Source organism: Streptomyces sp. CA-278952 (assembly GCF_028747205.1).
Taxonomy (GTDB): Bacteria; Actinomycetota; Actinomycetes; order Streptomycetales; family Streptomycetaceae; genus Streptomyces.
The window spans coordinates 7234514-7292184 of the sequence record NZ_CP112880.1 but is presented as its reverse complement, the minus strand read 5'-3'; the positions used below and the strand labels follow the sequence as shown (position 1 = coordinate 7292184).

The 57671-nt window shown below is 71.0% G+C and carries 42 protein-coding genes (2 of these 42 running past the window's edge); 13 read left to right on the top strand and 29 right to left on the bottom strand.

Features of this window, described 5'->3' with window-relative positions:
- Positions 1 to 387: the 3' portion of an Lrp/AsnC family transcriptional regulator gene (locus tag N7925_RS32005; protein WP_265602953.1), read on the top strand. Its footprint begins 60 nt before the window's first position; the window shows 387 of its 447 coding nt (coding positions 61-447); the start codon falls outside the window, past its left edge; the stop codon is at positions 385 to 387.
- A gap of 30 nt (positions 388 to 417) precedes the next feature.
- Here the strand turns inward: N7925_RS32005 and N7925_RS32000 are convergent, their stop codons facing one another.
- From N7925_RS32000 to N7925_RS31985, 4 genes are all read right to left on the bottom strand, one after another.
- Positions 418 to 3483 carry an AAA family ATPase gene (locus tag N7925_RS32000; RefSeq protein ID WP_274345916.1) on the bottom strand — a complete coding sequence of 1022 codons (3066 nt, stop codon included), beginning with the start codon at positions 3481 to 3483 and terminating at the stop codon, positions 418 to 420.
- The gene (locus N7925_RS31995) at positions 3480 to 4649 is read right to left on the bottom strand and encodes an exonuclease SbcCD subunit D (RefSeq protein ID WP_274345915.1); all 1170 of its coding nucleotides are present in this window, start codon (positions 4647 to 4649) and stop codon (positions 3480 to 3482) included. The genes N7925_RS32000 and N7925_RS31995 overlap by 4 nt, the downstream gene beginning before the upstream one ends.
- A complete protein-coding gene (locus N7925_RS31990) occupies positions 4646 to 4840 on the bottom strand; it encodes a hypothetical protein (protein ID WP_274345914.1) in 195 nt (64 codons plus the stop codon). The genes N7925_RS31995 and N7925_RS31990 overlap by 4 nt, the downstream gene beginning before the upstream one ends.
- A 165-nt stretch (positions 4841 to 5005) precedes the next feature.
- Positions 5006 to 5632, bottom strand: a complete 627-nt coding sequence (locus N7925_RS31985) for a YigZ family protein (RefSeq protein ID WP_274345913.1) — start codon at positions 5630 to 5632, stop codon at positions 5006 to 5008.
- A 74-nt stretch (positions 5633 to 5706) separates the two neighbouring features.
- Between N7925_RS31985 and N7925_RS31980 the strand changes: the two genes are divergently transcribed.
- Together N7925_RS31980 and N7925_RS31975 are read left to right on the top strand one after the other, a co-directional pair.
- Entirely contained in the window at positions 5707 to 6138 is a 432-nt protein-coding gene (locus N7925_RS31980) for a CoA-binding protein (RefSeq protein WP_274345912.1), read from the top strand.
- 46 nt (positions 6139 to 6184) lie between these two features.
- Positions 6185 to 7012: an aminoglycoside N(3)-acetyltransferase gene (locus N7925_RS31975; protein WP_274345911.1), complete on the top strand. Its 828-nt coding sequence runs from the start codon at positions 6185 to 6187 to the stop codon at positions 7010 to 7012.
- Positions 7013 to 7132: 120 nt separating this feature from the next.
- Here the strand turns inward: N7925_RS31975 and N7925_RS31970 are convergent, their stop codons facing one another.
- From N7925_RS31970 to N7925_RS31960, 3 genes are all read right to left on the bottom strand, one after another.
- On the bottom strand, positions 7133 to 7687 hold the full coding sequence (locus tag N7925_RS31970; protein WP_265602947.1) for a YbaK/EbsC family protein: 555 nt from the start codon (positions 7685 to 7687) through the stop codon (positions 7133 to 7135).
- Between the two features lie 44 nt (positions 7688 to 7731).
- Positions 7732 to 8304, bottom strand: a complete 573-nt coding sequence (locus tag N7925_RS31965) for a helix-turn-helix domain-containing protein (RefSeq protein WP_265602946.1) — start codon at positions 8302 to 8304, stop codon at positions 7732 to 7734.
- A gap of 156 nt (positions 8305 to 8460) precedes the next feature.
- Entirely contained in the window at positions 8461 to 9210 is a 750-nt protein-coding gene (locus tag N7925_RS31960; RefSeq protein ID WP_274345910.1) for an acyltransferase, read from the bottom strand.
- 177 nt (positions 9211 to 9387) lie between these two features.
- Here N7925_RS31960 and N7925_RS31955 point away from each other — a divergent pair, with 177 nt between their 5' ends.
- Positions 9388 to 9918 (top strand): gamma carbonic anhydrase family protein, encoded by a 531-nt coding sequence (locus N7925_RS31955; protein WP_007453770.1) that lies wholly within the window; start codon positions 9388 to 9390, stop codon positions 9916 to 9918.
- A 136-nt stretch (positions 9919 to 10054) separates the two neighbouring features.
- Here N7925_RS31955 and N7925_RS31950 read toward each other — a convergent pair whose 3' ends face one another.
- Positions 10055 to 10492 (bottom strand): DUF4442 domain-containing protein, encoded by a 438-nt coding sequence (locus N7925_RS31950; RefSeq protein ID WP_032792876.1) that lies wholly within the window; start codon positions 10490 to 10492, stop codon positions 10055 to 10057.
- A gap of 121 nt (positions 10493 to 10613) precedes the next feature.
- On the opposite strand from N7925_RS31950, the gene N7925_RS31945 reads away from it, so the two are divergent.
- A complete protein-coding gene (locus tag N7925_RS31945; protein ID WP_274345909.1) occupies positions 10614 to 11705 on the top strand; it encodes a hypothetical protein in 1092 nt (363 codons plus the stop codon).
- 48 nt (positions 11706 to 11753) lie between these two features.
- On the opposite strand, the gene N7925_RS31940 is transcribed toward N7925_RS31945, so the two are convergent.
- The 4 genes from N7925_RS31940 to N7925_RS31925 form a co-directional block, all read right to left on the bottom strand.
- Positions 11754 to 12599 carry a spermidine synthase gene (locus N7925_RS31940; RefSeq protein ID WP_265602942.1) on the bottom strand — a complete coding sequence of 282 codons (846 nt, stop codon included), beginning with the start codon at positions 12597 to 12599 and terminating at the stop codon, positions 11754 to 11756.
- A gap of 72 nt (positions 12600 to 12671) precedes the next feature.
- A complete protein-coding gene (gene tuf, locus N7925_RS31935; protein ID WP_274345908.1) occupies positions 12672 to 13841 on the bottom strand; it encodes an elongation factor Tu in 1170 nt (389 codons plus the stop codon).
- A gap of 97 nt (positions 13842 to 13938) precedes the next feature.
- A complete protein-coding gene (locus N7925_RS31930; RefSeq protein ID WP_265602940.1) occupies positions 13939 to 14094 on the bottom strand; it encodes a hypothetical protein in 156 nt (51 codons plus the stop codon).
- A 52-nt stretch (positions 14095 to 14146) separates the two neighbouring features.
- A complete protein-coding gene (locus N7925_RS31925) occupies positions 14147 to 14860 on the bottom strand; it encodes a DNA alkylation repair protein (RefSeq protein ID WP_274345907.1) in 714 nt (237 codons plus the stop codon).
- A 49-nt stretch (positions 14861 to 14909) separates the two neighbouring features.
- On the opposite strand from N7925_RS31925, the gene N7925_RS31920 reads away from it, so the two are divergent.
- Both N7925_RS31920 and N7925_RS31915 read left to right on the top strand, forming a co-directional pair.
- Positions 14910 to 15632: a TVP38/TMEM64 family protein gene (locus tag N7925_RS31920; RefSeq protein WP_265602938.1), complete on the top strand. Its 723-nt coding sequence runs from the start codon at positions 14910 to 14912 to the stop codon at positions 15630 to 15632.
- A 178-nt stretch (positions 15633 to 15810) separates the two neighbouring features.
- Positions 15811 to 16683, top strand: a complete 873-nt coding sequence (locus tag N7925_RS31915) for an undecaprenyl-diphosphate phosphatase (protein ID WP_265602937.1) — start codon at positions 15811 to 15813, stop codon at positions 16681 to 16683.
- 105 nt (positions 16684 to 16788) lie between these two features.
- Here the strand turns inward: N7925_RS31915 and N7925_RS36260 are convergent, their stop codons facing one another.
- From N7925_RS36260 to N7925_RS36255, 16 genes are all read right to left on the bottom strand, one after another.
- On the bottom strand, positions 16789 to 17016 hold the full coding sequence (locus N7925_RS36260) for an IS3 family transposase (protein ID WP_443032291.1): 228 nt from the start codon (positions 17014 to 17016) through the stop codon (positions 16789 to 16791).
- A gap of 10 nt (positions 17017 to 17026) precedes the next feature.
- On the bottom strand, positions 17027 to 18076 hold the full coding sequence (locus tag N7925_RS31910) for a branched-chain amino acid aminotransferase (RefSeq protein WP_443032290.1): 1050 nt from the start codon (positions 18074 to 18076) through the stop codon (positions 17027 to 17029).
- 27 nt (positions 18077 to 18103) lie between these two features.
- Positions 18104 to 18457, bottom strand: a complete 354-nt coding sequence (locus tag N7925_RS31905; protein ID WP_274345906.1) for a nuclear transport factor 2 family protein — start codon at positions 18455 to 18457, stop codon at positions 18104 to 18106.
- A 96-nt stretch (positions 18458 to 18553) separates the two neighbouring features.
- Entirely contained in the window at positions 18554 to 19264 is a 711-nt protein-coding gene (locus N7925_RS31900) for a response regulator (RefSeq protein WP_265602935.1), read from the bottom strand.
- A gap of 137 nt (positions 19265 to 19401) precedes the next feature.
- Complete coding sequence (gene mslH, locus N7925_RS31895) at positions 19402 to 20724, bottom strand: lasso peptide C-terminal Trp epimerase (RefSeq protein ID WP_274345905.1); 1323 nt, start codon at positions 20722 to 20724, stop codon at positions 19402 to 19404.
- The gene (locus tag N7925_RS31890; RefSeq protein WP_265602933.1) at positions 20721 to 21446 is read right to left on the bottom strand and encodes a DsbA family protein; all 726 of its coding nucleotides are present in this window, start codon (positions 21444 to 21446) and stop codon (positions 20721 to 20723) included. The genes mslH and N7925_RS31890 overlap by 4 nt, the downstream gene beginning before the upstream one ends.
- Before the next feature lie 3 nt (positions 21447 to 21449).
- On the bottom strand, positions 21450 to 21959 hold the full coding sequence (locus tag N7925_RS31885) for a MauE/DoxX family redox-associated membrane protein (protein WP_274345904.1): 510 nt from the start codon (positions 21957 to 21959) through the stop codon (positions 21450 to 21452).
- Positions 21956 to 22834: an ABC transporter permease gene (locus N7925_RS31880; RefSeq protein WP_274345903.1), complete on the bottom strand. Its 879-nt coding sequence runs from the start codon at positions 22832 to 22834 to the stop codon at positions 21956 to 21958. The genes N7925_RS31885 and N7925_RS31880 overlap by 4 nt, the downstream gene beginning before the upstream one ends.
- Complete coding sequence (locus N7925_RS31875) at positions 22831 to 23796, bottom strand: ATP-binding cassette domain-containing protein (protein WP_274345902.1); 966 nt, start codon at positions 23794 to 23796, stop codon at positions 22831 to 22833. Before N7925_RS31875 ends, N7925_RS31880 begins: the two co-directional genes overlap by 4 nt.
- Complete coding sequence (locus N7925_RS31870; RefSeq protein ID WP_331618212.1) at positions 23793 to 24206, bottom strand: lasso peptide biosynthesis B2 protein; 414 nt, start codon at positions 24204 to 24206, stop codon at positions 23793 to 23795. Before N7925_RS31870 ends, N7925_RS31875 begins: the two co-directional genes overlap by 4 nt.
- A gap of 11 nt (positions 24207 to 24217) precedes the next feature.
- On the bottom strand, positions 24218 to 24481 hold the full coding sequence (locus tag N7925_RS31865; protein WP_274345901.1) for a lasso peptide biosynthesis PqqD family chaperone: 264 nt from the start codon (positions 24479 to 24481) through the stop codon (positions 24218 to 24220).
- Complete coding sequence (locus N7925_RS31860) at positions 24478 to 26298, bottom strand: lasso peptide isopeptide bond-forming cyclase (protein ID WP_274345900.1); 1821 nt, start codon at positions 26296 to 26298, stop codon at positions 24478 to 24480. The genes N7925_RS31865 and N7925_RS31860 overlap by 4 nt, the downstream gene beginning before the upstream one ends.
- 58 nt (positions 26299 to 26356) lie before the next feature.
- Positions 26357 to 26485: an aborycin family tricyclic lasso peptide gene (locus N7925_RS31855; protein ID WP_265602926.1), complete on the bottom strand. Its 129-nt coding sequence runs from the start codon at positions 26483 to 26485 to the stop codon at positions 26357 to 26359.
- A gap of 112 nt (positions 26486 to 26597) precedes the next feature.
- On the bottom strand, positions 26598 to 27350 hold the full coding sequence (locus tag N7925_RS31850) for an ABC transporter permease (protein WP_265602925.1): 753 nt from the start codon (positions 27348 to 27350) through the stop codon (positions 26598 to 26600).
- A complete protein-coding gene (locus tag N7925_RS31845; RefSeq protein ID WP_265602924.1) occupies positions 27343 to 28272 on the bottom strand; it encodes an ABC transporter ATP-binding protein in 930 nt (309 codons plus the stop codon). Before N7925_RS31845 ends, N7925_RS31850 begins: the two co-directional genes overlap by 8 nt.
- A gap of 116 nt (positions 28273 to 28388) precedes the next feature.
- The gene (locus N7925_RS36255) at positions 28389 to 29552 is read right to left on the bottom strand and encodes a sensor histidine kinase (protein ID WP_443032289.1); all 1164 of its coding nucleotides are present in this window, start codon (positions 29550 to 29552) and stop codon (positions 28389 to 28391) included.
- Positions 29553 to 30195: 643 nt separating this feature from the next.
- On the opposite strand from N7925_RS36255, the gene N7925_RS36250 reads away from it, so the two are divergent.
- The 4 genes from N7925_RS36250 (at position 30196) to N7925_RS31825 (ending at position 36361) form a co-directional block, all read left to right on the top strand.
- The gene (locus N7925_RS36250; protein WP_443032362.1) at positions 30196 to 30888 is read left to right on the top strand and encodes a LuxR C-terminal-related transcriptional regulator; all 693 of its coding nucleotides are present in this window, start codon (positions 30196 to 30198) and stop codon (positions 30886 to 30888) included.
- A gap of 820 nt (positions 30889 to 31708) precedes the next feature.
- Entirely contained in the window at positions 31709 to 32446 is a 738-nt protein-coding gene (locus N7925_RS31835) for a thioesterase II family protein (RefSeq protein ID WP_265602922.1), read from the top strand.
- A gap of 7 nt (positions 32447 to 32453) precedes the next feature.
- Entirely contained in the window at positions 32454 to 33278 is an 825-nt protein-coding gene (locus N7925_RS31830; RefSeq protein WP_265602921.1) for a mycofactocin-coupled SDR family oxidoreductase, read from the top strand.
- Positions 33279 to 33454: 176 nt separating this feature from the next.
- Positions 33455 to 36361, top strand: coding sequence for a non-ribosomal peptide synthetase (locus tag N7925_RS31825; RefSeq protein ID WP_274345899.1), 2907 nt, complete (start codon positions 33455 to 33457; stop codon positions 36359 to 36361).
- A gap of 174 nt (positions 36362 to 36535) precedes the next feature.
- On the opposite strand, the gene lspA is transcribed toward N7925_RS31825, so the two are convergent.
- Positions 36536 to 37057, bottom strand: coding sequence for a signal peptidase II (gene lspA, locus N7925_RS31820; protein WP_265602919.1), 522 nt, complete (start codon positions 37055 to 37057; stop codon positions 36536 to 36538).
- 633 nt (positions 37058 to 37690) lie between these two features.
- Between lspA and N7925_RS31815 the strand changes: the two genes are divergently transcribed.
- Complete coding sequence (locus N7925_RS31815; RefSeq protein ID WP_274345898.1) at positions 37691 to 47515, top strand: type I polyketide synthase; 9825 nt, start codon at positions 37691 to 37693, stop codon at positions 47513 to 47515.
- 15 nt (positions 47516 to 47530) lie between these two features.
- Positions 47531 to 57671 carry the start of a non-ribosomal peptide synthetase/type I polyketide synthase gene (locus tag N7925_RS31810; RefSeq protein WP_274345897.1) on the top strand. Its footprint extends 13604 nt past the window's final position, so only the first 10141 of its 23745 coding nucleotides appear in the window; it begins with the start codon at positions 47531 to 47533; its stop codon lies off the right edge, out of view.

The following is a 57671-nucleotide window of genomic DNA, read 5'->3' as shown; positions in this document are numbered from 1 at the left end:
GGCCGCGCCACTTTCGCCGAGCTCGCACGCGCCGTCGCCATGTCCCCGAGCGCCGTGACGGAGCGGGTGCGCCGGCTGGAGGAGGTGGGGGTGATCAGTGGGTACGCGGCGGTGGTCGACGCCGAACGGCTCGGGCTGCCCCTTCTCGCCCTGGTGCGCCTGCGCTACCCGAACGGGAACTACAAGCCCTTCCACGATCTCCTGGGCACCACGCCGGAGATCATCGAGGCCCACCACGTCACGGGCGACGACTGCTTCGTCCTCAAGGTCACAGCCCGTTCGATGAGGCATCTGGAGGAGACCACCGGGCGGATCGGCGCGCTGGGCTCCGTCACCACCAGCGTCGTGTACTCCTCGCCGCTCCCCCGCCGGGCGATCGGCCGCTGACCCGGCGGGGCATACGGGTGGCCGGGCCGGTCACAGGCGGTGGCGCACGGAGGAGCCCTGACGCTCCTTCACCACCTCCAGCCGGACCGGGATCCGGCGGCGCAGGTCGGCCACATGGCTGACGATGCCGACGCTGCGGTCCCGCTCCCGCAGGGAGTCCAGCACGTCGAGCACCTCGTCCAGGGTCTGGTCGTCGAGGCTGCCGAACCCCTCGTCGATGAAGAGGGTGTCCAGGCGTACGCCGCCGGCCTCCTCGGTCACGACGTCGGCGAGGCCCAGCGCGAGCGCCAGCGAGGCGAAGAACGTCTCCCCGCCGGAGAGCGTCGCGGTGTCCCGTTCGCTGCCGGTCCAGGCGTCGACCACATGCAGCCCGAGCCCTGCTCTGCGTCCACCGGTGCGGGCGTCGGAGTGGACCAGGGTGTAGCGGCCCGAGGACATCCGCCGCAGTCGTGCGGTGGCGGCGGCCGCCACCTGTTCGAGACGGGCGGCCAGGACGTACGCCTCCAGGCGCATCTTGCGCTCGTTGTCGGCGGAGGTGCCCGCCGCCAGGCCCGCCAGCCGGGCGATCCGCTCGTACTCCTGGCGCACCGGGCCCAGCCGCCGCACCTCGTCGGCGGCCTCACCGGAGAGCCGGGCCAGCTCCCCGCAGCGCTGGTCGGCGGCGGCGAGTGCGGAGGACGCCTCGCGCAACAGCCACTCCGCCGTCTCGAACGCGCCCTGCGCTGCCGATGGTCGGGCGGGCGGCTGCTCGGCGGCCTCGCGGGCGTCGCGTTCGCCGCGGCGGTCGGCGACCGCGGCGGCCTCGGCCTGCCAGGCGTCGATGCGGTGCTGGAGGTCGCGTTGGGCGGCGGCGTCGAGGAGGGTCGCGGCGGCGGCCTCCGGGGTGTCGAAGCCGGCCCGGAACGCCGCGTCGGAGAGCCGGTCGTCGGCCTCCTTGCGCTGTCGGGCGGCGTCCTGTTCGGTGCGTACGGCCTCGGCGGCCTCGGCGAGCAGCGCCACCCGGCGGGTGAGGCGTTCCGCGTACGCGGCGACGGACCCGGACTCGCCCCGGACCATGGTGAGTTCGCCTCGCAGCACGGCCTGCTCGCGGTCGAGCGCCTCCCGCCGGGACGTACGGGCGGCGGCCCGGCGCTCGGCCTCCTGCCGGAGTTCGAGGCGCCCGAGGTGCTCACGCTCCGCGGCGTCAAGGGCCTCGCGGGCTGCGTGCGTTCCGGCGGCGAGGCGGTGTGCCTCGGCATGCTCGGCGGCCAACCGGTCGACGGTGCCACGGAGTTCGTCGACGGACGGGCCGGGGTCCGTCGTCGCCTCGCCCTCCGCCTCGACGGCCGCCGCCGGGTCGGGGGCCGCCGACGATCCATCGGCGTCGCGGGCCTCCGCGTGGGCGGCGGCGTGGCGTTCGCGGACGAGCCCGAGGGCCTGCTCGGCGCGGGCACGGGTCTCCTCGGCGTGCCGGTGGGCGGTGAGGGCGGCCTCCTCGGTGGCCCGGTCGACGTGGCCGTCGCCCTCGGTGGCGGGGGCCGGGTGCTCGGCGGAGCCGCAGACGGTGCAGGGCGCCCCGTCGACGAGTCCGGCGGCCAGCTCCGCCGCGATGTCCCGCAGTCGGCGCTCCCGCAGCCCCAGCCAGGTCTCATGGGCGTCGAGGGCGCCTTCGCGGGCCTCGGCGAGCGTCTGCCGGGCGGCCAGGACCTCGGCGGCCAGCGCGTCGCGGCGGCGGGCGGCCTCCAGCCTGCGACGGGCCGGAGCGAGGAGTCCGGCGAGCTGTTCGGCGCGGGTCGCGGCCTCCTGCGCCGTCGCGATGCGTTCCCTGAGTGCGGCGTGGACGGCGTCCCAGCCCGCCAGCCAGGCGTCCGCGTCCCGGACGGTGGCGTCGTCGGCCCGGGACTCGCGCTCCAGCCGGTCCCGTTCCTCGTCGATCGCCGCGCTGCGTGCCTCGGCCCGGCGGGCCGACTCCAGGCCGCCCAGCTCCTGCCGGAACCGGCGCTCCAGCTCGGTGAGCCGGTCGGGGCCCGCGTCGGCGAGGTCGGTCGGCAGCTGTGCCCTGGCCCGGTCGAGGGCGTCGCCCGCCCGGCGGTGGGCACGCTCCGCCTCCTCGCGCAGGTCCAGTGCGGGGGCGACCCGGTCCGCCTTGCGGGCGCGCTCCAGCTGTTCCTGGCAGCGGTCGTGTTCGGGCCGGCGCTCCTCCAGGGCGGCGGCGCGGCGCACGGTCTCCTCGTACCGCTGCTGGAGGCGGGCGCGTTCGCGCTCGGTGTCCAGGGCGTGGCGTGCCGCGCGCTGGCGGCCCTCGGCCCCGGTCAGGACGCAGTGGGCGATGTCGAGCCGTTCGCGGGCCGTGGACCGGGCGATGGCGGCCCACTCCAGAACGGCTTCGGCGAGACCGGGTTCGCCGGGCCGGGCGGCGATCGGCGTGGCCTCGGCCCCGACGGGTCCGGCCGCCTGGGCGATGCGCTGGGCGAGGGCGAGGATCCGCTCGTCGGCGGCGGTGACCCTGGCCTCGGCGCCCCGGCGCAGTTCGGCGAGGCGTTCCTCGACGGCGGCGAAGCGGCGGGTGTCGAAGAGCCGGCCGAGGAGCTTGCCGCGGGCCTCGGCGTCCGCGCGCAGGAAGCGGGCGAAGTCGCCCTGCGGCAGAAGCACCACCTGGCAGAACTGGTCCCGGCTCATGCCGATGAGCTGGGTCAGCTCCTCGCCGATCTCCTGGTGCGACTTGCTGAGCGCCTGCCAGCCGCGCTCGGGGTCGTAACCGCGCAGCCGGCTCTGGGCCTTCTCCTGGGTGAAGCCGTCGCCGCGCTTCTTCGGGCGGGGCTGGGCGGGGCTGCGGGTGACTTCGAGGCGTCGGCCGCCGACGGTCAGTTCCAGCTGGACCTCGGTGGGCAGGGCCGCCGGGGCGTGGTCGCTGCGCAGGGAGGCCCCGGGGCTCTGCCGGGCGCCGGGGACGGCCCCGTACAGGGCGAAGCAGACGGCGTCCAGGACGGAGGTCTTCCCGGCTCCGGTGGGCCCGTGGAGCAGGAAGAGCCCGGCGGAGGAGAGGGCGTCGAAGTCGACTTCCTGGGTGGCGCCGAACGGGCCGAAGGCGGTGATGCTCAGGCGGTGCAGTCTCACCGGGACACCTCGCGCACGGTCTCGTCCACCCGTACGTCGTCGAACGCGGCCCGCAGCACGGTGCGTTCGAGGGCGCTGGGGCCACTGCCGCCGCGGACGTGGGCGACGAAGTCCTCGGCGATCTGGTGGTCATCGCGGCCCTGGAGGCGCTGGGCGTAGGACGCCCCCGGGTCGTCCGGCGGCCGCTCGGGGTCGAAGACGAGGCTGAGGGTGTGGGGGAAGCGCCGGGCGAGGCGGGCCATGGGTTCGGCCGGGCGCACCGGGTCGGTGAGGGTGGCCTCGACCCAGGCGTGCTCGTGGCGGTCCAGGGCGGGGTCCTCCAGGAGGGTGTCGAGCCGGCCGCGGAGCCGGGCGAGGGGCCGCTCCACGGGGCAGTCGATCCGTTCCTCGGCCGCGATGTCCCCGTCGCCGTCGAGGTCGATGAGCCACATCGTCTTGCGGTGGTCGGCCTCGGAGAAGGAGTAGGCGAGCGGCGAGCCGGAGTAGCGGACGCGGCTCGTGACCCGCTGGGAGCCGTGGAGATGGCCGAGGGCCACGTAGTCGACGTCGTCGAAGACTCCGGCCGGAACCGCCGCGACCCCGCCGACGGTGATGTCGCGTTCGCTGTCGCTGGGCTCCCCGCCCGCCACGAAGGCGTGCGCGAGGACGACGGAGCGGGTGTCCTTCGGGCGGGTGGCGAGGTCGGCGCGGACCTTGTCCATCGCGGCCGTGAGGACTGCCTCGTGGCCGGCCCTGGCGGCCCTGAGGGTGTCCTTGACCAGGGCCGGTTCCAGGTAGGGCAGCCCGTAGAACGCCACGTCGCCGTGGTCGTCGGCGAGCACGACGGGGGTGGCGCAGTTCTCCGGGTCGGTCCGCAGGTGGATCCCGGACCGCTCGAAGAGCCCGGCGCCGACGCCGAGCCGGCGGGCCGAGTCGTGGTTGCCGGAGATCATGACGGTGGGGACGCCGGCGGCGGCGAGCCGGTGCAGCGCGCGGTCGAACAGCTCGACGGCGGTGAGCGGCGGGACGGCCCGGTCGTAGATGTCGCCCGCGACGAGGACGACGTCCGCCTCGCGTTCCCGGACGGTCGCCACGAGATGGTCGAGGTAGGCGGCCTGGGCGTCGAGGAGGGAGACACGGTGGAAGGACCGGCCCAGGTGCCAGTCCGAGGTGTGCAGGATCCTCACGCCATCACTCCAGCGGATCCGGTCGGCGCCATCGTTCCAGCGGATGCGGTCGGCTCCATCGCTCCAGCGGATCCGGTCGCCGTCATCGCTCCGCCGGTCGCGGCCTGTATCGCCGTTCCGCCGGTCGCGGCCTGCCCCGCCACCCCGCCCGTCGCGGGCCGCATCGTCATTCCGCCGGTTCCGGCCTGCATCGTCGTCGTCCTCCACCCCGTGGGCCGCGCACCGGCGGCCCGTGATCCCGCTCGGCACCGACCACGCTAACGCCGTCGGGCCGCCGAACCCGCATCGATCATGATTCCGGCGTCCGTGGGATTGCCCTCACGCCCCTCACGCCCCCTCACGCCACCGTCGCCCGGTCACACGTCGCCGTACGCCTCGCCGCCCAGCTCCAGCACGGCGGTCCCCGCCGTCGCGTCGGCCAGCCAGGCGGTGAACGCCTCCACGTCGCCGTCCGGCAGCCCGATGTCGATGGTGACGGCCTCGGCGTACCGCACCTCGCGGACGTCCCGCCCGGTGGCCCGCAGGTCGTTCTCCAGCTTTCCGGCCCGCTGGTGGTCGACCTCGATCGTGGCGAGCCGGAAGCGCTGCCGGGTGAGGGTGCCGAGCGCGTCGAGGGCTTCGCCGACCACTCCCCCATACGCCCGGATCAGCCCGCCCGCGCCGAGTTTGACCCCGCCGTAGTAGCGGGTGACGACCGCCACGGCGTACCGCACCTCCCGCCGCATGAGCATCTGGAGCATCGGAGTGCCCGCGGTCCCGCCGGGTTCGCCGTCGTCGCTCGCCTTCTGTACGGAGGCGTCGGCGCCGATCACGTACGCGAAGCAGTTGTGGGAGGCGGTCGGGTGCTCCTTGCGGACGCGGGCGACGAAGTCCTGCGCCTCCTGCTCGGTGGCGGCGGGGGCGAGGGAGCAGAGGAAACGGGATCGGTTGATCTCGCATCCGTGCATACCCGCGCGGGCGACGGTCCGGTACTGCTCCTGCATCCGTCCACCCTATGCGCCGCCGGGAGGACGGGTTCCGGCGGGAATGAGCGGGCGGAGGCGTCGGTTGTCCCGGCATGAGCGCAGACGACACGTACGCGGACGCCGCGACGATCAGGCGGATTCTCCAGGACACGGGCGACACCTGGGCGGTGGTGGGCCTGTCCGGCAACCGTTCCCGGGCGGCCTTCGGTGTGGCGGAGGTCCTTCAGCGGTTCGGCAAGCGGGTGGTGCCCGTGCACCCGAAGGCCGAGACGGTGCACGGGGAGCAGGGGTACGCCTCGCTCGCGGACATCCCCTTCCCGGTCGACGTGGTGGACGTCTTCGTCAACAGTGAGCTGGCGGGCGGGGTCGCGGACGAGGCGGCGGCGGTGGGGGCGAAGGCGGTGTGGTTCCAGCTCGGCGTCGTGGACCCGGACGCCTTCGAGCGGACGCGCGCGGCGGGGCTGGACATGATCATGGACCGGTGCCCGGCGATCGAGATCCCGAGGCTGGGACGGCCCGCCTGAGCGGCCGGGGTGTGGGAGGCCTTCCGGGACGGGAAGAATCTCCGCCGTGGACGACGTACTCGACGCAGACGCAGACCTGCTCGACGGGGCCCGGACGACGGCCGCTCTGACCTCGCTGGGCGTACGGCCCGGCGATGTGCTCCTGGTGCACGCCTCACTGCGCTCGCTGGGACCGGTGGCGGCCGGTGCGCGGGGCGTGCTGGGCGCGCTGCGCCGGGCCGTGGGGCCGGAGGGGACCCTGGTGGTCCCCTCCTTCACCCCGGAGAACTCCGACACCTCCCCGCACTACCGCGCGCGGGTACGGGGCCTGGACGCGGGGGCCGTCGACGCCGTGCGGGCCTCGATGGAGCCGTACGACCCGTCGCTGACCCCCGCGCCGTCGATGGGCGCGCTGGCCGAGACCGTACGGACGGCTCCGGGGGCCGGGCGCAGCGCGCATCCGCAGACCTCGTTCGCGGCGCTCGGTCCGCGAACGGCGCGGCTGCTCGCCGGGCACCGGGCCGACTGCCATCTCGGGGAGGACTCGCCGCTGGCCCGGCTGTACGAGGCGGATGCCCGGATTCTGCTGCTCGGCACCGGCTACGCCACGTGTACGGCGTTCCACCTGGGCGAGTACCGGATGCCCGGTCCGCCGCGCCGCGGCTACCGCTGTGTGGTGATGTCGCGGGGGGTGCGCCGGTGGTGGGAGTACGAGGATGTCGCCCTGGACGACGGGGACTTCGCCGCCCTGGGCGCGGCGTTCGAGGATGCCGCGGAGGACGGTGCCGTACGCGCGGGACGCGTGGGCGCGGCCGACTGCAGGCTCGTCCGGCTGCGCCCCGCCGTCGACTTCGCCACGGGCTGGCTCACGGAGCACCGGCGGGCCGGCGGCTGAGAGGGGGCAACTGCCCGAACAGTCGCTCTGTCGGGCCGCTTTCGGAGTGCCTGGAGCCGACCGATCGGTACGGCGCGTCGACCCGCCGCTCTTCCGACCCGGGTCCCAGCGCTCTTCCGCTCAGACGCCGAGGCCCTCGACGAGGACGGCGCCCGGGAGGGCGGCGAGCGCCTTGCCGGGGACGATGAGCTTGCCGCGTCGGCTGCCGCTGCCGATCAGGACCCACTCCTCGTCCACCACGGCGGGGTCCAGCAGGAGGGGCCAGGCGGCGGGCAGGCCGATCGGGGTGATGCCGCCGTACTCCATGCCGCTCTCGCCGACCGCCGTGTCCATCGACGCGAACGAGGCCTTGCGGGCGCCGAGGTGTCTGCGGACCGCCCCGTTGACGTCGACCCGGGTGCGGGAGAGCACCACGCAGGCGGCGAGGGTGACGTCCTGGCCGCGCTTGCCCGCCACGACGACGCAGTTGGCCGAGGTGTCCAGCAGTTCCACGCCGTAGTGCTCGGCGAAGACCGCGGTGTCCGCGACGGCCGGGTCGCTGTCGACGTGGATGACCTGCTCGGCGGTGAACTCGCCCCAGCCGGCGGTCAGGGCCGTGACGACGGGGGCGGGGAGCAGGTCGAGCCGTTCCGCAGCGGGAGCGGCGTCCTCGAAGGTGCCGATGGGTGCGCGCATGGGGCTCACGCTAACAGCGGCGGGGCCGGGACCGGCCGGGCGTCTCAGCGGACGGGCGGGATGGCGACGACCATGGTGAACACGGCCGGTTCGGAGCCCTCGTTGCGGTAGCCGTGCGGCACGTGGGCCTCGAAGGTGGCGGAGGTCCCGGCGGGGACGGGATGGGTGCGGCCGTCGACGACGAGGGTCAGTTCGCCCTCGGTCACATGCAGGAGTTCGACGGTGCCCTCGGGGTGCGGGTCGGAGGTGGTGCCCTCCCCGGGCATCCGCCGGCAGGTCCACAGTTCGAGCGGGCCGCGGGCCTCGGCGCCGACGAGCAGCGTGGTGGAGCTGCCCGCCTCGGTGGACCACATGCGGACGGCCCGGCTCTCGGGGACCAGCCGGACCTGGGCGCCCTGCTCGTGGTCGAGGAGGGTGGTGATGCTGACGCCGAGCGCGTCGGCCAGTTTGACGGTGGTGCCGACGCTCGGGTTCGTCCGCGCCTGCTCGATCTGGATGATCATCCCGCGGCTGACCCCGGCGCGGGCCGCGAGGGCGTCGAGGGTGAAGCCGCGCTCCCCGCGCCAGCGCTTGAGGTTGCGGGCCAGCGACTGGGTGAGCTGGTCGAGGTCGGACACGTACCGTCCCTGCGGTGGATGGCGGAGTGCGGGTGGCGGAGTGCGGCGTACTGGGTGCGGCGTGCTGAGTCGCGTACGGCGCATGCCGGGGTCAAGAATATTGCACTGCGCTACGGTGCACTCCCGCGTCCGGCGGGCTGTACCGCCACCGCCGCCCTACGGTGTTTCGCGGCCCTCGTCCAGCTCCGCGAGGGCCAGCAGCTGTTCGGGCGTGATGCCCTCGGGGATCGGCACGGGCGCCGGTGTGCGCAGGGGCGGCTGCCAGCCCTTCTCCGGGTCCCAGCTGCGGACGACGCGGGCGGGGGCCCCCGCGACCACGGCGTGGTCGGGCACCTCGCCCCGGACGACCGCGCCCGCGGCGACCACGACGTTCCGGCCGAGCCGGGCGCCGGGCAGTATCACCGCGCCGGTGCCGATCCAGCAGCCGGGCCCGACCGCCACCGGTTCCATCCGTGGCCACTGCTTGCCCACGGGCTCGTGCGGGTCGTCGTAGCTGTGGTTGGTCGAGGTGATGTAGACGTAAGGGCCGCAGTACGTGTCCGGGCCGATCGTCACCGTCGTGTCCGCGATCACATGGCTGCCGCGCCCCAGCACCACGCCGTCGCCCAGCGTGAGGACGGTGTCGGGGCCGAGGTCCAGGTCCGGCATCATCCCGGCCGTGAGCGTGACCTGCTCGCCGATGACGCAGTGCGCGCCGAGCTCGATCCACGGCTCCCCGAACACGGTCCCCTGAGGGAAGGCGAGCCGGGTCCCCGTGCCGATCGCGCGGAACCGCAGCCGCCCGGGGTGCTCGGCGGTGACCGCGCCCGCCCGCTGCGCCCAGGCCCAGCCGAGGTGGACCGCGCGGGAGGCGGCACGGCGCGGCCAGCGGGCGAGGAGGGAGAACGCGTTTCGGTTCTTCGGCACGCGCTCACGGTAGTCGGCGGCGCGGTGGGCGATCCGTGCGGTGACCTGTGATGTTCGCCCCACCGGGCGCGGTGCGCGGGGAGTCGTCCCCTACCGTGTGAGTCGGCCCGGTCCGGCGGATCCGAGCGATTCGACGGGAAGGCCCAGGAGCACCACACCGGCGCGAAGGAGCAGGCGATGGCGGAGCAGGCGTTGATCACGGGCATGGGCGGCAAGGAGCCGGACATCGACGTGGACGCGTTCGTGGCCCCGACCTCCGTGGTGATCGGCGAGGTGACGCTCGCCCCGGGCTCCAGCGTCTGGTACCAGGCCGTGCTGCGGGCCGACTGCGGTCCCATCACGCTCGGCCCCGACAGCAACATCCAGGACAACTGCAGCGTGCACACCGACCCCGGGTTCCCGCTCACCGTGGGCGCTCGGGTCTCGGTCGGCCACAACGCTGTGCTGCACGGCTGTGTGATCGAGGACGACGTACTGGTGGGGATGGGCGCCACGGTGCTCAACGGCGCGCACATCGGGGCGGGTTCGCTGGTCGCGGCGCAGGCACTCGTGCCGCAGGGAATGCGGGTGCCGCCGGGCTCGCTCGTCGCGGGGGTGCCCGCGAAGGTGAAGCGGCCGCTGACCGCCGAGGAGCTGGAGGGCATCCGCTTCAACGCGGCGGGGTACGTGGAGCTGGCGAAGGCCCACCGCGAGGCGCACGGGGGCTGACGCCCGGGCCTGGCCACAGCGCACCGGGCCGCCGCCCCTCCCGTTCGGGGAGGGGCGGCGGCCCGGATGCGTACGGCGGGCGCATTCTCAGCCGTTGGGACGTCTCACGTGTTGGGACGTCTCAGTATGGGGACCCTCAGCTGTTGGGGCGCAGGGTCCACACGACGGTCATCTCGCCGGTGACCGCGCCGTCGGCGCGCCGGATCTCGATGGCCACGGGGAATTCCGGCCGCTGTCCGGCGTCCAGCTCGGCGACGACGTCGGCTATGGGGCGGCCGAGGGTCGCGGTCGCCGTGACCTCGCCCTTGGCGAGCTTCTTGTAGCCGATCTCGGCCTTCACGGCGAGCGGCACGGCACGCGACATCTGGTCGCCGAAGGCGGCGATGACGATCGCGCCGCTGGCGGACTCGGCGAGCGTGAACATCGCTCCGGCGTGCGGTCCGCCGAGGTGGTTGTGGTAATCCGCCTGGTCGGGCAGCCGGACGACGGCGCGCTCCGGCGTCGTCTCCAGGAAGTCGAGGTTGAGGGTCCGGGCCATCGGGACCGTCGCGACGAGCATCTCGCCCACGGTCATCTGTTCAGCGCTCATGCCCGAAGGTTACTCACCAGTAGCACCGTTTGGCCATCCCCTTGTGACGGCTCTGGGACAGGGCGGCCGTAGAAGTGGCCGGGCGGCCCCTCTATGGTTACTGGCCATGTGGCCAGGAACGCAGCCGCCCGGGGGCGAGCAGAACCCGCAGGACCAGAACCAGAACCCGTACCAGCAGCCGGGGTACCAGCAGCCGAATCCCTATCAGCAACCGGGATATCCGCCGCAGGGCCAGCCGGGGCAGCCCGCGGAGCCGGGCTACGGATACCCGCAGGGCCCGCCCGCCGGGCAGCCCGGGTACCAGCAGCCCCATCCCTACCAGCAGCCGACGGTGCCGCAGTACGCCGTCCCGGGTCCGCCCGGCGGGCCGAAGCCCGGCGACGACAAGAAGAAGACGACGATCGTGGCGATCGTCGCGGCGACCGCCGTCGTGGTCGCGGCAGGCGTCACCGGTTTCCTCGTGCTCGGCAAGGACGACGACGGCAAGACCGTCGCCGACGACAAGACGTCCGCCTCGCCGAGCGCCAAGCCCAGCGAGACGGAAACCGGCTCCGCGCCGCCGGCGGAGAACCCGCGGGGCTCCGACAGCGACCCCAAACCGGTCGTCCCGGGCTGGAAGGTCGTCACCAACCCCAAGTGGGGCACGCAGTTCGACGTTCCCGGTGACTGGGAGGTCGCGAGCGCGGGAATGTTCTCCGGCTTCGAGGACGCCAAGGAGCCCACCGGCAAGCCGGTCGCCGGCTTCTCCGCACCCGCCTACTACAAGAGCAAGTGGTGCGTCGACGACTCCGACGGGGACGGCAGCCAGGAGGACACCGGGCTGGCCGGCGTCGGGACGAAGGGTGCCCAGGGCGCCAAGAGCACCGACGAGGCCGCGAGGATCGAGGCTGCCAACTGGGTGTGGGCCGCCTACGCCCAGCTGGACCCCAAGACCAAGGTCAAGACCACCAAACCCAAGGCGTTCACCACGGAGTCGGGTCTCTCCGGCAGCGTCGTGCAGGCCACCGCACTGGGCCTCGCCAACAAGGAGAAATGCGACAGCGACGGGAAGTCGATCGCCTTCTCCTTCAAGAACTCCAAGGGCGACTTCTCGACCTGGGTCCTCTACGCCGCCGCCGGCGTCAAGGACGAGCTCCCGGACACCACCATCCAGAAGATCCTGAGCACGGTCCGCCTCTCCGGTCAGCCCACCGGCTGACCCGCACCCGCCCCGTCCGTTCCCGCCCCCGAACCGCCCGACGGAGCCTCAGCCGACGCTGAAGGCTCCGTCGGGCGGTTCGGGCGAGGCGACCGCGTCCACGTCCGCCACCGGGCGGGCCACGCCGATGAACCGGGTCAGCGCGGGGCCGTGGGTGACCCGTGCGGGGAAGGCGTCGCCGGCGCAGGCGCGGACGAGCGGGGCCACGTCGAGGGGCGCGTACGAGGCGAGCAGGACGAGGTTGCCGAAGCGCCGCCCGCGCAGCACGGCCGGTTCCCCGATCAGCGCGAGCTCCGGGAAGACCGCGGCGAAGTTCGCCAGCTGGGAGCGGAGGAAGGCGAACGGCGCACTGTCGGCCAGGTTGGCGGCGTAGATCCCGTCCCCGCGCAGCGCCCGGCCCGCGGCCCGCGCGTACTCGACGGAGGTCAGGTGCGCCGGAACACGGGAGCCGCCGAAGACGTCCGCGATCAGGAGGTCGGCGGAGGCGGGCACCGCCGCCTCCAGCCGCTCCCGGGCGTCGGCCGCGTGCAGGGAGATGCCGCTGCCCTCGGACAGCGGCAGATGCTCCCGGACCAGCCGCAGCAGCTCGTGGTCCGCGTCGACGACGTCCTGGCGCGATCCGGGGCGGGTCGCCGCCACGTAGCGGGGCAGGGTCAGCGCCCCGCCGCCCAGGTGCAGGACGTCCAGGGGCTCGCCCGGCCCGGCCGCGCCGTCCACGACGTGGGCGAGCCTGCGTACATACTCGAACTCCAGGTGGGACGGGTCGTCGAGGTCCACGTAGGACTGGGGGGCGTCGTCGACCGTGAGCAGCCAGGCCCGGTCGCGGTCCACGTCGGGCAGCAGCCGGGCGGTGCCGCAGTCGACCTCGCGGATGACGGGTATCGGCTCGTTCACGCCTCCATTGTCGCCTCCCGCGCCCCGCTGCCCGCCACCCCCGGGACGGGGGGTGGCGGGCAGCGGTGGTGCTCAGAGCAGCGCGGTGACCGTGCCCGCGCCGACCGTGCGACCGCCCTCGCGGATCGCGAAGCCGAGACCGGATTCCAGTGGCACGTCACGGCCCAGCTCCACGGTCATCGTGACCGTGTCGCCGGGGCGCGCGACCGCGAACTCGCCGAGGTCGACATCGCCGACGACGTCCGCCGTACGGATGTAGAACTGAGGCCGGTAGCCGGTGGCCACCGGGGTCGACCGGCCGCCCTCCTTCGTCGACAGGACGTACACCTGGGCGGTGAACCGGCGGCTCGGCACCACGCTGCCGGGCGCGGCCACGACATGGCCGCGGCGGACCCGGTCGCGCTCCACCCCGCGCAGCAGCAGCGCGACGTTGTCCCCGGCCTCGGCGGACTCCATCGGCTTGCCGAAGGTCTCCAGGCCGGTGACGACCGTCTCGATGTCCGCGCCGAGCACCGCGACCCGGTCGCCGACGCGGACGGTGCCGCGCTCGACCGCGCCGGTGACGACCGTGCCCCGGCCGGTGATGGTCAGGACGTTCTCGACGGACAGCAGGAACGGCGCGTCGGTGTAGCGCACCGGAATCGGCACGTACGTGTCGACGGCGTCCAGCAGCCCTTCGATCGCGGCCGTCCACCGTGGGTCGCCCTCCAGCGCCTTGAGCCCGGAGACCCGGACCACGGGGACGGTGTCGCCGCCGTACCCGTGCGCGGAGAGCAGCTCGCGGACCTCCAGCTCGACCAGGTCGGTCAGCTCGGGGTCGCCCGCGTCGGCCTTGTTGAGGGCGACGACGATGTGGTCGACGCCCACTTGACGGGCCAGCAGGACGTGCTCGGCGGTCTGCGGCATGATCCCGTCGAGCGCGGAGACGACGAGGATCGCCCCGTCGAGCTGCGCCGCTCCGGTCACCATGTTCTTGATGTAGTCGGCGTGTCCGGGCATGTCGACGTGCGCGTAGTGGCGGGTGTCGGTCTCGTACTCGACGTGCGCGATGTTGATGGTGATGCCGCGCTGGGCCTCCTCGGGGGCCCGGTCGATCCGGTCGAAGGACACGTAGGAGCTGCCGCCGCGCTCGCTGAGGACCTTGGTGATGGCGGCGGTGAGCGTGGTCTTGCCGTGGTCGACGTGGCCCATGGTGCCGATGTTGAGGTGCGGCTTGGTGCGCACGTAAGCCGTCTTGGACATGGCTCGTTCCTTCTGAAGAACTCGAAGCTGCGAAGAGAAGACCCCAGGGCCCCGCCGACCCTCCCCTTACGGGGTCCGCCGGACTGTCGGGGGAGGGTCAGCTTCGGGCGCCGCCGATGGGCGCTGCGGCGGCGGTGCACGCTGCCGCCGCCGCTTCCGTGGAGAACGCGGCCGCGAGGGGCGCGTCGTTCGCGGCAGCCTTCGGCGCGTCCGCGACTGCGGACTGCGCTGCGGGGAAGGCGTACCGGAACATGCCCCTGATCATGGCCGGGCGGGGCGTTGGCGTCGAATGGTTTTCCGACGCCTCAGAGGTTCTTGAGCGCCTCGCGCGCGGAGAGCGGCGACAGGCGGGTCCCGGCTCCCTGGACGAAGTCGCGTACGGCGGTGGGGTCGGTCCTGGCGTACTCCCGCAGGGCCCAGCCGATCGCCTTGCGGAGGAAGAAGTCGGGGTGGTCCGCGCGGCGCAGGCAGTAGTCGAAGAGCCGGTCGGCGTCGGTGGCTTCCCGGTAGCGCAGCTGGTGCAGGAGGGCGGTCCTGGCCGCCCAGAGGCTGGGGTCGTCGATCCACCGGTCCATCTCCCGGGCGAGCGCCGGGTCGGCGGCGACCAGGGGGCCCGCGACATGCGCGGCCAGCACGTCGACCGTGTCCCACCAGGGGACGGTGGTCACGAGGTGGTGCAGGACGGGCAGGAAGCCGGAGGTGCAGCGGCCCACGTACCGGCGCAGGTAGTCGGCGGCGAAGTACTGGTACTCCCGCTCCGGCAGCCGCCAGCAGCGCAGCGCGATCGCCGTGCAGTCCGCCTCGTCCGGCCGCTCGGCGCCCGCCAGCACGGTCCGTGACAGGGCCCGGCGCTCGGGGGCGGGGATCCCGAGGAAGGGGGCGACGTGCTTCATGTACGCGGCGGCTCCCGCAGCCCGTACGGGGTCGGCGGCCGGGGCGTAGACGGCGACGAGCCGCTCCAGGACGGTGTCGGCGAGGGTGCTGTCCTGCGGTACGGGGGCGTCGGCGGCGGGGTTCACGCGAGGCACATTACGGCGATCACACAGCGTTTTCGGTTACTCTCCCCGAATGTTCGACCCCGTCCCCTCCGCCCGGCCCGCCACCGGTCCCGCCCTGCGCCTCTCCCGGGCGCTGCTGTCGCCGTGGTCCCGGTTCTCGCTGCTCGTGGTCGTCCTGCTGGGGGCCGCGTCGACGATGCTGCTGTTCGAACCCCAGCGGCTGCTGGCGTCGGGCTGGCCGGACCGGCTGACCGGGGGCACGGCCGCGATGCTCTTCGGGCTGGCGTACGGGGCGCTGACGGTGGCGTTCGTGCCGCGCCCGCTGCTCAACATCGCCGCGGGCGCGTTGTTCGGCGCGCAGGCGGGTCTCGCGGCGGCGCTGGCGGGCACGGTGCTGGGCGCGGGCGTGTCGTTCATGCTGGGCCGGGTGCTGGGCCAGGACGCGCTGCGGACCCTGTTGCGCGGGAGGCTGCTGACCGCCGCGGACGGGGTGCTGAGCCGGCACGGCTTCCGGTCCGTCCTGGCGCTGCGGCTCTTCCCCGGGATCCCGTTCGCCGCCGCCAACTACTGCGCGGCGACCTCCCGGATGAGCGCTCCGCCGTTCCTCCTGGCCACCGGGCTGGGGTCGATCCCGAACACGGCGGCGTACGTGATAGCCGGCAGCGAGGCCGCGTCGCCGACCTCGCCGGTCTTCCTGGCCGCCACGGGCTTCATCGTGCTGTCCGCCCTCGGCGGGGCGCTGGTCGCCTGGCGCAAGCGCCACCGGCTCGGCCGGGACACGCCGCAGGACTGAACGTACGGCGGCACGTGGACGACCGGTGCAGTAGGCCTGACGTTTACCTTCAGGCGATACGCTGCCCGCGACCTCGATGTCCTTGTTGTCCTTGACCGCACTCCGTACTCCGCACGCAGCCGACGGGCCCAGTCGTCCGTGGCCGATGCACGATCACCTCCGGGATGGCCAAAGCCCCATGAGCTGGTTCGAATCATTCGTCCTGGGACTCGTTCAGGGACTGACCGAGTTCCTGCCGATCTCCTCCAGCGCCCATCTGCGGCTGACCGCCGCGTTCGCCGGCTGGCACGACCCGGGGGCCGCCTTCACCGCCATCAGTCAGATCGGCACGGAGGCGGCGGTGCTCATCTACTTCCGCAAGGACATCGCCCGCATCCTCTCGGCGTGGTTCCGCTCGCTGACGGACCGTGCGATGCGCGGTGACCACGACGCCCAGATGGGCTGGCTGGTCATCGTCGGCTCGATCCCCATCGGCGTGCTGGGCATCACGCTCAAGGACCAGATCGAGGGGCCGTTCCGCGATCTGCGGCTGATCGCGACGACGCTGATCGGCATGGGCATCGTGCTGGGCATCGCCGACCGGCTGGCCGCGCGCGACGAGTCGGGCGGCAAGCACCGGGTGGTGAAGGAGCGCAAGACGCTCAAGGAGCTGGGGGTCAGGGACGGTCTGATCTTCGGGTTCTGCCAGGCGATGGCGCTGGTCCCCGGCGTCTCCCGGTCGGGCGCGACGATCAGCGGTGGTCTGCTGATGGGCTACACCCGGGAGTCGGCCGCCCGCTACTCGTTCCTGCTGGCGATCCCCGCGGTGCTCGCCTCGGGCGCCTACGAGCTCAAGGACGTGGGCGAGGGGCATATCTCCTGGGGCCCGACGATCTTCGCGACGCTGGTGGCGTTCTTCGTCGGATACGCCGTCATCGCGTGGTTCATGAAGTTCATCACGACCAAGAGCTTCATGCCGTTCGTCATCTACCGCATCCTCCTCGGCATCGTCCTCTTCATCCTGATCTGGGCCGGGGTGCTCAGCCCGCACGCGGGCGAATCCGGCGGCTGAACCAGGGCCGCACAGGTAGCGCTACCAGCATTTCCCAGCGCCTGACTGCATCACCGCGCCATGATCATCTCCCACTCGTCTCCCACCCAGGAGACCGGGAGACGATCAGCCAGACGTGCGCACCCGCACGGTCGGGAGCAGAAGGGGGGCCCGCACAGCAGCAGCTGTGCGGGCCCTTCTGCTGGGCGCCCGACCCGGGTCGGTCAAGGCTGAGGCCCGCCAGCAGGCCCTGGACACCATGAGGCGGGCCACGGTGTTCACCGAGACCCGCCAGCCCGCGCGGAGCAGCAGGAGCCAGACCTTCGGGGAGCCATAGGTGCCCCCGTAACCCACGGAGCCCACGCTACGAGGGGAGGGAGGGACACAGCCGGACCCACCCGTGAGGGTCCGCCGCACGCCCCTGGTGGAGATCGGTGAGCGCCGCCCTCAGTTCCCCCGTGACCGGGCCTTGTTTCCCCTCGCCGATCACCCACGCGCTCTCACCGTCGCGTACCTGGCCAACCGGTGTGACGAGCGCTGCCGTGCCGCAGGCGAAGGTCTCCGTGATGACCCCCGCCTCACTCTCCGTCTGCCACTGGCTGACCGAGATCCGCTCCTCGCTCACGGCGTAGCCCCGCTCTTCCGCAAGGATCAGGAGCGAGTCCCGGGTGACGCCCGGGAGTAGTGTGCCGGTGAGCGCGGGCGTCACCACGGTGGCAGCCGCACCCGATCCGCGGACGAAGAAGAGGTTCATGCCGCCCATCTCCTCGATCCAGTGGCGCTCCACCGGATCCAGCCACACCACCTGCTGGCATCCGGCGTCAGCTGCGGCTTGCTGGGCGAGAAACGCCCCCGCGTAGTTCCCGGCACACTTGGCCTGGCCCGTGCCGCCCGGTGCGGCACGCGAGAACTCCCTGCTGATCAGTACGGACACGGGGTCCGGCTGGTCGGAGAAGAAGCCACCCGTCACGAACCCCATGAGAAGGAACGCGTACTCCTTCGCGGGCCGCAGGGCCAGGGTCGCCTCGCTGGCGAACAGCACCGGCCGCAGGTACAGGCTCAGCTCCGGGGCATCGGCAGGCAGGGCCCCGCCGTCTTCGCGGACAAACGCGTCCACTGCCTCGAGGAAGAGCTCTTCCGGTAGCTCTGGCATGGCAAGGCGCCGGGCCGATTCCTGAAAGCGGCGCGCGTGTGCGTCCGGCCGGAAGGTGCCGAGCGTCCCGTCCTTGCGCCGGTACGCCTTCAGCCCCTCGAACACCACCTGGCCGTAGTGCAGTCCCGCCGTCGCAGGGCTGACCGACAGATGGCCGAAGGGCACGACCTGCGGGCGGCCGGTCCAGCCGGTAGCCGTGCTCCAGTACAACGTCACCATGTGCTCGGTGAATTGCTCACCGAAGCCGACCTTCATCGTCACGATCGCTTCCCTTTCTCTGAACCCGCGTCAGACGAGGGGAGCGAAGAAGAAGGTGTCGCGGCTGCGGAAGGCCCCGTTGACGGAGAACGTGAAGAAGTCCGCGAATCGCAGCGCCACCGCCCGTCCGTCGTGCAGGGCCCCCTCGAACGTGCCGTGCACCGCTGCGTTGTCCCCCTGCACCAGCATGGTGGACAGGGCGTGACGGCCTGTCTTGATCACCCGTTGTTCCCGGTAGAACTGTTCCAACTGGGCCCTTCCGACCAGTGGTTCGTAGCCGGGGCGACGGTAGACAGCATCCGGTGCGAAGAGGTCCAGAAGCCCGGGCACGTCGCCCACGTCCACCAGTTCGTAATAGTGGCGTATGTGCTGTCCTCTGCCCATTGCCCGACTCCTGTAATCAGCTTTGATGGCGAATGACTGCTCGAAGAAACCGACGGCTTTCTTGTTCGCTTCGGTGGCTGGGGCAGACGAGCGTCCTCAATGGCGCCCGCTTCCTGGAGAATTCGGTGACCGCCCCGAGACTCCGCGCTCGACCACACCGCTCTCGTACGCGACGATGACGAGCTGGGCGCGGTCACGGGCACCGAGTTTGGCGAGGAGGCTGCTGACGTGAGTCTTCACGGTGGGCAGGGTGATCACCAGGCATTCGGCGATCTCCGAGTTCGACATACCTTCGGCGACGAGCACGAGGACATCCTGTTCCCGCTTGGTCAGCCTGTCGAGCAGTGGTGCCGGCCTCGGCATATCGACCTGCTGTTGCGAGAACGTGGAGATGAGGCGGCGGGTGACGGTCGGGGCGAGGACGGCTTCGCCGGTGGAGATGGTGCGAATCCCCGCCAGCAGCTCCGTCGGTGACACATCTTTCAGGAGGAATCCGCTGGCCCCGGCCTGCAGCGCCGGGTACACGTACTCGTCCATGTCGAACATCGTCAGGGCCAGGACGCGTACGGTCTCCGTCGCTCGGGCCGAACAGATTTCGCGTGTGGCCGCGATGCCGTCCATGACCGGCATGCGAAGGTCCATCAGGACGACGTCCGGAACCAGTTGCCGGGCCAGCCGGACGGCCTCGGCTCCGTCGGGCGCCTCGCCGACGACCGTCATACCTGGTGTCGCTTCCACCAGAACGCGGAAGCTCCCGCGGAGCAGTGACTGATCGTCGGCGATCAGCACCCGGATCTCCTCTGGCATGGTTCCCCCTTTCCTGGTCGGACGGTCCTTGGCCGACCATGCGGTTGCCGGGAACAGCTTCCCAGTTCGGCTCGGCCGCACGTGGTACTTGATGCGGGAAACGGCTGATCCGACATGCTCCTCGGACCGAAAGCGGTTCAGACCGTTCCGGTCACCCACTCTCCCGCACCGCTCTGCGCGATGGTGATCTTCGTTCCGTAGGGTTCCGAGAGGTGGGCGAAACCGTCGAGGATCTCTGCCCCATCGTCCGGGGCTGCGATCCGTGGGCGTCCTCGCAGATGAACGTCCCTGCCGTGTCCGAGGTCGATCGGATGCAGTTGTACGTCGGCCAGTTTCCCGTCCTCGAATGCGAGTACGGGAACAAGGGATTGCCAGTACTGGCGGTGCGGAGCGAAGAGTCGCCGCCCGTTCCCGCTCAAGGCGGTGAAATAGCGTCCGGGAGTCTGTTTGCCGTCAGCCGGGACATTGGCGTAGTCCTCAGCCGGCACATGCTCGGTCAGATCGATCTGGCTGACGATGTTGCCGAGGCTGTAGAAGATGGGTTTCCCCCGGTGGATCTCCATCCCGCGCAGCAGGTGAGGGCCGTGACCGACCACGGCATCGGCACCTTCGTCGATCATCCGACGTGCGAAGACACGCAGGAATTCGCTGGGTTCCTGCGGCGTGGCGCCAGGTTCGTGCGAGTGGACACTGACCACGACGACATCGGCGCGGTTACGGGCCTCTGCCACCCAGAGGGCGATCGCGTCGAGATCCCGTGGATCGCACTCCGTGGTGAAGGCGGGCTCCTCGCCGAGCCGGAAGTTCGTGCCGAACAAGCCCAGGCGCGTCGGTGACGGCATGGCCGGGTCGAATCCGAGCAGAGTTCGGGCCTCAGCCCGGCGCGCTCGCAGCCCGCTCTCGCCGTCGATCTCACGCAACAGATCCAGCTGAGACGATGTGACGTCCAACACCGCGCTGTGCCGGAGTGGGCTGAGGCCTGGCCTTCCCCGCAGGTCAGGCGAGGGGTAGGAGGCTTCCTGCCCGGGGAGGAAGGTGGAGCTGCATGCGATCAGAGCGAGGCTGCCGCCCGGCCGGTCCACGTACACCGGTCGGCGGGCGGCGGTCAGATCGAGGCCGATGCCGGCGAACGGGATGCGCTTGGAGGCGAGGAGCTCCGCCGTTGCCGCCGCACCGTCCGGGCCGAGGTCCAGGGCGTGGTTGTTGGCGCATCCCAGGACGTTGAATCCCGCCTCGGTGATGTCATCGACGATGTGGCGGTCCGCTATCAGACATCCGCCGCCGGCGGCGTTGCGCACCGGGTGCCCACGCCCGGTATCAGGGACGACTTCGAGGTTGGTGAAGGCGAAGTCGGCGGAGCGCAGGATGCTGCGGAACTGCTGCGCGGCCGGTTCCGAGGAGATCAATGATCCCCGGGTCGCCATGCAGTCGCCGGTCAGTGCCAGGGTCAGCCGCTTCACTCGGCGGCCTCTGCCACTGCCCGCATGAGGGCCCCTGCCGGATCGGAGCCCGTGACGTCCACTCGTTCGCCGTCCACCATGACCGTCGGAGTGACCGCGACCCCCTTGGAGGCTGCGAAGTCGGTGACGTAGGACGTCCAAGGGGTGTAGTCGTCCCCGCGGACACATTTCGCGAAGGCTTGGTCGCTGATTCCCGCCTCCTTACCGGCAGCGGTGAGATCAGCCTCGCTCAGTCCGGGACTGTTCTCCCGGGGCTGTCTCTCGAAGAGCAGGGCCGAGTATGCCTCGAACCGGTCGTGGTCGGCCGCGCAGGCGGCGGCCGATGCTGCCCGGCTGGAGTAGCCGGGCGGGTCACTGCGGTCGTCGAGGAAGGCCACCGGGTGATAGACGACGCGGACGCCCCCTCCCTCGGTGAGCTCTTCAATTCCGGCCGCGAGGGCCTTTTCGGTGTTCCGGCATGAGGGACACAGGTAGTCGAGGTAGAGGTCCACCCGGACCTTGCCGGACGACGACAGGGCCAGGCCCGCCTTGTCGCTCGATGCTTGCGCCGGAACGCGGCTCGGCACCTGGTCCGGCGCCGTGTTCTCGGCCCGCACCAGGCCGACCCCGACGAGGGCCGCGCCGCCCACCACAACAACCGCGACGGTCGCTCCGATCAGCGTGCGGCGACGTCGGTGCCGCCGCATCACCATGTCCTTCACCGCACCGTCCGTGGAATCCATTTCTCATATCTCCTTCGTCATGAGGGTCTTCCCATCCAACGACCAGAGGGTTCGCGGATATCGGACGAGGTAGCAGGCAGCGGCGAGGAAGACCAGGTCCCGCGCGATGTCCACCGCGTATCCCCACTGCGCGCCACTGGTCACGACCGAACCGCTGCTGAAGCAGCCGCAGTCGATGGACATTCCGCGTGCCCACACCGAGGTGATGGCCGCGATGTAGACGACCATGAGCGCTGCGCTCAAGGCGGCCGTCGCCCGTGTGGCCAGTCCGACCGCCAGCAGCAGGGCCAGCGCGAGTTCGGCCATCGGCAACGCACCGCCGATCAACTGAGCCGTCTCCGCTGGGACGAGGCGGTAGAGCGCGACGGTACGGCCGGCCTCCGTCAGATCGGAAACCTTCACCAGGCCCGCATAGCCGAGAACCCCGGCAAGCAGCAGGCGTGCACCTGTGCCGATCCACACGGCGATACCGGTGCGGGCGGTGGCTGCCCTCATCGTGTCCGTGCCGGTCATGAGCTACGCGCGAATCGATGCGCCGCCAGGGCCAGCGCCAAGGCCGTAAGCGCTGCGAGCAGTCCCAGCTCTGCGGCGATCGGCGGATTCCAGTCCCCGAGGAGCAGCCGCGTCTGTTCGGAGGTGAGCGAGTCGGGCCCTGGCAGGGTGCGACGGACGGCGTCGACTCCGTACGTGAGGGGATTGAGCTTCACGACAGTGTCCAGCCAGCCGGGCAGCCCGTTCGGCGGGAACATGGCGCCGGAGAAGAACATCAGAGGCATGAGGCTGAGGCTCACCACGATCTGGAAGGTGTCGACCTGGCGGATCGTCACGGCCGCGAGCAGGCCCAATGAGGTGAACAGCAGGGAGATGAGGAGGACTTCGACGAGAACCACCAGCAGCATCGGGGTGTAGCTGATGCTGGCGATCCCTCCGACAGACAGGACGAGGAGACCGTAGATCCCGCCGGTGGTCGCGCCGCCGAGTGCGAGCCCGAGGACGATGCTCGACCGGGGAAACGGGGACACCAGCATCTGGCGCAGGACGCCGGCTCGTCTGTCCCACACGAGCGAGATTCCCACCGCGATGGCGGGGGCCTGCACCGACATGACCAGGACACCGGGGAACAGGTACGCCCGGTAGTCGTTCAACTGGGCCTTGCCCAGGCTGGAGGAGGCCGCCTCCAGGCCCGTCCCGAGGACGACGAGAAACAACAAGGGGGTGAGCAGGCCCATGGCCAGACGTACCGGGTTGTGCCGGAGGCGGGCCATTTCGCGCCGCCACAGCAGGGCGTAGGGCTTCCACGAATACCGTCCGCTGCCGCGAAACGAATCCCCGACAGGTGTCACCGGTGTGGTGTCGGTCCGCGGCGGGACAGTGCCAGTGTGTGTCATCGCGTTCCCGCCCCGAGGTTCTCCAGCAGTTGTTTGTCACTGACGTCGTCCCGGACGGCCGAGCCGGTGTGGTGGAGGAAGACGTCGTCGAGTGTCGGCGGGGTGATGCTCACGGACCTGACGCGGATTCCGAGTTCGGCGCAGATCCGGGGCACCAGATGGGAGCCGTCGGGCACGCGAAGCCGCAGACCGTCGTGACCGGTCTCTGCGGTGAGCCCGAAGCGGCGGTCGAGGGTTTCGGCGGCCTGTACGTCGTCGTCGGTCCGCAACCGGACCAGGTCGGCGCCGACCACCGACTTCAGTTCGCTCGGCGCGCCCTGCGTGATGAGCTTTCCGTGGTCGACGATGGCGATGCGGTCGCAGTGCTCGGCCTCGTCGAGCTGATGTGTGGTGAAGAAGACGGTCACGCCGTGTTCGGTACGCAGCGTCTCCAGGTGGGACCAGACGGCCGCCCGGGTCTGCGCGTCGAGGCCGGTCGTCGGCTCGTCCAGGAACAGCACGCGCGGTGACCCGATCATGCCGCGGGCTATCTCCAGGCGGCGGCGCAGGCCCGGGGACAGTAGCCGTACGGGTATCTCACCGCGGTCCGAGAGGTCCACGAGGTCAAGCAGAGCCGGTGCCGCGGTACGGGCTTCCTTCCGGGAGAGTCCGCACAGTTCGCCTTGGAAACGGAGGTTCTCCGCGGCGGTGAGTTCCTGGTCCAGGGTGGACTCCTGGAAGACGATGCCGATCCGGCGCCGGACCTCCGACGGCTGGGACGTGACGTCGAAGCCCGCGACCTCGGCCCGGCCGGCGGTAGGCTTGAGCAGCGTGGTGAGCATATTGATCGTTGTCGACTTGCCCGCGCCGTTCGGCCCCAGGAAGCCGAAGGTGACACCGGCCGGCACTGTCAGGTCGAGTCCGTTGACGGCCGGGGTGGTGCCGTAGTAGGCGTACAGGCCTTCCGCCCGGATGACGGTCATGACTTCCCTCCGCCAGGGGCGCGTACGGCGAGTACGGTCTGAAATCCGCTCAGTTCACCCGGCTCGTCCACAGGGCGGCCATCGACTTCGACCCAGGCGTGCGCGCCGAACGGCCGGGTCCGGAATCCTGTGCACCAGTCCGCCCAGGTTCCTCGGGCCCGGCACAGAAGGGCGGTGGCAACCGACCGCTGCAGGCAGCCGAGCCCCGCGCAGCGGGTGCTGACAGAGACGACCGACCGGCGGGCTTCGGCGACAGCCGGATACGCAGCGGGGCGAGTGCCTCGGCTCAGGAAACCAAGGGCCCGGTGCAGACGGGCCGGCGGGAGCTGGACCAGCAGGCGGGCCAGTCCGGCCGCGAGACGGGGGCCGACCTGGCGGCGCAGCGGAAGGCGGGGGGCCAGTTCGGCCACGGTAGGCGTGGTCACTGTGTCACCTCCACCAGTTTGGCTATGCTGAGCGCGTCGATGATGGCGGTGACATCGGTCAGAGCCTGCTCCTCGCTGACGGGAACGGTCTCGGCCAGCAGACGTGCGGTGGCGTCCGGGGTGGCCCCGTCGAGCAGGCGCCGGAGGATGGCCGAGCCCGATGCGTTGAGCTGCCAGTAGACGCCCCGCCTGCCGTCGAGCAGTACCGAGCCGGAATCGGTGGGGGTCAGGGTGACGTCGCGAGCGAGGTTCAGAGTCATCTGGGGGTACTCGTCTCCGTGATGTTCGGCCGGGAGTGGGTCCGCAGCCAGCTCTCGCACGCCACGGTGCTCTCGATCGGCTGCAGGTGGTGCGACATGGGGCCGGGGTTGAGCACGGCCGACCGGAACGCGGCGGGGTCGATGAGGCCGAGTCGCGCGAGCTGTGAGTCCTCGCTGAGCTCGAGCAGCCGGGCCCGGTTGCGCTCGAGGCCGCGGAAGGCCTCAGCGCTGAACTCCCCCTTGTCGGTACGGGAGAGGATGTCATCCGGAACGATCCCGCGTATTGCTTCGACCAGGAGCGGTTTGAAGCGACCGCTGGCGAGGCGCTGGTCGACACGGGTGGCCAGCGCGGCTTCGATGACGCGGTCGTCGAGGAACGGTGCGTCCCATACGATGCCGGTTCCGGCCAGAGCGGTATTCACCTGGCGGACCGTGGCCCCTTCGAACACCAGTGAGGCGAGCGCCTGATGCCGGGAACGGTCCAGATCCAGAGGAACGGGTGTGCTCGCGGCAGCCTCGATGAGGAGCCTGCGTACAGCTGACACCGCGTCCGGCGTGGCCCAGTGGGGCATTCGAGGGGCGAATACCCAGCCGAAGTCGGGTTCGTCGAGCCGCGGGGGCGGGGCATCGATGCTGTTCGCCACGCGGACGAGGTTCTCCGCGAAGGTGGAGCGATCGGTCAGCGCGCTGACCGTGGCTCTCCACGACCAGCGGTTGGCGAGCCGGTACCGGTTGACCAGACGCAGACCGCTGATGGGGTGAGCCCGGGCCAGCGCCCATGCGCCGGCGGGCATCCGGCCGAAGAGTTCGTCACCACCGAAGCCGGTCAGGTGGAGGGAGGAGCCGGCACCGGAGGCTCGTGCGGCAAGATCATGGATGTGTGCCAGACCGGACGCCCAGGTCGACGGTCCTTCCGGAGCGGCGTCGGGCTGGTCGGGTGTGTAGCCGACGTCGAAGAGGTTCTCCGTCCGGTCCGCCGCGAGCGTGTGGTGATCGGCGGCAGGCAGGTGGTCGGCCGCCCTTTTGGCCCACCGGGTGTCCTCGTTGGCGAAGTCCAGTGGCCTCACGTGATACGTGATCAGGTCCGCGCCCGCTTCGTCGGCCAGGAAGCAGAGAGAGGTCGAGTCCATGCCGCCGGACAGATCGGCACTGAGAGTCTTCGCCTGACCTGTTCGGACGGCGAGGGACTCCTGGAGCGCTTCGCGTACGGCCGCGGCGCCTTGTTCCAGGCTGAGGGTGGCTTCCGGCAGATTCCACCACCGATAAGTGCGGGAGCGCCCGCTGTTGTCAAGTTGCAGCCAATGCCCGGTGCCCACCGCCTCGACACCTTTGATCACGGGCTGAGGAGCGAGAGGCCAGGGAGCACCACCGGGAACCAGCAGCCGTGCGGCCAGGAGGGTTTCGTCCAGGGGCATCGGTTTGAGCCGGAGCAGGGATTCGACGCCGTCGGCCGCGACGGTCATGTCATCCACCGTCGCGGTGAACACCTGCCGTACTCCGACGACGGAGCCCTGTATGCGCGTTTTCCCATCGATGGAGGCCAGCAGATGGAAGGAACCCGGAAGGCGGGCCGCGATCGCGTCCAGCTCGTGGAGAGATCCGACGCGGCCGAGCGCGTCGGCATCCACCCGCCCTGTAGGTGTCGACCCGATGACCGCCAGTTTGCGTGAACCGGCCTCCACGACTGTCACGTCCTTCGGGTGCCAGTCGCCCACGATCCACGGGCGACCCGACGCGTGATCGATACGGTTGGCGGCTGCCAGCCGCGTGGACACCGCGGCTGCCGCGGCAGTGTCCGGGAGTACTACGAAAGTCATGTCGCCTCGCTCGCAAGGCGGTGCCGGTGCGCCATGAGCGCACCGGCACCGAGGGGGATCACCAGAAGCAGACGACCGCGTAGCCGCAGCCGACGAAGTCGGTGCAGCTACCCACTCCCAGACACTTCGTCAGCTCGTCGAAGTCGCCGATCTCCTGGAGCATGGGCGGCTCATAGATCCCGTTCATGACATACCTCCTGGTTACAAGCCCGGGCCGATCTTGTTCGGCCGGGGATCACCAGGAACCTATGACGCGGGTTGTCCCACTGTCGCGGGACCGGCGCCTCATCTCTGTCCTGTCATCCGTCCCAGCGGCGATGACGGAGGTAGCCGGCGCCCAGGGCCGCCACGGTCCAGGCGGCGAGGACGACGAGTCCGAAGACGGTGTCGCCCGAGCCGACGGTGAGGAGTTCGCTGCCTGCCTTGTCAGGGAAGTAGCGGACGATCTCCTTGGTCGCGCCGATGATCGACAGGATGTGGGTGCCGGCGAGGAGCATCGGGACCAGGATGATCAAAGGGACCACGGCGTTCCTGGCGGCAGTTGCGATGCCTGCTGCGAACAGGCACATCAGCGTCAGGTAGGCGGACGAGCCGGCCAGGGCGGCGGGCACGCCGTCGGCGGTGAGCGAAGATCCGTGCGGGCCGAGCGCGGACTGGGTAAGCAGGTAACTCAGGACAGTGACCGGTACGGCCACCGCTGCCGCCGCGGCCGCTGTCATCGCCATCTTGGCCGCGTAGAGCCGCCCCCGCTTGGGCACCGCGAGCAGCGAGACGCGCATCATGCCGGAGCTGTACTCGCTGGTGACGGCCAGGACGCCGAAGACGACGAGGGCGAGCTGACCGTAAAGGATGCCGTCGAAGCCTGCCTGCTCGGGCGTGAAGTCGGAGCGCAGAGCGGGATTGTCGGAGTCGATGGCCCCCCTCGCGGACCACCCGCCGAGCACAGCGAGAAGGAGAGTGACCGGTGCGAAGGCGAGGAGCGTGATCAAGGTCGAACGAATGCTGCGCAGCTTGCTGAACTCGGCCCCCAGGGCCGCTGTCGTCTCAGACACGACTGTTCCTCGTCTCCGGACCGGTCTGGCGGCCGGTGCTGTGCTGGTCGATGAGTTCCAGAAAGGTCTCCTCCAGTGATCCGTCCGCCGCCCCCAGCCGGGCCGTTCCATGCCCGCCCTCGGTGGCCAGGCGGCTGATCTCGGCTTCTGTGATCCCTCGGACCTCGATGCCTCCGTCATGGGTGACCTGCACGGTGGCCCCGTGGTCCGTCAGGGTGGAGGCGAGCCGGTTGATGTCGGACGCGTGGACCCGCAGGTGTGGGCGGCCGTGCAGCCGGATGAAGTCGGTCATCCCGGTGTCTACCAGCAGCCGGCCCTGGTGGACGACAATCAGATGGTCGGCGACCAGCGACATCTCCGTCATCAGATGGCTGGAGACCAAGACGGTGCCGCCTGCCTCGGCCCGTGCCCGCAGCAGTCGGCGCAGCCATCGGATGCCTTCCGCGTCCAGGCCGTTGACCGGCTCGTCCAGGACGAGGATCTCCGGGTCGCCGAGCAACGCGGCGGCCAGGCCCAGGCGTTGGGCCATACCGAGGGAGAAGCCTCCGATACGGCGGCGGGCGACGTCAGCCAGACCGACCTGGTCCAGTACCTCGCTCACTCTGCCGCGCGGAATGCCGTTGCTTCTGGCGATCCAGCTGAGGTGACCGGCTGCGGTCAGCCCACGATGAGGGGCCGATGTCTCCAGGAGCGCGCCCACGCGCCGGGCCGGGAAGGCGAGGTCCGGATAAGGGTGGCCGTTGATAAGGGCTGCACCCGCGTCCGGTCGTGTGAGGCCGAACAGCATCCGCATCGTGGTCGACTTGCCCGCGCCGTTCGGTCCGAGGAAGCCTGTAACCGCGCCCGGCCGTACGGTGAAGGTGAGGTCGTCCACGGCAGTGCGCGACCCGTACCGCTTGGTCAGTTTCCGAATCTCAATCACACAGCGAGTCTGGTGCAGTCGGTCCGGCGGAGCATCGGCCCCAGGTCGGGAAAATCGTCCTGCCGCTCCGGCCGGTGACTCATACCCGAGTATGAGTCACCGGCCGGAGCGGCAGGTCAGCACGGCAGCGTGGCCCGCACCTCGAAGCCGCCGTGCACGGTGGGCCCGGTGTGCAGCGTGCCGCCGTGGGCCGCGACTCTCTCAGCCATACCGACCAAGCCCATCCCGGCTCCGGATGCGGGCCCAGCGCCCCGGCCGACTGCCGGCGCGGCGCCCGACGGCAATGGCCCCTCGTCAACGATCTCGACCCGCAGGACCCCGTCCTCCGTCACCAGTGTCATCCGGCACCGGGTCGGGGCAGCGTGCCGCACCACGTTGGCCAACGCCTCCTGGACGATCCGGAACACGGACAGTGCCACCCCCTCGGTGACCGCCCCTGTGCACCGGGAGTCGAGGACCACCCTCACACCTGCCTCCTCCGCCGACCGTACGAGGTCGGGAACATCGGCCAAGCCCCGCGCCGGCCGAAGCGAGTCGTCGCCGGTCCGGCCATGCGCGTCGTCCTCGCGCAGCACCGTCAGCGTGGACCGCAGGTCGCGCAGCGCCCCGCGGCTCACCTCCTCGATCGCCGCCAATGCCTTCTTCGCCTCATCCGGGCGCGTGGAAAGCACATGGTTGGCGATCGATGCCTTGACCGCGATCAGCCCCACACTGTGCGAGACCACGTCGTGGATGTCCCGGGCGATTCGCAGCCGTTCCTCGATCTTGGCCCGCTCCGCCGCCGCCACGACCTCCCGGCGAACGCCCTCCCGCCGCTCGCGCACCGTCGTCCCCGCCGCCCAGGCGACGCCGAGCAGCAGAAGTGCGGACACCGTGTGCGTCACCACCGCACTACCGGCGAATCCGCGACCTCCCGCCAGCGTCAACACGGCTGCGCCGGCCAGGCATATCCCTCCGACGAGGACAGCCGGCAGCCGCGGACGGCCTTGTGCCGCTGCCACTGCGTACAACGCCCACGCCGCCGCGGGAAACCCGACCGGCCCGGCCCCCGTGGACAAACCCCAGCAAGCAGCGGCGAAGACCACGCCGAACACCGGCACCGGCCACAGTCGACGGACCGTAAGCGGCAGCGCCGCGGAGAGGGCCACCGCCCACACCGCCCCTTCGCCCGTCCCCCCCGAGAAAGCCTCCTGCACCACCGCGACCTGTGGAAAGAGTGCGAATCCGATAGCTGTCAGCGCGTCGGGCAGACCCCGGTACCACCGTGATGTCCCAGTCATCCGGTGAACCTAGGCCGCCTCCCGCCTGCACGTCCAGGGCGGCCGGGGCCGTATGCCCGTGGGAACGATCAAGAGGCCGTTGCCAGGCGAACCGGAGGACCATGAACCGGCCATGTTCGAGAGGTTCGAACGTGGCCCTTCGTCCCCCCTCTCAGGCTGAGGCCGCGCAGCCCCAGCCTGTTCTCAGCAGCAGCTGGAAGGCTGCGGCGGACAAGGGTGGAGAGTCGGCGATCACCAAGGTCACGACGTCTTGTGCACCCTTCAGGACATGGCCCATACGTCGATGCCTGTTACGGATTCACAGGGGATTCACGCACGGGGCGCGGAGCTCCATCGACGTATGGCCTAGAAGCACCGGGCAAAGGCGGATTCGCAAGTTCCAGTTGTGTAGGTCACTTGCATCTCAGCTTGACGGCCACATACTCAGAAGTTGCGCGGCATCGTACACCTTGCTGAATTTGCACTAGTTACTCTGGAAGAGAATGCCCCTTGCACCCTTCCAGAGTTTCCTGTAGGGCATGACCGGAACCCATGGAGAGTTATTCCATAGTAACGAGCATGAAACCTTGCGATTGCGTCCTTGCGGCCGTGGATTTTACGGGTGTGGAATTCAGAAAGAGAGAGCACGTTGAACGTGAGCCTCATGGTTGTCGGAGACGAGCCTATAACTTGCGCCGGGTTGGAATCAATCGCCAGCCGTGATGCGCACATCGCAATCATTCCTCCCACTTCTGCAGTGCGTAAGGACCTCGATGAAGTGCCCGAATGTCCCCAGGTTATTATTCTGGCGACTCCGCGATCTGCGCAGGATTTGATCGCAAGTGTTAGACGATTCCGAGAACGATATGCTCGCAACACGAGGCTCCCCAAGTTCCTCGTCTTCTCACAACGGGACGATCCCGAGTCCGTTGCCGCAGCCTTGGATGCGGGTGTGAGCGGCTATTTGACACAGACGGGACCACTGGAGGGTCTCGCTCACGTCATTCGAATAGTCGCCGATGGGGGCACCGTCTTCAGCCCTCCGGTAGCGACAAGGCTCTGGGCAGCCGGTCCTGACATGCGAGCCAGCCTCGCGCCAAGAGGGCTCGAAGGTTTCACTTCCCGGGAACTCGAGATTCTGGAACTCATTGCGAGCGGCATAGGAAATAACGGGATAGCGAAACGCCTTTCTCTCGCCGAGAAGACAGTCAGGAACTATGTTTCCCGGATCTTCACGAAACTTGACGTCCGTGACCGAGCTGCAGCAGTGGCCCGGGCGCGTGACGTGGGGATCGGCGGGCGCCTCACGGCCATGCGATCAGTCAGCTGCAGTGCGCCTCGACGTATCCATGCATGAATGTGATTGCTTCGGCTCGTGCTCGGGACGCCAAACTTGAGTGCGGCTTCGATGGAATGAGAGTTTGAGGCGGAAATGGTGGGTTGCCTCCTGAAGTGTGCAGCAGACGTGGCGGGCGTGGAAGTAGCCGGTCACAAAGCGGGGCTGGCGCTGTCTGCGGTGGAGGAAGCACCGTGTCTCGCGGGCGAGTTCATCGACGGCGGCGGCTCGGGCGGCGTGGACGTGGTGTTCGAGGTCGGCGTTCAGTAGCTCGCCGGGGTTGAGTTCGGGGCTATGGCCGGGCATCAGGTGCAGTTCCTTGAAGCCCCCGAAAATCAGAGCCGCAGGGCGTGGAACGTCGATCAAGGACCGGACTCCACTCGCCATCCGCCCTGCTCGGCCGCGGCGATCCGGGCAAGGGTTGCCGGGGAACCGGCAGAGGTTTGATCCAAGCCTCTCGGTTCCCGCAGTGCTGACGGTTCACCAGTCCCCCAGTCGATGCCCGGCGAGACGCTTCACCCCTCACGAGGTGGGAGATAGGTGCGTAGTTCGTACGTGAACTGGCATGGAATGCAGATAAGTTGACCTGTATGATCATCGCCAGTCAAAGCCGTGTGCATGCGGAGGGCATGCAGCGGTACGGTAGGAGACCCGGCACGGTCGCGACTCCGGCTCTCCGAGCGGAGGCACGCCCGTCTACGCCAGGTCTCGATCGAGGTGTTCCTCCCCACATGACCACGTGCCGCACCCCGCCCCCGGTCTCGGCGCGAGGCACCCGCTGAAGCGAAGCCGCGTCTAGGCACCACAACCCGGGCGCGGCGTCTAGGAGGTTGAGAAATCCATGTCGGAAAGCTCGTTCTCACTGGTGTGCCTGCCCTACGCGGGCAGCGGCGCCGGCTTTTACCGCCCATGGAATTCTCGGCGCGAGCACGGAATCCAGGTGGTGCCACTGCAACTGCCCGGACGTGAAGAGCTCTTCCTCGACGAGCCCTACGAGGACGCCGTGCAGGCCGCTCAAGCGCTGGCGCCACAGGTGGTCGAACGCGTGGGCCGACAGGCGCCCTTCGGTCTGTTCGGTCACAGTCTCGGCGCCGTGCTCGCCTTCGAGCTGGCACGCGAACTGGAACGCCTGGGCGGCACCGGGCTGAGCCATCTCTTCGTCAGCGGTTCCCCCGGGCCATGGGACGGCCGGGCCGAACGGGCCACCGGAATGGACGACGAGAAGTTCATCGGCCTCGTGGGCACCCTCGCAGGTTACCGACACGAGGCCTTCGACGATCCGGACCTGCGCGAGATACTCCTACCGCTGCTCCGGGCTGACGTGGCGATGCACGAGAACTACAAGCCCGCCTCGAAGGAGCCGCTGTCCGTGCCGGTGACCTCACTGCGGGGAGCGGACGACGAGCTCGTCTCCTGCACGGAGGCTCAGGGCTGGCGTGCGGCCACCACCAGCGCCTTCACCTATCGCGAGGTGCCCGGCGGCCACATGTATCTCGTGGATTCTCCGGAAAGCGTCCTCGCCACCGTCGCCGCGGAGTCGAGCGGTGCGCAGTCCACCCCCGACCCGCTCGTCGGCTGAGGCCGGCGTGTTGCTCCAGGGGAAGACAGCTGTCGTCACCGGTGCGGCCCGCGGGCTGGGCCGGGCCTGCGCGGTGCGCTTCGCACAGGAGGGAGCCGATCTATTTCTGCTCGACATCGCGGAGAACCTGCCGGGCGTGCCCTACCCACTCGGCTCGGCGGACCAGCTCGCCGAGACCGCGGCGCTCTGCGAGAAGCACGGTGTCGCTGTCACCACAGCGGCAGCCGATCTGCGTGACCCGGTGGCCGTGACCGAATCGGCGCACGAGGCACTCGACCGTTTCGGGACGGTTCAGATCCTCGTGAACAACGCCGGTATCGCCACACCCTCCGGCAAGAGCGTCCATGAGATCACCGAAGCGGAATGGGCTCTCATGCTCGACGTCGACCTGTCGGGCGCCTGGCGGACGATGAAGTCGTTCCTCCCCCCTATGGTCGAGCAGCGGGCAGGCAGCATCATCAACGTCTCATCGACCGCGGGGATGGTCGGTTACCGGCACTTCGCCGGGTACGTCGCCGCCAAGCACGGCCTCATCGGCCTGACAAAGGCCGCCGCGCTGGACTACGCGCCTTTCGGTGTGCGCGTCAACGCCCTGTGCCCCGGTTCTGTGCGCGACGACCCCGTCGTGGAGGGCCGCATGCTCTCGGAGATCGCGCGGTCCCTGGAAGTGCCGGTCGGAGAGCACGAGGAGGTGTTCGTCCGGGACCAGCCCATGAACGCGCTCATCGAACCGGGGGATGTCGCGGGCGCCGCCCTCTGGCTCGCCGGAGACGACTCCCGGCAGGTCACCGGGACGACCCTCACCGTGGACGGCGGTTTCAGCGCCCGCTGAACCGGCCTCACGACCACCCCCACCGCTTCTCATCCGGCAGGAGGCCGTCCATGGCCGCAGCAGTGTCCGCCCCCTCACCGCCTGCGCCCCGGACGGATCCGTCCGGGGCGGCACGCTCGATACCTTCCCTCCCGCCCCGCGCGGCCAGTCTCCACCGTGCCTCTCACAGCCTCGTCGTGCGCGCCGCCGGGCCGGTCGACGAGGAAGAGGCACAGAGGCGGCTCGTACGGGCGGTCGCGGACCGCCTCGGACCGCGCGCGCCACGCCTCTGGACACTCCGGCCGGGCGTCGGCTCCCGTGACCCCGCAGGCGCGGAGCGGGTGCGCGCCGAAGCCGGGCGGCCCGTTGGCCCGGCCGGGCCACCGCTGCGGGTCGTTCTCGTCCAGTACACCGACCAGGTCGCCGACCTGGTGTTCGTGGCGGTCCGTGACCGGGTGCCCCGTAAGTCGCTGGAGCAGCTGGCCGCACAGCTGCTGGACGGTCCGGACCGGGCGGCCGGGTTGCCCTTCGGCCCGCTGCCCGCGCCGACGCCTCCCACGCGGACCGCCGGCGACCGGCCTGCCCCGGAGTGGGGGCTCGGTACGCCCGTCAGGTCGGGCGTCTTCCACCGCGTACCGTTCCGCCTTCCCGCCCCGGGCCCCGCTGTGCAAGGGGCCGGCTCCCGCCGCGGCGAGGCCCTCGCCGTCGCGGCGGTCTCGCTCGCACTGGCCCACTACGGCGGCCGGCCGGAGGTACGTCTCGACGTCACCTCGGCACTCGCGTTCCCCGGCGAGCCGGTCAGCCGTGTCCTCGCGGTGAACGAGGACGACACCGTCGCCGCCCATCTCGACAACTGCCGCACGGACAGGACCGGTTCGACCGATGTCGGCGTCGAAACCAGCATCGGTGCCGACCCGGCGGCGGTCGAGCACGCTGGAGTCCACCTCTTCCTGGGCCCGGCCCGGCCCGGTGTCCGTTATCTTCCGTTCCTGGCTCCACCCGAGCCGATTGCGCTGCAGGTGGAGGAGCAGCCGGACGGTACGGCCACCGGCATGTGCTGGTTCGACGAAGGAAACATCGCCCCGGAGGTCGGGGCGATGTTCGCGGAGCGCATCGGACATTTCGCCGAACAGCTCGCACAACTGCCGGGGAGCGGGACGCTGTCCGCGATGAGCCTGCTGAACGCCGCTGAGGTCACCGAGGTCCTGCGCCTCGGAGGGCTCGGCTCGGTCGTCGCTCCGCCCCCACCCGGCGCCGCTGCCACGATCCACGGACGGATCTCCGCGATGGCCCGCGAGAGTCCCGACTCCGTCGCGATCACCGACGACTCGACGCAGCTGACCTACCAACAGGTGGAAGAGTGTGCCGACGCGATGGCCAACGGGCTCGCCGCGCTCGGTGCTCGCTCCGGGAGGGTGGGTGTGTGTCTGGACCGCGACGCCAGGCTCGTGATCTCCTTGCTGGCCGTACTCAAGGCAGGCTGCGCCTATGTCCCGATGGACAGTCGCTACCCGCAGGAGCGCCTGCGCCATACGGCGACCGATGCCGGAGTGAAGGTGGTCATCGGTGACCCGGACCGCTTCCCCCGGCTCGACGGCGTGCGCGTCATCAGCCCGAAGGAGCTGGAAGGGCTCGGTACCGGCCGGTCAGCGCAGGGATCTGCCCGGGAGAGCGGCTGCCCCGGCACGGACACGGACGCGGCCGACGAGGGCACGTCAACCGCCTACGTGATCTACACGTCCGGTTCCACCGGTCGCCCCAAGGGGGTCGTGGTTCCGCACCGCAACGTCCTCGCACTCGTGGACGCCACCGCGCCGGATCTGGGATTCGACCACACCGACGTGTGGACGTTGTTCCATTCGAGCGCCTTCGACTTCTCGGTGTGGGAGATATGGGGCGCCCTGCTCACCGGCGGCCGACTGGTCGTCGTCCCCTACTGGGTCACCCGCGCGCCCGACGAGTTCCACGAGCTGCTGGCGGCCGAGCGGGTCACGGTGCTGAGTCAGACTCCCTCGGCGTTCCGCCAGCTCGTCGAGGCGGACCGGCAGTCAGCAGCAGCCGGAGAGCTGACACTGCGACTGGTCGTCTTTGGCGGCGAGCCGCTGGACGTGGTGCTGCTCGCGCCGTGGTTCACACGGTATTCGCCGAGTCGGTGCCGTCTGGTGAACATGTTCGGCATCACCGAGACCACCGTCCACGTCACCGCGCAGACCGTCACGCCGGCGGACGTCATCACACACTCCCGGTCGGTCGGCCGGGCACTGCCCGGGTGGGCGGTGTCGATCCGCGACCCCCGGGGCAGGGTGCTGCCCCCCGGCGCGGCGGGAGAGATCCATGTCACTGGCGCCGGGGTCGCGGACCGATATCTGGGCCGCCCCGACCTGACGGCCCAGCGCTTCGTCGACGACCCCGTCACGGGGGAACGCATGTATCGCAGCGGAGACCGGGGGCGGTTGAGGCCGGACGGGCGACTCGACCATCTCGGACGTCTCGACAGCCAGGTGAAGGTGCGCGGGCACCGCATCGAGCTGGACGAGATCCGATCCGTGCTGCTCGCCGAGCCGGGCATCGAGGCGGTGGCCGCCCTTGTCCACCAGGAGACGCCAGGAGATGCTGCGAGCTCCCGGATCGACGCCTATGCGGTGTTCGGTGCGGCGGGCACGGTCGAGGAGGCGTTCAAGGCAGCCCGACGGGTGTTGCCCGACTACATGGTGCCAGCCACGATCACCCCGGTCCAGGAACTCCCGTTGACACTGAATGGCAAGCTCGACACTGCCGCACTGCCCGCGCCTCAGCTCATTCCTCGGACGCGCCCGGCGCCAAGCGGCGAGGGGCCTGACGCGGGTGACGCGCTCGCGGAGACGATTCTGCGGGTGTGGACGGATCTCCTGGGCGTTCCGGTGCGGACGGGTGACAACTTCTTCGAACTCGGCGGCAACTCGCTGCTCGTGGTGCGCGTGCTCTCCGAGCTTCGCTCCCTGGGCCTGCCCAAGGTGTCGGCACGTCAGTTCTACAGCAACTCCGCCGCCGGGCCGTTCATCGACCTGGTCCGGAGACTGGTCGAGGAGACTACGTCGGCGGGTGGCACCCCTGGGCCGGCCTGATCCGCCGGACAGGTCCGGTACTCCTCGCGCCCGCCTCGTCCGCGGGAAGCGGCAGCCGGCCGCCCGCCGTCGCCTTGAGGAGCCCGCAGCCAAGGAGCCCGAACGGAGCTGCCTACATGGCCATTTCGGCGTCGCTCCCGGGGCGCCCCTCGTCCCGCCCCCGTTGGGCTCGGGTCAGCCCTTTTTCTCCTCCTCGGCCGGCTTCGTCTCGATCGAGCCGTCCAGGTTGATACCGCGGAAGCTGGCCCATACCGCCAGCGCGCCACCGCAGACCACGGCCATGTCGGCGATGTTGAAAACGGGCCAGTTGGGAAGCTGGATCCAGTCGATGACTTCGCCCTGGAAGGGGGACGGCGGGCGGAATACGCGGTCCACCAGGTTTCCGGACGCGCCACCTACCACAAGACCGAAGATCACGGCCCAGATGGGGACACGTACGCGGCGGGAAATCCAGAGAATAACGATGATGACGACGAGTTTGGCTGTACTGAACAGCCATGTCGTGTCTTCACCGAGGGAGAAGGCGGCCCCCGAGTTGGAAACTCGGGTGAACTTCAGGAACCCACCGAGGGTGCTTACCGGCTCCGCGAGGGAGAAATGCGCCAAAGCGATCTGCTTGGTGATCAGATCCGCAATGAGCGCTACTGCCGCCAAGGTAGCAATGAGGCCAAAATGTCGATTCCTCAATTCACTCACCCTCCCCTCGCTCCCGAGGCTCCGCCCGTCCCTGCTGTCTGACTTCTTCTGTCGCACGGTCACTTGTTTCTCGGCAGGGGGTCGCAGGCGTCGATGCAGAGTACAGCAAGCCGACGTGACTCGCAGGAAATTCCACCTCTGCCCGTCGACTCGCCCTGCCGTGTGGCGCATCTTCCTGTGGCGTGAATCGTGGGAATCGCTTTCCGACAAGATCCGGATGCCGTCACTCGGTGCGGAAAAGGTTCAATTCGGATAAACAGTTCCTCACGAAGCAGAGCCCGGGGGGCCAAAGAGCGAGAGGGCAGGGCATATTCAAGTTCTTGGCACGATTTTTCCGGCAACCTGTGCAACTGGCTGAATCCTTCCTCTTGCGGCCCGTCAACCCTTGCCCGGAGCAGGGGGCGGCGTGGCAGTGTCGTCCGGGTCAGGATCAGCATATGCGGAGCACCCTCCACCTGGCACGATTCTCTCCCCCCGGGGCGAGCTATCGAGCGCAGTCGGTCGGCACGGGGGGCATGCCGGTCAGACGCAGTTCACTTCGCGTGCCCCAGGACCGTGCTGTAGCCACATCAGGCATCCGATGGGGCACGGACGTGCGGCCACCCGTGCATCTCCAGACTGAAAAGGGACGTAATGAGTGAACTGCACGGTGTGACCGGATCGCGCCCACAGGACTCTGATGCGACTCCTGACCGCCTCGTGACCCCGGACATCCCCATCGCGGTGGTCGGAATGTCGTGTCGACTGCCGCAGGCCGCCGACCCCGGGGAGCTGTGGCACCTGTTGTCCCGGGGCGGGAACGCGATCTGTGAGGTTCCCGCTTCGCGCGGTTACCCGGAGGCCGATTCCCCGGAGGTGCCCGGCGGCTGGACCCGGCAGCAGCTCCACAGTGCGCGGCTCGGCGGATTCCTGGCCGGCGTCGAGCAATTCGACGCGGAGTTCTTCGGTATCTCCCCGCGAGAGGCCGCCGCGATGGACCCCCAGCAACGGCTCGCCCTGGAGCTGGGCTGGGAGGCGCTGGAGGACTCCGGGATCGTGTCCGGGGAGTGGCACGAGGGCAGGACCGGAGTGTTCATCGGGGCCGCCTCCCACGACTACTCCCTGCTGCTGGACCGTTCGGGCCTGGCGGCGCGGACTCCGCACGCGGTCGCGGGAACCCAGCGGGGCATCATCGCCAATCGCCTCTCCTACCTGCTCGGGCTGAGCGGGCCGAGCCTGACCGTCGACGCGGGCCAGGCCTCGTCGCTGGCCACCGTCCACATGGCCTGCGGGAGCCTGCGCAGTGGCGAGTCGACGCTGGCCCTGGCCGGTGGCGTGCACCTCAACCTCGTACCCGAGTCCGCCTACGGCATGGCCGGGCTCGGCGCTCTCTCTCCCGACGGCCGGTGCCACACCTTCGACGCGCGAGCGAACGGATACGTGCGCGGCGAGGGCGGGGCGATCGTCGTGCTCAAGCCGCTCTCGCGGGCCCTGGCGGACGGCGACCGGGTGTACTGCGTCATACGGGGCAGTGCCCTGAACAACGACGGCGGTGGCAGCGGGCTCACGGTCCCCCGTCAGTCCGCGCAGGAAGAGGTGCTGCGGCTCGCCCAGCAGCGTGCCGGCATCGGACCCAGCCAGGTGCGGTACGTGGAACTGCACGGCACCGGTACCAAGGTCGGCGACCCCGTGGAAGCGGCGGCGCTGGGAGAGGTGATCGGAAGCGCACGAACGTGCGAACGCCCCCTGCTCGTGGGCTCGGTCAAGACCAATGTGGGCCATCTCGAAGCAGCCGCAGGAGTGGTCGGCCTGGTGAAGACGGCGTTGTGCCTCCAGCACCGTCGACTCGTGCCGAGCCTCAACTTCGAGACACCGCACCCCGACATCCCGCTCGACGAGTGGAACATGCGGGTGCTGACGCATTCCGAGGAGTGGCCGGCCGCCGAGGGACCGCTGGTCGCCGGGGTGAGTTCATTCGGCATGGGCGGCACCAACTGCCATGTGGTGGTGGCCGAGGCCCCGGCGGCGGCCCGCGACGGGAGCAACGCACCGGACGGTGCCGCGGGCGCCGAGGAAGGGGAAGGGGCCGACGGCGTTCTGCCCTGGGTCCTCTCGGGGCGGACCGCTCCGGCACTGCGCGCGCAGGCGGAGCGGCTGCGGGAGTTCACCGCTGCCCCCGGCCTCCTCCCGGCCGACACCGCCCACGCGCTCGCCACCACGCGCGCCGGGTGGGAGCACCGCGCCGTGGTCCTGGCCGCCGACCGTGCCGAGTGCGGCCGCGCGCTGGCCGCCATCGCCGCGGACACCTCCGACGCGGCGCTCGTCCAGGGCATCGTCCGGGACACCGGCAAGACCGTGTTCGTCTTCCCCGGGCAGGGCTCGCAGTGGCCCGGCATGGCGCGGGAACTCCTGGCTTCCTCGCCCGCGTTCCGGGAGCGGATCGCCCTGTGCGAGCGTGCGTTGGCACCGTTTGTGGACTGGTCGTTGCGCGAGGTGCTGATCGGGGCGCCGGGCGCTCCGCCGCTGGAACGCGTCGACGTGGTGCAACCGGCCCTGTGGGCCGTCATGGTCGCGCTGAGCGACGTGTGGCGATCGTTCGGCATCCGCCCGGATGCGGTCGTAGGCCACTCCCAGGGCGAGATCGCAGCCGCGCACGTCGCCGGCGCACTGTCCCTGGAGGACTCGGCGAAGGTGGTGGCCCTGCGCAGCAAGGCGCTGGGACGACTGGCCGGCAGCGGTGCCATGGCCACCCTCTCGCTGCCGGTGGATCAGGTACGGGCACGGCTGGCGGACCGGGCGTCCGCAGCGGGTGCCGACTCCTCGCGGGTCGAGATAGCGGCCGTCAACGGCCCCTCCTCCACGGTGGTCTCCGGGGCCCCGCGCGACGTCGAGGAACTGGTGGCGGCCTACGAGACCGAGGGCGTCTGGGCACGCATGATCCCGGTCGACTACGCCTCGCACTCCGCCGATGTGGAGGTGCTCCGCGACGAACTCCTGGCGGACCTCGCCGACATCGTCCCCTGTGACGGCGCACTCACGTTCTACTCTCCCGTGCGCGCCGCGGCCATGGACACGTCGGAGCTGACCGGCGAGTACTGGTACGAGAGCCTGCGCCGGACCGTACAGCTGGAGACCACGACCCGGGCGCTGGTCGAGCACGGGCATCACACCTTCGTCGAAGTCAGCCCGCACCCTGTGCTCACTCCGGCCCTCCAGCAGACTCTGGCCGACACCGGTGCCGGTCGGCCGGCACCGGCCGGACAGCCGTCGCGGGCGACGGTCGTCGGCACGCTGCGGCGCGACGAAGGCGGCCGGCGCCGACTGCTGACGTCCCTGGCACAGCTCCATGTGCACGGTGTGGAGGTGGACTGGCGTGCGGCGTTCGCCGGACGCCCCACGCGCAAGGTCGCTCTGCCGACGTACCGCTTCCAGCGGCAGCCGTACTGGCTGCCGAGCGGCACCGCCACCCCCTCCGCCGAGCTGCCCTTCTGGGAGGCGGTGGAGCGCGCCGACGTCACCGCGCTGGCCGACACGCTCGGCATGGACCACGAGCAGCAGACCGCGCTGCGGAACGTGCTGCCCGCACTGGCGAACTGGCGACACGAACAGGTCCGCACGGCGCCCGCGCCGTCGGCCCACCCGGACTCCGGGGCGGAGCCGGGAAGCGACACCTCGGAGTACGGCCGTCGGGTGCGGGCGATGAGCGAGGAGGAGCTGCTCGCGCGCGTACGGACGGAGGCCGCGGCCGTGCTGGGGCACGCCGGTGCACAATCCGTGGATGTCTCCCGGACGTTCAAGGACCTGGGCTTCGACTCCCTGGGCGCGGTCCAGTTCCTTGAGCGGCTGAGCGCCGCGACCGGCTTGTCCCTCTCCCCCACCCTGATCTTCAACCATCCGACGCCCGCCCGGCTCGCGGAGCGGCTGCGCATCGAGGCCGGCGGCGGCACCCGGGACGCAGCAGCCGAGACGCCCGGGCCGACCGACGACGCCGAGCCGGTTGCGGTGGTGGGGATGGCGTGCCGGTTCCCTGGGGGTGTGGAGTCTCCGGAGGACTTGTGGGAGTTGGTGCGCGAGGGCCGGGACGCGGTGTCGGGGTTCCCGACGGGGCGCGGGTGGGACCTGGAGGAGTTGTACGACGCTGACCCCGACCCGTCGCGGACCGGGAAGGTGTACGCGTCGGGTGGTGGTTTCCTGCACGAGGCGGACCGTTTCGACGCGGGGTTCTTCGGGATCAGCCCGGTGGAGGCCGCGGCGATGGATCCGCAGCAGCGGTTGCTGCTGGAGAACGCGTGGGAGGCGGTCGAGCGGGCAGGGATCGACCCCACCTCGCTGCGCGGCAGCGACACCGGAGTCTTCACCGGCCTGATGCAGGGCGGCTATGCGCCCCGGCACGTTCCCGTCGAACTCGAGGGGCACCTCCTCACCGGCAACGAGGGCAGTGTGGCGTCGGGGCGTATCTCCTACACGCTGGGCCTGGAGGGCCCGGCGGTCTCCGTGGACACCGCCTGCTCCTCGTCCCTGGTGGCCATCCACCTGGCGGTCCAATCGCTCCGCAGGGGCGAGTGCACCATGGCACTGGCCGGCGGCGCGACCGTCATGGCCACCCCCCGGACCCTGATCGAATTCAGCCGCCGACGCGGGCTGTCGGCGGACGGACGCTGCCGCGCCTTCGCCCAATCCGCACACGGCACCGGCTTCGCCGAAGGCAGCGGCCTGCTCCTCCTCGAACCCCTCTCACGAGCACAAGCCAACGGACACCGGATCCTGGCCCTCATCCGCGGCACCGCCACCAACCAGGACGGCGCCAGCAACGGCCTCACCGCACCCCACGGCCCCTCCCAGGAACGCGTCATCCGCACCGCACTCACCGACGCCAACCTCCTGCCCGCCGACATCGACGCCATCGAAGCCCACGGCACCGGCACCACCCTCGGCGACCCCATCGAAGCCCAGGCCCTCCTCAACACCTACGGCCAGGAACGAACCACGGACACCCCCGTCTACCTCGGCTCACTCAAATCGAACATCGGCCACACCCAAGCCGCCGCAGGCGTCGGCGGCGTCATCAAAATGATCAAAGCGATGGAACACGCCACCCTCCCCCGGACCCTCCACGTCGACCAGCCCACCACAAAGATCGACTGGACCCAAGGACAACTCGAACTCCTCACCGACCCCCTCCCCTGGCCCGACCAGAACCGGCCCCGACGAGCAGGCATCTCCTCCTTCGGCATCAGCGGCACCAACGCACACCTCATCCTCGAACAGGGCGAACCCGAGCCCGAGCAGACCGAGCAGGCCACCCCCGGCGCCGACTCCGGCCACCTGCTCGACCCCGACTCCGCCCCGCCCGCTCCCTGGATCCTCTCGGCCAAGACCCCACAAGCCCTCCAGGACCAGGCCGCCCGGCTCGCCGCCCACCTCACGGCCCACCCCGAGACCCGCCCCGCCGACATCGCGCACACCCTCGCCACCGGCCGCACCCGCTTCGCCCACCGCGCCCTCCTCACCACCCACGACCACCACAGCGCACTCCGCGCACTCGCCGACGACACACCGCACCCCGGCCTGATCCGGTCCGCCTCCGCGTCAGGGAAGGCAGCCCCCAAGGTCGCGTTCCTGTTCACCGGCCAGGGTGCACAACGGCTGCACATGGGCCGGGAGTTGTACGCGTCCTCACCGGTGTTCGCCGAGGCGTTCGACGCGGTGTGCGGGGAGCTGGACGACGCCGGGCTCCCGCGTGCGTTGCGCGACGTGGTCTTCGGAACGGACGCCGGGCTGCTGAACCGGACGCTCTACGCGCAGGCGTCCCTGTTCGCGGTCGAGACGGCTCTGTTCCGGCTGATGGAGCACTACGGTCTGCGCCCCGATCTGCTGCTCGGCCACTCCATCGGCGAGGTGACGGCCGCCCATGTGTCCGGTGTCCTCGCCCTGGCGGACGCCGCCGTACTGGTGGTGGCAAGGGGCCGGTTGATGGAAGCCGCACGGGACGACGGTGCGATGGTCGCCGTACAGGCGACCGAGGACGAGGTACTGAGTGCCCTCGCGACGTACGAAGGACGACTCTCGGTAGCCGCCGTCAACGGCCCGCAGTCGGTGGTCGTCTCCGGCGACGCGGACGCCGCCGACGAGGTCTCGGCACACTTCGCCGGCGCGGGCCGCAAGACCAAGCGGCTCCAGGTCAGCCACGCCTTCCACTCGGCGCACATGGACAGTGCGTTGACGGAGTTCGGCGAGGTTCTTCAGTATCTGCGGTTCGAGGAGCCGGGCATCGCGGTCGTATCGAACGTGACGGGCCGCCTCGCCACCACCGGCCAACTGCGGTCGCCCGACTACTGGGTGACGCACATGCGCCGACCGGTGCGGTTCGGCGACGGAGTCGCGACGCTGGTCGAGCAGGGCGCGACCGTGTTCGTCGAGCTGGGGCCCGACGGCGTGCTGACCGGCATGGTTCAGGTCTGCCTGAGCGACACCGGTGCGGCCGGGGAACGGGACATCGTCGCCGTGCCCTCCCTGCGTGCCCCGCACGAGGAGGGGCAGACGGTGGCGGCGGTGCTCGCGCACGCCATGGCGCAGGGCGCGGCGCTCGATCCGTCGGCCGTCTTCCCCGGAGCCTCCCGGACGGACCTGCCCACCTACGCGTTCCAGCGGGACTCCTACTGGCTGGAGGAATCCCCCGCTCCCGACGTGTCCTCGTCCGGGCTCGACGGTGTGGAGCACCCTCTGCTGGGCGCCGCGGCACCCCGCCCCGACGGGCGGGGGTGGCTGCTGACAGGCCGGATCTCCCTGCGTACGCATCCCTGGCTCGCCGATCACACCATCGGCGACTCGGTACTGCTGCCCGGCACCGCACTCGTCGACCTGGCGACGGAGGTCAGCGGCCGGGTCGGCGCCGACCGGGTGGAGGAACTCACCCTGGCGGCACCCCTCGTCCTGGCCCCCGACGCGGACGTCAACCTCCATGTGGAGACCGAGCCCCTGGAGGACGGCGGATGGGCGGTGGCGATCCATTCCCGTACCTCCGGCGACGATCCGCAGGGGCCCCTGGAGAGCGCCTGGACCCTGCATGCCTCCGGTGTGCTGACCAGCGGTGGCACACCCGACCGGCCGCCGTTGCCCGAGGTGCGGCTGCCCGACGGCGCGAACGCGGTGGACACGCGCAGGCTCTACGCCGACCTCACGGAAGGCGGCTACCGGTACGGCCCCGCCTTCCAGGGAGTCACCGCCGCCTGGCGCGACGGTGAGGACGTCTACGCGGATCTCTGCCTCCCCGACGGTCTCGACACCACCGGCTACGGCATCCACCCCGCACTCCTGGACGCCGCCCTGCACCTGCTGGTGCTGGATGCCAAGGAGATGCGGTTGCCGTTCGTCTGGGCCGGAGTGAGTGTGTGGGCCACGGGGGCCACCGTGGCCAGGGCGCGCCTGCGGCCGGCCGGCCCGGACGCGGTGTCGGTCGTGCTCGCGGACCCCTCCGGCGCGGTGATCGCCGAGGTGGCGTCGCTGACCCTGCGCGCCTTCACTCCCACCACCGCCTCCGGTGCGGCCCGCGACCACAAGTCGCTGTTCCGGCTGGGCTGGAGCGAGATCTCAGGGTTCGACGCCGCCGATGCGGACGATGCCGCCGACGCCTTCGGTCCGCCGGGTACGGGAGCGGAGGCCGTGGCCGTCATCGGCTCCGACTTCCTGGTCGCCACGGGCGCGGTCGCCCATCGCGACCTCGCCGCCCTGGAGCGATCCCTCGAGGAGGGCGCCGTCGTTCCCTCGGCCGTACTCGTGCCCTGCCTGCGCGACCCGGACGCCGGGGTGGTCGCCGACGCGCACGCCGCGACGCGGCGGGTGCTGGGGCTCGTTCAGCAGTGGCTGGCCTCGGCGTCGCCGGTGACCGGTTCGCGGCTGGTCGTGCTCACGCGGGGGGCGACGGCGGTCGGCGACGGCGAGGGCGTCACCGACGTGGCGATGTCCGCGCTGTGGGGGCTGCTGCGTGCGGCGCAGAACGAACACCCGGGCCGCTTCGTCCTGCTCGACGTCGACGACCACCGCAGGCTCGCCGGTCGGCCGGGGCTGCTGCGCACGGCACTGTCCGCGGTGCTCCACAGCGGCGAGCCCCAACTCGCCCTGCGAGGCGCGACGGTCAGCGCCGCCCGGCTGACCAGGCACGTCACCAGAGGACTGCTCGCGGCGCCCGAGGGCGAGCCCGCCTGGCGTATGGAGGTGTCGCCCGACGGCTCGCTGGACCGTCTGACGCTCACCGCGCACTCGGCCTCGTCCGCACCGCTGGAGCCGGGGCAGGTACGGATCTCCGTACGCGCCGCCGGACTGAACTTCCGGGACGCGCTGAACGCGCTGGGCCTCTATCCCGGCGAGGCGGGCCCGCCCGGGATAGAGGGTGCGGGCGTGGTCATCGAGGTCGGGGCCGGCGTGCGGGAACTGGCGCCGGGCGATCGGGTGATGGGGTTGCTGTCCGGTGCGTTCGGGCCGGTCGCGGTCGCGGACGCGAGGATGCTCGTACGGATGCCGGACGGCTGGACGTTCGCCAGAGCGGCTTCGGTGCCCGCCGTATTCCTGACGGCCTACCACGCGCTGATGGACCTCGGGGCGCTGCGGCGGGGCGAACGGCTGCTGGTGCACGCGGCGGCGGGCGGAGTCGGGATGGCTGCCACACAGCTGGCGCACCACCTGGGCGCGGAGGTGTTCGGCACCGCGAGTTCCGGCAAGTGGGACACCCTGCGCGCGCTGGGTCTGGACGACCGGCACATCGCTTCCTCCCGTGACCTCGACTTCGAGCGGAGTTTCGGCCGGGAGCTGGGAGAGGGCGGCTTCGACGTCGTACTGAACTCCCTGGCCAACGAATTCGTGGACGCGTCGCTGCGGCTGCTGCGACCCGGCGGACGGTTCCTGGAGATGGGCAAGACGGACATCCGCGACCCGGAGTCGCTGCCCGGAGTGTCCTACCAGTCGTTCGATCTGACCCGGGTGTCCCCGGACCGCATCCAGCAGATGCTGGTCGCCCTGGTGGAGCTGTTCGAGGGCGGGGTGCTGGAGACCCTGCCGATCACGGTGTGGGACATCCGGCGGGCTCAGGAGGCGTTCCGCCACCTGAGCCAGGCCCGCCACATCGGCAAGGTCGTGCTGATGCTGCCGAGTGACCCCGACCCTGCGGGCACGGTCCTGATCACCGGTGGCACCGGCACGCTCGGCGCACTGCTCGCACGCCACCTCGTCACCCGGCACGGGGTGACCCGGCTGCTGCTGACCAGCCGCAGCGGCCCCACCGCCGCAGGCGCCGACACACTGCACGACGAACTCACCGCACTCGGCGCCCAGGTGACCATCACCGCCTGCGACACCGCGGACCGCGACGCACTCGCCCACCTCCTGTCCACCGTCCCACCGCAGCACCCCCTCACCGCCGTCGTCCACACCGCGGGCATCACCGACGACGCCGTACTGGAAACCCTCACCGCGCCCCGGCTGCACACCGTGCTACGGCCCAAGGTCGACGCGGCCTGGCACCTGCACGAGCTGACCCGGAACCTCGACCTGTCCGCGTTCGTCCTCTACTCCTCCGTCGCCGGACTCCTCGGCAACGCCGGCCAGGCCAACTACGCCGCCGCCAACTCCTTCCTCGACGCCCTCGCCCAACACCGCAGAGCCCACGGACTGCCCGCCACCTCACTGGCCTGGGGACTCTGGGAGGAGACCAGTGCGATCTCCGGGCACCTGGGGCACACCGATCTGGAGCGGCTGGAGCGATCCGGCATCGGAGCACTCCCCAGCGCGCAGGGCATGGAGCTCTTCGACGCCTCGTGGCGTGGCACGGAGGCGCTGGTGGCACCACTGCCGCTGGACCTGCGGAGGCTGCGCGCCGGTACGTCGTCGGCCGACGACGTACCGGCGGTCCTGCGGGAACTGGTACGTGTTCCCGCACGCCGCGCGTCCCTCGCTCCTGCCGCGTCGGCGGCGGCTTCGTGGCCCGGACAGCTCGGCCCGCTGTCACAGCAGGGCCGTCAGGAGCTGCTCGGAGAAGCGGTGCGGGCCGAGGTCGCCTCCGTACTCGGGCATGCGAAGCCCGAAGGGATCGACCTCACCGAGGAGTTCAAGGTCCTCGGGTTCGACTCGCTGACCTCCGTGGAACTGCGCAACCGGCTGAACAGGATCACCGGGCTGCGGCTGTCCGCCACGCTGATCTTCGATCACCCCACTCCGGAAGCGGTCATCCACCACCTCTTGGCGCACCTCGTGCCCGAGGAGGCCGCTCTGGACGTCCGCATCCTGGAGGACGCCGACCGGATGGACGCGGCGATGTCCGCGTTCACCGGAGACAGCAGAACGCACGCGCGCATCGCGGCCCGTCTGGAAGCGCTGCTGCGCAAGTGGAACTCAGTGCAGGACTCCTCCGACCACGTCGGCGACGACCTGGAATCCCTCTCCGACGGCGACTTGTTCGACGCCCTCGACGACGAACTCTCGCGCTAAAGGCATAGGTGCAGCATGTCTACTACGGAAGATCAGCTCCGCGACTACCTCAAGCGCACGACCGCCACCATGCGAGACTACCGGCAACGGCTGCGCGAGGTCGAGGAGAAGGCCCAGGAGCCGGTTGCGGTGGTGGGGATGGCGTGCCGGTTCCCTGGGGGTGTGGAGTCTCCGGAGGATTTGTGGGAGTTGGTGCGCGAGGGCCGGGACGCGGTGTCGGGGTTCCCGACGGGGCGCGGGTGGGACCTGGAGGAGTTGTACGACGCCGACCCCGACCCGTCGCGGACCGGGAAGGTGTACGCGTCGGGTGGTGGTTTCCTGCACGAGGCGGACCGTTTCGACGCGGGGTTCTTCGGGATCAGCCCGGTGGAGGCCGCGGCGATGGATCCGCAGCAGCGGTTGCTGCTGGAGAACGCGTGGGAGGCGGTCGAGCGGGCAGGGATCGACCCCACCTCGCTGCGCGGCAGCGACACCGGAGTCTTCACCGGCCTGATCGTCCAGGAGTACATCGGCGCGCTGACGGAGCTGCCGGACGCGTACGAGGGTTACGTCGGAACCGGCAACACCTCGAGTGTGGCGTCGGGGCGTATCTCCTACACGCTGGGCCTGGAGGGCCCGGCGGTCTCCGTGGACACCGCCTGCTCCTCGTCCCTGGTGGCCATCCACCTGGCGGTCCAATCGCTCCGCAGGGGCGAGTGCACCATGGCACTGGCCGGCGGCGCGACCGTCATGGCCACCCCCCGGACCCTGATCGAATTCAGCCGCCGACGCGGGCTGTCGGCGGACGGACGCTGCCGCGCCTTCGCCCAATCCGCACACGGCACCGGCTTCGCCGAAGGCAGCGGCCTGCTCCTCCTCGAACCCCTCTCACGAGCACGAGCCAACGGACACCGGATCCTGGCCCTCATCCGCGGCACCGCCACCAACCAGGACGGCGCCAGCAACGGCCTCACCGCACCCCACGGCCCCTCCCAGGAACGCGTCATCCGCACCGCACTCACCGACGCCAACCTCCTGCCCGCCGACATCGACGCCATCGAAGCCCACGGCACCGGCACCACCCTCGGCGACCCCATCGAAGCCCAGGCCCTCCTCAACACCTACGGCCAGGAACGAACCACGGACACCCCCGTCTACCTCGGCTCACTCAAATCGAACATCGGCCACACCCAAGCCGCCGCAGGCGTCGGCGGCGTCATCAAAATGATCAAAGCGATGGAACACGCCACCCTCCCCCAGACCCTCCACGTCGACCAGCCCACCACAAAGATCGACTGGACCCAAGGACAGCTCAAACTCCTCACCGCCCCCCTCCCCTGGCCCGACCACAACCGGCCCCGACGAGCAGGCATCTCCTCCTTCGGCATCAGCGGCACCAACGCACACCTCATCCTCGAACAGGGCGAACCCGAGCCGGATCTGATACCCGACGGTACAGAGCCCGCCGATGCGGACTCCGCCCCGCCCGCTCCCTGGATCCTCTCGGCCAAGACCCCACAAGCCCTCCAGGACCAGGCCGCCCGGCTCGCCGCCCACCTCACGGCCCACCCCGAGACCCGCCCCGCCGACATCGCGCACACCCTCGCCACCGGCCGCACCCGCTTCGCCCACCGCGCCCTCCTCACCACCCACGACCACCACAGCGCACTCCGCGCACTCGCCGACGACACACCGCACCCCGGCGTCGTCCAGACAGTCGGCGAGCCGCTGACCGGACAGCCCCGTACGGTCTTCGTCTTTCCCGGCCAGGGCTCCCAGTGGCCCGCGATGGCGCAGGAGTTACTCGCCTCCTCGCCGGTGTTCGCCGAGCGGATCCAGGAATGTGCGCGGGCCCTCGCCCCGCACGTCGACTGGGACCTCCTGGACGTGCTGCACCGCCGGGAGGGCGCGCCCTCGCTGGAGCGGGTGGACGTGATCCAGCCGGTGCTGTGGGCCGTGATGATCGGTCTGGCCGCGCTGTGGCAGTCCAAGGGGGTACGTCCGGCCGCGGTGATCGGGCACTCCCAGGGGGAGATCGCCGCGGGCTGTGTCGCGGGGGCCCTCACCCTGGAGGACTCCGCGAAGATCGTGGCGGTGCGGAGCCTGGCGCTCGGCAGCCTGGCGGGCACCGGCGCCATGGCCTCCATCGCCGCACCGGCCGCCGAGGTCCGCGCACGGCTCGCGGCGGACTCCGACGGGGTCGAGATCGCGGCGATCAACGGCCCGTCGTCCACGGTGGTGTCGGGTGCCCCGGATGCCGTGGACGCCCTGGTGACCCGCTGCCACGCCGACGAGATCGCGGCGCGCAGGATCGCCGTGGACTACGCCTCGCACTCGGCGAGCGTGGAGCCGCTGCGCGAACGGCTCGTGTCCGAGCTGGCCGGCATCGTCCCGGTCGGCTCCGACATCGCCTTCTACTCCAGCGTGACCGGCGAACGGCTCGACCCGACCCGCCTCGACGGCGCGTACTGGTACCAGAACCTCCGCGGCTCGGTGGAGTTCGAGCGGGCGGTCCTCGCCGCGGCCGCCGACGGACACCAGGTCTTCGTCGAGTCCAGCCCGCACCCGGTGCTGACGGCGGGCATCGAGGAAGCGCTGGCGACCGGCGAGGCGACCACCGTGGCGGTGGGCTCGCTGCGCCGTGACCAGGACTCCGCACAGCAGCTCCTGGACAACGCGGCCCGCCTCTACGCCCAGGGCGTATCGGTGGACTGGTCGTCGGGGCTGCCGGGCGGGCGCCCGGTGGAACTGCCCACGTACGCCTTCCAGTACGCCTCCTACTGGCTCCCCAACACCACGGGCGCCCCCAGCGGGGACGCGGCGGGCCTGGGTCTGGGCGTCGCCGCCCACCCGTTGCTGGGCGCCGAACTCCAGCACTCGGACGGGCGGGGGTGGTCGTTGACCGGCCGGATCTCGCCGCGCACGCATTCCTGGCTGGCAGACCACGCGATCGGCGCCGCCGTGCCGCTGCCCGCGAGCGTCTTCGTCGAACTGGTCACCGCCGTCGGCGACCGTGCCGGAGCCGACCGCATCGACGAACTCACGCTCGGCACCCCGCTGTTCCTCGCCCCGGACTCTTCGGCCGACCTCCAGGTGACGGCCGATGCCCTCGCGGACGAGCGCTGGTCGGTGCGCGTGCACGCGCGCACCGCGGGAGAGGACGAGCCCTGGACGTGCCACGCCACAGGTGTGCTGTCCCTCGGCGACGGGACGGCCGCCGCACTGCCCGCCCCGCGTCCGCGCGACGCGTCCCCCGTCGACGTCGGCACCCTCTACGCCGACCTGGCGGAAGGCGGCTACGCGTACGGCTTCGCCTTCCGGGCGGTCACCGCCGCCTGGCGCGACGGCACGGACCTCCATGCCGAACTCCGTCTCCCCGACGGTCTCGACACCACCGGTTACGGCATCCACCCCGCACTCCTGGACGCCGCGCTGCACCTGACGGCGCTGGACGCGCTGCCCGCCGTCCGGCAGCCCGCCGTGCTCTCCGGAGTGGAGCTGTACGCGTCCGGGGCCGCCGCCGTGCGGGTACGGATCAGCCCGGTCTCCGAAGGGACCTTCGAGATACTGGCCACCGACGTCGTCGGGCTGCCCGTCCTGCACATCGCGGAAGTGACCCTGCGCCCGGTCGTCGCGGTCGACACCTCGAACGCGGACGTGACCGAGCAGGAGCGGGACACGCTGTTCGCACTGGACTGGCCGGTGTTCGGCAGGACGGACGGCAGGCGTCCCGCCGAAGCCGAAGGCCACAACCGTGGTCACCGGAAGTGGGCGGTCCTCGGAAGCCAGGACCCGGCTATCGCGGGCGCGGTCCGCCATGCCGACCTGGGCGCTCTGGTGCGTGCCGTCGAGGCGGGCGCCGACGTTCCCGAAGTCGTGCTCGTGGCGGTGCCGCACGGTGCCGGCGGCACGGACGGCGGCGATCACGGGGCGGTGGCGGCCGCCGCGCACGCCGCCGCGGCGCACTGTCTGGAGCTCGTACAGCAATGGCTTTCGCAGGAGCGGTTCAGTACGACGCACCTCGTCCTGGTGACCCGCGGCGCGGTGGCGGCCACCGCGGACGAGGACGTACCGGACCTGGCCGGCGCCACCCTCTGGGGTCTCCTGCGATCCGCCCAGTCGGAACACCCGGGCCGCTTCACCCTCCTCGACATCGGGGTCGGAGCCGCTGTCGACGCCGAGGACGTCCGCACCGCCATTACCACAGGTCTCAGCCGTGACGAACCCCAACTCGCCTTGCGTGAGGGCCAGTTGTCGGCACCTCGGCTGCGCAGGACGGCTCCGCGGGGCGGAGGCGCCGAGCCGGCGTCGAAGCCCGCGGGCCCGCCTCTGAACCCTGCGGGCACGGTCCTGATCACCGGTGGCACCGGCACGCTCGGCGCACTGCTCGCACGCCACCTCGTCACCCGGCACGGGGTGACCCGGCTGCTGCTGACCAGCCGCAGCGGCCCCACCGCCGCAGGCGCCGACACACTGCACGACGAACTCACCGCACTCGGCGCCCAGGTGACCATCACCGCCTGCGACACCGCAGACCGCGACGCACTCGCCCACCTCCTGTCCACCGTCCCACCGCAGCACCCCCTCACCGCCGTCGTCCACACCGCGGGCATCACCGACGACGCCGTACTGGAAACCCTCACCGCGCCCCGGCTGCACACCGTGCTACGGCCCAAGGTCGACGCGGCCTGGCACCTGCACGAGCTGACCCGGAACCTCGACCTGTCGGCGTTCGTCCTCTACTCCTCCGTCGCCGGACTCCTCGGCAACGCGGGCCAGGCCAACTACGCCGCCGCCAACTCCTTCCTCGACGCCCTCGCCCAACACCGCAGAGCCCACGGACTGCCCGCCACCTCACTGGCCTGGGGACTCTGGGAGAACGCGAGCGGCATCACCGCCGCGCTGGACGACGCCGAGCGCACACGCATCCGGCGCTCCGGCATCGCCCCGCTGTCCGACGCGCAGGCGCTGGCGCTCTTCGACCTGTCGCTGCACGCCGCGCCGCCGCTCCTCGCCCCCGTACGGCTCGACATCCCGGCCCTGCGCGCCCAGCCCGCCGCGCCACCGCTGCCCCCGATACTGCGGCGCCTGGTGCGGCGTCCCCGTAGGGTCGCGGCCGGTGCGGCCGAGGCCGCCTCGTCCACCGGCGGCGACGGCGGGTCGCGGGGCCGTGAGGAAATGGAGCTGGTACGCGCCCTGCTCACCCGGCACCCCGCGGTGCGGCACGCTGTGGTGGCACGTCGGAGCAACGAGTCCGGAGCACACCGGTTGGTCGCCTATGCGGTCCCGGAGGAGGCCGGATTCCACGCCGCGCTCGTCCTCGACGACCTCGCCGACCGGCTGCCCCTTCCTCTGTCGGCCCTCACCGCCGTAGGGCCCCGTGACCTGCCGCCTTCCGCCGCCCTGCCCGCCCCCGAAACCGCCCCGACCGGTCCCGGCGCACCGCGCACCGCACGGGAGGAAATCCTGTGCGCCCTGATCGCCGAGGTGCTCGGCCTGGCGGCCGTCGGCCGCCAGGCCGGGTTCTTCGACCTGGGCGGACACTCGCTGCTCGCCACCCGCCTGATCAGCCGGATCCGCAGCGTGCTGGGCGTGGAGCTGGCCGTCGGCACGCTGTTCGAGACGCCGAACGCGGCCGCGTTGGCCGAACGGCTCGACGTCAGCGGTGACGGCGGGCGGCGCCCCGCCCTGCTCCCGGCACCGCGACCGGACACGCTGCCGCTCTCCTTCGCCCAGCAGCGCCTGTGGTTCCTGCACAAGCTGGAGGGCCCCTCCGCGACGTACAACGTGCCCCTTGTCCTGTGGTTGAGCGGCGAGCTGGACCGCGGAGCGCTGGAAGCGGCCCTGTACGACGTGGTGGCACGGCACGAGTCGCTGCGCACCGTCTTCCCGGAGCAGGACGGGCTGCCCCGTCAGGAGATCCTGGGCACCGACCGGGCACGCCTGGAACTGCACACCGGCGACGTCGCGCCCGAGGGGCTGACGGCGGCGCTCGCGGATGCCTCGCGCCACGAGTTCGACCTGTCGGCGGACATCCCGATCCGGGCCCGGCTGCTGCGCACCGGGCCGCAGGAGCACGTCCTGGTCCTGGTGCTGCACCACATCGCGGGCGACGGCTGGTCCGTCGTACCGCTGGCGCGCGACCTGGCCACCGCGTACCGCGCACGGGGCGGGGGCGAGGGCCCGCAGTGGGGGCCGCTGCCGGTGCAGTACGCCGACTACACACTCTGGCAGCGCGAACTGCTCGGCGACGCTGACGACCCCGACAGCCTGTTCGGGCAACAGGTCGCGTACTGGCGTGCGCAGTTGGCGGAACTTCCCGGCCAGGTGACCGCGCCCACGGACCGGCAGCGGCCGGCCGTCGCCTCGTACCGGGGCGAGGTCACCCGGTTCACCCTGGAGCCCGGCCTGCACCGGGAGCTGAGCGATCTGGCCAGGGCTCACGACGCCACCGTCTTTATGGTGCTGCACGCCGCGATGGCCGCCCTGCTGACCCGTCTGGGAGCAGGTACCGACATCCCGCTGGGCAGTGGTGTCGCGGGTCGCATGGACGAAGCCCTGGACGACCTGGTGGGCTTCTTCGTCAACATGTTGACGCTGCGCGCCGACACCTCGGGTGATCCGAGCTTCACCGAACTCATCGGCCGGGTGCGGGAGACCAGTCTCGCCGCCTACGCCCATCAGGACGTACCGTTCGAGCACTTGGTGGAGGAGCTCAACCCGGAGCGCTCCAGCGCTCATCACCCCCTCTTCCAGGTCGCGTTGACCCTCCAGAGCAATGAGCGAGCCACGTTCGACATGCCCGGACTGCGGGTGCGCCCGGAGCTCGCCGGCACCGGAACCTCGCGCTTCGACCTGTTCTTCAGCCTCACCGAGAGCCACGGCGGGGACGCCGAACCCACCGGGATCGACGCGTACGTCGAGTACGCGACGGATCTCTTCGACGCCGCCACCATCGAGACGCTGATCGCGCGCTGGACCCGAATGCTGCACGAGATGGCGGCCGACCCCGGGCGCACCCTCGCACAGAGCGACCTCCTCACTGCCGCGGAGCGCGACGAGATCACGGGCGGCTGGGCCGACCTCGCGGCACCGCACGACGGACCGGCCCTGGTCGAGTCCTTCGAAGCACACGCGGCCCGCGCCCCGCAGGCCCTCGCCGTGGTCGCCGACGGCGAACACCTCACCTACGCGGAGCTCGACGCACGGGCCAACCGCGTAGCGCACTGGCTGATCGGCCGGGGCATCGGACCCGAGCAGACCGTCGCCGTCGTGTTCGAGCGTTCCGCCGCACTGACGGTCGCCGTCCTCGGTGTGCTCAAGGCCGGTGCGGCGTACCTGCCGATCGACCCGGACTACCCGGGCGACCGGGTGACGCACATGCTCACCGACGCGCGTCCCGCGCTGGTCCTCACCACCGTCGCGCTGGCGGGAAGCCTGCCGGAGACCGCCGGGGTCGCCGTCGCCGCCCTGGACGCCCCCGGCACCCGCACGGCCGTGGACAGCTGCCCTGCGAACATCCCGGGCGACCGGGACCGGACCGCCCCGCTGCGGCCGTCCCACCCCGCCTACGTCATCTACACCTCAGGATCCACCGGCCGCCCCAAGGGTGTCGTGGTCCCGCACCGGGGCCTCGCGAGCCTGGCGTCGACCCTGCACAGGGAGTGCCGCGTCGATGCCGACTCCCGGGTCCTCCAGCTCTCCTCGCCCAGCTTCGACGCCTCCGTGCTCGAAATGGTGATGGCCTTCACCTCCGGGGCCGCACTGGTCGTCGGAGCCCGGGACCGGCTCGTCGGTGAGGAGCTGGCCCAGGTTCTCGCCGACCGGCGGATCACCCACGCGCTCATTCCGCCGTCGGTCCTCGCGACACTGCCCGCAGGGTCCGCCGAGCGGCTGACGGACTTCGCGACCCTGATCGTGGGTGCCGAGGCCTGCCCGCCCGACCTGGTCGAGCGGTGGTCCGCCGGGCGGCTGATGGTCAACGCGTACGGGCCGACCGAGTTCACCGTCTGCGCAGCCATCAGCGGCCCGCTCGCAGGCAGCGAGGCCCCGATCGGCGGTCCCGTCGACGACGCCCGCGCCTACGTCCTGGACGAGCAGCTGCGGCTGGTACCCCCGGGTGTGCGGGGAGAGCTCTATCTGACGGGCGCCGGGCTGGCCCGCGGCTACCTCAACCGGCCGGGCCTCACCGGCGAGCGTTTCATCGCCGACCCCTATGGGGCCGAGGGCTCCCGGATGTACCGCACCGGCGACATGGCACGGTGGACGGCCGACGGCCGGCTGCACTTCGCCGGGCGGGCGGACCAGCAGGTCAAGATCCGGGGCTTCCGGATCGAACCGGGGGAGATCGAGGCCGCGCTGCGCGAGCGGCCCGGCGTCGCACGCGCCGTCGTGGTCGTCCGCGAGGACACCCCGGGTGACCAGCGCCTGGTCGCCTACGTCGTACCCGAAACGGACGGTGCCCCGCCGCGGGACACCCCGCCCGGCACGGACCCGTCCGTCCCGGCCGACACGGACGCCTCCGCTCAGGACGAGGCCGACGCCAGGACCCCGGCCCCGGCCGCCGTCACCGAGCAGATCGGCGAATGGCGGGACATCTACGACTCCGTGTACGCCGGAGCCGACGCCGAACGCCCCGGCCTGGGACACGACTTCACCGGCTGGAACAGCTCCTACGACGACGCCCCGATCCCGCTCGACGAAATGCGCGCCTGGCGCGACGCGGCCGTCGCCCGGATCATGGAGGCCGCCCCGCGTCGCATCCTGGAGATCGGCGTCGGTTCCGGTCTGCTGCTCGGTCCGCTGGTGCCGCAGGTGGAGACGTACTGGGCGACGGACTTCTCCGCGCCGACGATCGAGCGGCTGACCAGCCAGGTCGAAGCGGCCGGCTGGAGCGACCGGGTGACGCTCGACTGCCGGTCGGCCGAGGTGACCGAGGGGCTGCCCGTCGGATACTTCGACACCGTGGTCCTCAACTCGATCGTCCAGTACTTCCCGGACGCCGACTACTTCTCCCGGGTCCTGGACGGAGCGCTGAACCTGCTGGCCCCGGGTGGGCGCATCGTCGTCGGCGACGTCCGCAATCGGGCTTCGCTGCGCGCCTTCCAGACCGCGATCCACTCGCAGCGCGCCGACGCCTCGGGCGTCGCCGAGTCCGGCAGCGACCGGATGAGGGCCTCGGTCGAGCGCGCCATGGTGGTGGAGAAGGAACTGGTCATCGATCCGGACTTCTTCACCGTCTGGGCGCGGGGCCACGCCACCCTGGGCGCCGTCGACATCCGCCTCAAGCGCGGCGCCGACCACAACGAACTGACCCGGCACCGCTACGAGGTGGTGCTGCACAAGAGCGCACCGGCCACCGTGCCGTGCTCCCTCGCCGACCTCCCCGAGCTGGTGTGGGGCCAGGACCTCGACGGGCTGGCCGCGCTGCCCGCCGCACTGGCCCGGCACTCCGGCCCGGTCCGGTTGACCGGCCTGGTCAACGACCGCCTCTCGGCGGAGGTCGCCGCCGCGCGCGCCCTGGCACAGGGGGAGTCCACCGACCGCATCCGCCGCCGCCTGAACGGCACCGGCGCCGCATCCTCCACGGAGCCCCGGCCCAACGGGGTGGACCCCGAGTCCCTGCACGCCTGGGCGGCGCGGCACGGCCACCGCGTTCTGACGACCTGGTCGCCGCGCACCGCCGACGCATTCGAAGCGGTGTTCCTGCCCGACGGCGACCCGGCGACGCCCGGCACGGTGTCGCCCCACACCGTGTACACGGATCTCTACCGCCCGGCGGCCACCGCGGGATCGCTCCGGTCCCTGGTCAACAACCCGCTGGGGACGCGTACCACCGGCCAACTGCTGGCGGGCCTGCGGGACGCGCTGCGCGAACGGTTCCCCGCGTACATGGTCCCGTCGGCCGTCGTGGCGATCGAGGAACTGCCCCTGACGCCCAGCGGCAAGCTGGACCGTCGTGCGCTGCCCGCGCCCGACTACACCTCGGCGGACCGCCGCGCGCCCAGCACGCCGCGCGAGGAGGCCCTCTGCACGCTCTTCGCCGAGGTGCTCGGCCTGACGGAAGCCGGTGTGGACGACGCGTTCTTCGACCTGGGCGGGCACTCGTTGCTCGCCACCCGCCTGATCAGCCGCATCCGCGGCACGCTCGGCGTCGAACTCCCGCTACGGGTCCTCT

What these genes read in the sequence shown, in the direction of transcription:
- N7925_RS31990 (WP_274345914.1), bottom strand. Translation starts at nt 4,840, where the DNA reads ATGCAGGCCGGAACCGGCGGAATGACGATGCGGCCCGCGACGGGCGGG.
- N7925_RS31985 (WP_274345913.1), bottom strand. Translation starts at nt 5,632, where the DNA reads ATGCAGGAGCAGTACCGGACCGTCGCCCGCGCGGGTATGCACGGATGC.
- N7925_RS31980 (WP_274345912.1), top strand. Translation starts at nt 5,707, where the DNA reads ATGAGCGCAGACGACACGTACGCGGACGCCGCGACGATCAGGCGGATT.
- N7925_RS31970 (WP_265602947.1), bottom strand. Translation starts at nt 7,687, where the DNA reads ATGCGCGCACCCATCGGCACCTTCGAGGACGCCGCTCCCGCTGCGGAA.
- N7925_RS31955 (WP_007453770.1), top strand. Translation starts at nt 9,388, where the DNA reads ATGGCGGAGCAGGCGTTGATCACGGGCATGGGCGGCAAGGAGCCGGAC.
- N7925_RS31950 (WP_032792876.1), bottom strand. Translation starts at nt 10,492, where the DNA reads ATGACCGTGGGCGAGATGCTCGTCGCGACGGTCCCGATGGCCCGGACC.
- N7925_RS31945 (WP_274345909.1), top strand. Translation starts at nt 10,614, where the DNA reads ATGTGGCCAGGAACGCAGCCGCCCGGGGGCGAGCAGAACCCGCAGGAC.
- tuf (WP_274345908.1), bottom strand. Translation starts at nt 13,841, where the DNA reads ATGTCCAAGACGGCTTACGTGCGCACCAAGCCGCACCTCAACATCGGC.
- N7925_RS31930 (WP_265602940.1), bottom strand. Translation starts at nt 14,094, where the DNA reads ATGTTCCGGTACGCCTTCCCCGCAGCGCAGTCCGCAGTCGCGGACGCG.
- N7925_RS31920 (WP_265602938.1), top strand. Translation starts at nt 14,910, where the DNA reads ATGTTCGACCCCGTCCCCTCCGCCCGGCCCGCCACCGGTCCCGCCCTG.
- N7925_RS31915 (WP_265602937.1), top strand. Translation starts at nt 15,811, where the DNA reads ATGAGCTGGTTCGAATCATTCGTCCTGGGACTCGTTCAGGGACTGACC.
- N7925_RS31905 (WP_274345906.1), bottom strand. Translation starts at nt 18,457, where the DNA reads ATGGGCAGAGGACAGCACATACGCCACTATTACGAACTGGTGGACGTG.
- N7925_RS31900 (WP_265602935.1), bottom strand. Translation starts at nt 19,264, where the DNA reads ATGCCAGAGGAGATCCGGGTGCTGATCGCCGACGATCAGTCACTGCTC.
- N7925_RS31890 (WP_265602933.1), bottom strand. Translation starts at nt 21,446, where the DNA reads ATGGATTCCACGGACGGTGCGGTGAAGGACATGGTGATGCGGCGGCAC.
- N7925_RS31885 (WP_274345904.1), bottom strand. Translation starts at nt 21,959, where the DNA reads ATGACCGGCACGGACACGATGAGGGCAGCCACCGCCCGCACCGGTATC.
- N7925_RS31880 (WP_274345903.1), bottom strand. Translation starts at nt 22,834, where the DNA reads ATGACACACACTGGCACTGTCCCGCCGCGGACCGACACCACACCGGTG.
- N7925_RS31875 (WP_274345902.1), bottom strand. Translation starts at nt 23,796, where the DNA reads ATGACCGTCATCCGGGCGGAAGGCCTGTACGCCTACTACGGCACCACC.
- N7925_RS31865 (WP_274345901.1), bottom strand. Translation starts at nt 24,481, where the DNA reads ATGACTCTGAACCTCGCTCGCGACGTCACCCTGACCCCCACCGATTCC.
- N7925_RS31860 (WP_274345900.1), bottom strand. Translation starts at nt 26,298, where the DNA reads ATGACTTTCGTAGTACTCCCGGACACTGCCGCGGCAGCCGCGGTGTCC.
- N7925_RS31855 (WP_265602926.1), bottom strand. Translation starts at nt 26,485, where the DNA reads ATGAACGGGATCTATGAGCCGCCCATGCTCCAGGAGATCGGCGACTTC.
- N7925_RS36255 (WP_443032289.1), bottom strand. Translation starts at nt 29,552, where the DNA reads ATGACTGGGACATCACGGTGGTACCGGGGTCTGCCCGACGCGCTGACA.
- N7925_RS36250 (WP_443032362.1), top strand. Translation starts at nt 30,196, where the DNA reads ATGGTTGTCGGAGACGAGCCTATAACTTGCGCCGGGTTGGAATCAATC.
- N7925_RS31835 (WP_265602922.1), top strand. Translation starts at nt 31,709, where the DNA reads ATGTCGGAAAGCTCGTTCTCACTGGTGTGCCTGCCCTACGCGGGCAGC.
- N7925_RS31815 (WP_274345898.1), top strand. Translation starts at nt 37,691, where the DNA reads ATGAGTGAACTGCACGGTGTGACCGGATCGCGCCCACAGGACTCTGAT.